The 55552-nt window shown below is 72.1% G+C and carries 58 protein-coding genes (1 of these 58 running past the window's edge); 14 read left to right on the top strand and 44 right to left on the bottom strand.

What is annotated here, in order from left to right:
- The first annotated feature begins 172 nt into the window (after positions 1–172).
- Positions 173–502: a DUF4190 domain-containing protein gene (locus tag MJ604_RS19405; RefSeq protein WP_243060243.1), complete on the top strand. Its 330-nt coding sequence runs from the start codon at positions 173–175 to the stop codon at positions 500–502.
- Between the two features lie 13 nt (positions 503–515).
- Here MJ604_RS19405 and MJ604_RS19410 read toward each other — a convergent pair whose 3' ends face one another.
- From MJ604_RS19410 to MJ604_RS19435, 6 genes are all read right to left on the bottom strand, one after another.
- Positions 516–974 carry a DUF2752 domain-containing protein gene (locus MJ604_RS19410; protein WP_243060244.1) on the bottom strand — a complete coding sequence of 153 codons (459 nt, stop codon included), beginning with the start codon at positions 972–974 and terminating at the stop codon, positions 516–518.
- Positions 975–984: 10 nt separating this feature from the next.
- On the bottom strand, positions 985–1185 hold the full coding sequence (locus MJ604_RS19415) for an HGxxPAAW family protein (RefSeq protein WP_243060245.1): 201 nt from the start codon (positions 1183–1185) through the stop codon (positions 985–987).
- 46 nt (positions 1186–1231) lie between these two features.
- Positions 1232–1813: a Trp biosynthesis-associated membrane protein gene (locus MJ604_RS19420; RefSeq protein WP_243060246.1), complete on the bottom strand. Its 582-nt coding sequence runs from the start codon at positions 1811–1813 to the stop codon at positions 1232–1234.
- Positions 1806–2150 carry a phosphoribosyl-AMP cyclohydrolase gene (gene hisI, locus MJ604_RS19425; RefSeq protein WP_243060247.1) on the bottom strand — a complete coding sequence of 115 codons (345 nt, stop codon included), beginning with the start codon at positions 2148–2150 and terminating at the stop codon, positions 1806–1808. The genes MJ604_RS19420 and hisI overlap by 8 nt, the downstream gene beginning before the upstream one ends.
- Positions 2151–2269: 119 nt before the next feature.
- Positions 2270–4057 carry an ABC transporter ATP-binding protein gene (locus MJ604_RS19430; RefSeq protein WP_243060248.1) on the bottom strand — a complete coding sequence of 596 codons (1788 nt, stop codon included), beginning with the start codon at positions 4055–4057 and terminating at the stop codon, positions 2270–2272.
- Positions 4054–5817, bottom strand: a complete 1764-nt coding sequence (locus tag MJ604_RS19435; protein ID WP_243060398.1) for an ABC transporter ATP-binding protein — start codon at positions 5815–5817, stop codon at positions 4054–4056. The genes MJ604_RS19430 and MJ604_RS19435 overlap by 4 nt, the downstream gene beginning before the upstream one ends.
- Before the next feature lie 108 nt (positions 5818–5925).
- Here MJ604_RS19435 and MJ604_RS19440 point away from each other — a divergent pair, with 108 nt between their 5' ends.
- Positions 5926–6573, top strand: a complete 648-nt coding sequence (locus MJ604_RS19440; RefSeq protein ID WP_243060249.1) for a TIGR03085 family metal-binding protein — start codon at positions 5926–5928, stop codon at positions 6571–6573.
- 41 nt (positions 6574–6614) lie between these two features.
- Complete coding sequence (locus MJ604_RS19445) at positions 6615–7550, top strand: hypothetical protein (protein WP_243060250.1); 936 nt, start codon at positions 6615–6617, stop codon at positions 7548–7550.
- Here the strand turns inward: MJ604_RS19445 and hisF are convergent.
- The 7 genes from hisF to hisD form a co-directional block, all read right to left on the bottom strand.
- On the bottom strand, positions 7547–8308 hold the full coding sequence (hisF, locus tag MJ604_RS19450; RefSeq protein WP_243060251.1) for an imidazole glycerol phosphate synthase subunit HisF: 762 nt from the start codon (positions 8306–8308) through the stop codon (positions 7547–7549). The genes MJ604_RS19445 and hisF overlap by 4 nt on opposite strands.
- Positions 8305–9039, bottom strand: a complete 735-nt coding sequence (priA, locus tag MJ604_RS19455; protein ID WP_243060252.1) for a bifunctional 1-(5-phosphoribosyl)-5-((5-phosphoribosylamino)methylideneamino)imidazole-4-carboxamide isomerase/phosphoribosylanthranilate isomerase PriA — start codon at positions 9037–9039, stop codon at positions 8305–8307. The genes hisF and priA overlap by 4 nt, the downstream gene beginning before the upstream one ends.
- Before the next feature lie 5 nt (positions 9040–9044).
- On the bottom strand, positions 9045–9371 hold the full coding sequence (locus tag MJ604_RS19460) for a hypothetical protein (RefSeq protein WP_243060253.1): 327 nt from the start codon (positions 9369–9371) through the stop codon (positions 9045–9047).
- The gene (gene hisH, locus MJ604_RS19465) at positions 9368–9997 is read right to left on the bottom strand and encodes an imidazole glycerol phosphate synthase subunit HisH (RefSeq protein WP_243060254.1); all 630 of its coding nucleotides are present in this window, start codon (positions 9995–9997) and stop codon (positions 9368–9370) included. The genes MJ604_RS19460 and hisH overlap by 4 nt, the downstream gene beginning before the upstream one ends.
- Before the next feature lie 67 nt (positions 9998–10064).
- Entirely contained in the window at positions 10065–10664 is a 600-nt protein-coding gene (hisB, locus tag MJ604_RS19470) for an imidazoleglycerol-phosphate dehydratase HisB (RefSeq protein ID WP_243060255.1), read from the bottom strand.
- Positions 10661–11731, bottom strand: coding sequence for a histidinol-phosphate transaminase (locus tag MJ604_RS19475; RefSeq protein WP_243060256.1), 1071 nt, complete (start codon positions 11729–11731; stop codon positions 10661–10663). The genes hisB and MJ604_RS19475 overlap by 4 nt, the downstream gene beginning before the upstream one ends.
- A complete protein-coding gene (gene hisD / locus MJ604_RS19480; protein ID WP_243060257.1) occupies positions 11728–13029 on the bottom strand; it encodes a histidinol dehydrogenase in 1302 nt (433 codons plus the stop codon). Before hisD ends, MJ604_RS19475 begins: the two co-directional genes overlap by 4 nt.
- A 67-nt stretch (positions 13030–13096) precedes the next feature.
- On the opposite strand from hisD, the gene MJ604_RS19485 reads away from it, so the two are divergent.
- A complete protein-coding gene (locus MJ604_RS19485) occupies positions 13097–13762 on the top strand; it encodes an LON peptidase substrate-binding domain-containing protein (RefSeq protein WP_243060258.1) in 666 nt (221 codons plus the stop codon).
- A gap of 2 nt (positions 13763–13764) precedes the next feature.
- Positions 13765–14253: a Cys-tRNA(Pro) deacylase gene (gene ybaK, locus MJ604_RS19490; RefSeq protein ID WP_243060259.1), complete on the top strand. Its 489-nt coding sequence runs from the start codon at positions 13765–13767 to the stop codon at positions 14251–14253.
- A gap of 57 nt (positions 14254–14310) precedes the next feature.
- Here ybaK and MJ604_RS19495 read toward each other — a convergent pair whose 3' ends face one another.
- The 13 genes from MJ604_RS19495 to ftsZ all read right to left on the bottom strand — a co-directional run bounded on the left by MJ604_RS19495 (position 14311) and on the right by ftsZ (position 27499).
- Positions 14311–15912, bottom strand: a complete 1602-nt coding sequence (locus MJ604_RS19495; protein WP_243060260.1) for a DUF3352 domain-containing protein — start codon at positions 15910–15912, stop codon at positions 14311–14313.
- Positions 15913–15921: 9 nt separating this feature from the next.
- Positions 15922–16455 carry a hypothetical protein gene (locus MJ604_RS19500; RefSeq protein WP_243060261.1) on the bottom strand — a complete coding sequence of 178 codons (534 nt, stop codon included), beginning with the start codon at positions 16453–16455 and terminating at the stop codon, positions 15922–15924.
- A complete protein-coding gene (dnaE, locus tag MJ604_RS19505; protein ID WP_243060262.1) occupies positions 16440–19988 on the bottom strand; it encodes a DNA polymerase III subunit alpha in 3549 nt (1182 codons plus the stop codon). Before dnaE ends, MJ604_RS19500 begins: the two co-directional genes overlap by 16 nt.
- 142 nt (positions 19989–20130) lie before the next feature.
- Complete coding sequence (locus MJ604_RS19510; protein WP_243060263.1) at positions 20131–20829, bottom strand: GNAT family N-acetyltransferase; 699 nt, start codon at positions 20827–20829, stop codon at positions 20131–20133.
- A complete protein-coding gene (locus MJ604_RS19515; RefSeq protein WP_308194161.1) occupies positions 20819–21754 on the bottom strand; it encodes an RluA family pseudouridine synthase in 936 nt (311 codons plus the stop codon). The genes MJ604_RS19510 and MJ604_RS19515 overlap by 11 nt, the downstream gene beginning before the upstream one ends.
- Complete coding sequence (lspA, locus tag MJ604_RS19520; protein WP_243060264.1) at positions 21751–22326, bottom strand: signal peptidase II; 576 nt, start codon at positions 22324–22326, stop codon at positions 21751–21753. The genes MJ604_RS19515 and lspA overlap by 4 nt, the downstream gene beginning before the upstream one ends.
- Entirely contained in the window at positions 22299–23075 is a 777-nt protein-coding gene (locus MJ604_RS19525; protein ID WP_243060265.1) for a TraR/DksA family transcriptional regulator, read from the bottom strand. Before MJ604_RS19525 ends, lspA begins: the two co-directional genes overlap by 28 nt.
- 162 nt (positions 23076–23237) lie before the next feature.
- Entirely contained in the window at positions 23238–24008 is a 771-nt protein-coding gene (locus MJ604_RS19530; RefSeq protein ID WP_243060266.1) for a DivIVA domain-containing protein, read from the bottom strand.
- A 105-nt stretch (positions 24009–24113) separates the two neighbouring features.
- Positions 24114–24407 carry a YggT family protein gene (locus MJ604_RS19535; RefSeq protein WP_243060267.1) on the bottom strand — a complete coding sequence of 98 codons (294 nt, stop codon included), beginning with the start codon at positions 24405–24407 and terminating at the stop codon, positions 24114–24116.
- Positions 24408–24420: 13 nt separating this feature from the next.
- Positions 24421–24921 (bottom strand): cell division protein SepF, encoded by a 501-nt coding sequence (locus tag MJ604_RS19540; RefSeq protein WP_243060268.1) that lies wholly within the window; start codon positions 24919–24921, stop codon positions 24421–24423.
- A 37-nt stretch (positions 24922–24958) separates the two neighbouring features.
- Entirely contained in the window at positions 24959–25645 is a 687-nt protein-coding gene (locus MJ604_RS19545) for a YggS family pyridoxal phosphate-dependent enzyme (protein ID WP_243060269.1), read from the bottom strand.
- Positions 25642–26325: a polyphenol oxidase family protein gene (locus MJ604_RS19550; RefSeq protein WP_243060270.1), complete on the bottom strand. Its 684-nt coding sequence runs from the start codon at positions 26323–26325 to the stop codon at positions 25642–25644. Before MJ604_RS19550 ends, MJ604_RS19545 begins: the two co-directional genes overlap by 4 nt.
- A 10-nt stretch (positions 26326–26335) precedes the next feature.
- On the bottom strand, positions 26336–27499 hold the full coding sequence (ftsZ, locus tag MJ604_RS19555) for a cell division protein FtsZ (RefSeq protein ID WP_243060271.1): 1164 nt from the start codon (positions 27497–27499) through the stop codon (positions 26336–26338).
- 391 nt (positions 27500–27890) lie between these two features.
- Here ftsZ and MJ604_RS19560 point away from each other — a divergent pair, with 391 nt between their 5' ends.
- Entirely contained in the window at positions 27891–28832 is a 942-nt protein-coding gene (locus tag MJ604_RS19560; protein WP_243060272.1) for a type IV toxin-antitoxin system AbiEi family antitoxin domain-containing protein, read from the top strand.
- A gap of 129 nt (positions 28833–28961) precedes the next feature.
- Here the strand turns inward: MJ604_RS19560 and MJ604_RS19565 are convergent, their stop codons facing one another.
- From MJ604_RS19565 to mraZ, 12 genes are all read right to left on the bottom strand, one after another.
- Entirely contained in the window at positions 28962–29699 is a 738-nt protein-coding gene (locus MJ604_RS19565) for a cell division protein FtsQ/DivIB (protein ID WP_243060273.1), read from the bottom strand.
- Positions 29696–31033 (bottom strand): UDP-N-acetylmuramate--L-alanine ligase, encoded by a 1338-nt coding sequence (gene murC / locus MJ604_RS19570; RefSeq protein WP_243060274.1) that lies wholly within the window; start codon positions 31031–31033, stop codon positions 29696–29698. Before murC ends, MJ604_RS19565 begins: the two co-directional genes overlap by 4 nt.
- Positions 31030–32100 carry an undecaprenyldiphospho-muramoylpentapeptide beta-N-acetylglucosaminyltransferase gene (murG, locus tag MJ604_RS19575; protein WP_243060275.1) on the bottom strand — a complete coding sequence of 357 codons (1071 nt, stop codon included), beginning with the start codon at positions 32098–32100 and terminating at the stop codon, positions 31030–31032. The genes murC and murG overlap by 4 nt, the downstream gene beginning before the upstream one ends.
- Positions 32101–32111: 11 nt before the next feature.
- Positions 32112–33356, bottom strand: coding sequence for a putative lipid II flippase FtsW (gene ftsW, locus MJ604_RS19580; RefSeq protein ID WP_243060276.1), 1245 nt, complete (start codon positions 33354–33356; stop codon positions 32112–32114).
- 31 nt (positions 33357–33387) lie between these two features.
- Positions 33388–34839, bottom strand: coding sequence for a UDP-N-acetylmuramoyl-L-alanine--D-glutamate ligase (gene murD / locus MJ604_RS19585; protein WP_374458360.1), 1452 nt, complete (start codon positions 34837–34839; stop codon positions 33388–33390).
- The gene (gene mraY / locus MJ604_RS19590; protein WP_243060278.1) at positions 34839–35909 is read right to left on the bottom strand and encodes a phospho-N-acetylmuramoyl-pentapeptide-transferase; all 1071 of its coding nucleotides are present in this window, start codon (positions 35907–35909) and stop codon (positions 34839–34841) included. The genes murD and mraY overlap by 1 nt, the downstream gene beginning before the upstream one ends.
- A gap of 103 nt (positions 35910–36012) precedes the next feature.
- A complete protein-coding gene (locus MJ604_RS19595; RefSeq protein WP_279236360.1) occupies positions 36013–37437 on the bottom strand; it encodes a UDP-N-acetylmuramoyl-L-alanyl-D-glutamate--2,6-diaminopimelate ligase in 1425 nt (474 codons plus the stop codon).
- 101 nt (positions 37438–37538) lie between these two features.
- Positions 37539–39248 (bottom strand): penicillin-binding protein 2, encoded by a 1710-nt coding sequence (locus tag MJ604_RS19600; RefSeq protein WP_243060280.1) that lies wholly within the window; start codon positions 39246–39248, stop codon positions 37539–37541.
- A gap of 62 nt (positions 39249–39310) precedes the next feature.
- Positions 39311–39856, bottom strand: a complete 546-nt coding sequence (locus tag MJ604_RS19605) for a hypothetical protein (RefSeq protein WP_243060281.1) — start codon at positions 39854–39856, stop codon at positions 39311–39313.
- Between the two features lie 47 nt (positions 39857–39903).
- Positions 39904–40860: a 16S rRNA (cytosine(1402)-N(4))-methyltransferase RsmH gene (gene rsmH / locus MJ604_RS19610; protein WP_243060282.1), complete on the bottom strand. Its 957-nt coding sequence runs from the start codon at positions 40858–40860 to the stop codon at positions 39904–39906.
- Position 40861: 1 nt separating this feature from the next.
- Entirely contained in the window at positions 40862–41041 is a 180-nt protein-coding gene (locus tag MJ604_RS19615) for a hypothetical protein (protein ID WP_243060283.1), read from the bottom strand.
- Positions 41042–41205: 164 nt separating this feature from the next.
- The gene (gene mraZ / locus MJ604_RS19620; RefSeq protein WP_243060400.1) at positions 41206–41634 is read right to left on the bottom strand and encodes a division/cell wall cluster transcriptional repressor MraZ; all 429 of its coding nucleotides are present in this window, start codon (positions 41632–41634) and stop codon (positions 41206–41208) included.
- A gap of 410 nt (positions 41635–42044) precedes the next feature.
- On the opposite strand from mraZ, the gene MJ604_RS19625 reads away from it, so the two are divergent.
- The 3 genes from MJ604_RS19625 to MJ604_RS19635 are packed head-to-tail and all read left to right on the top strand — an operon-like array spanning position 42045 to position 46682.
- Positions 42045–43019 carry a MoxR family ATPase gene (locus MJ604_RS19625; protein WP_243060284.1) on the top strand — a complete coding sequence of 325 codons (975 nt, stop codon included), beginning with the start codon at positions 42045–42047 and terminating at the stop codon, positions 43017–43019.
- 13 nt (positions 43020–43032) lie between these two features.
- The gene (locus tag MJ604_RS19630) at positions 43033–44301 is read left to right on the top strand and encodes a DUF58 domain-containing protein (RefSeq protein ID WP_243060285.1); all 1269 of its coding nucleotides are present in this window, start codon (positions 43033–43035) and stop codon (positions 44299–44301) included.
- Positions 44298–46682 (top strand): DUF3488 and transglutaminase-like domain-containing protein, encoded by a 2385-nt coding sequence (locus MJ604_RS19635; protein WP_243060286.1) that lies wholly within the window; start codon positions 44298–44300, stop codon positions 46680–46682. Before MJ604_RS19630 ends, MJ604_RS19635 begins: the two co-directional genes overlap by 4 nt.
- Positions 46683–46767: 85 nt before the next feature.
- Here the strand turns inward: MJ604_RS19635 and MJ604_RS19640 are convergent, their stop codons facing one another.
- The 4 genes from MJ604_RS19640 to MJ604_RS19655 all read right to left on the bottom strand — a co-directional run bounded on the left by MJ604_RS19640 (position 46768) and on the right by MJ604_RS19655 (position 49069).
- Complete coding sequence (locus MJ604_RS19640) at positions 46768–47214, bottom strand: DUF3040 domain-containing protein (protein WP_243060287.1); 447 nt, start codon at positions 47212–47214, stop codon at positions 46768–46770.
- 129 nt (positions 47215–47343) lie between these two features.
- Complete coding sequence (locus MJ604_RS19645) at positions 47344–48054, bottom strand: methyltransferase domain-containing protein (protein WP_243060288.1); 711 nt, start codon at positions 48052–48054, stop codon at positions 47344–47346.
- 10 nt (positions 48055–48064) lie between these two features.
- Positions 48065–48496: an SAV_6107 family HEPN domain-containing protein gene (locus MJ604_RS19650; protein ID WP_243060289.1), complete on the bottom strand. Its 432-nt coding sequence runs from the start codon at positions 48494–48496 to the stop codon at positions 48065–48067.
- A gap of 135 nt (positions 48497–48631) precedes the next feature.
- A complete protein-coding gene (locus MJ604_RS19655; RefSeq protein ID WP_243060290.1) occupies positions 48632–49069 on the bottom strand; it encodes a hypothetical protein in 438 nt (145 codons plus the stop codon).
- 42 nt (positions 49070–49111) lie between these two features.
- Between MJ604_RS19655 and MJ604_RS19660 the strand changes: the two genes are divergently transcribed.
- Genes MJ604_RS19660 through MJ604_RS19670 form a run of 3 tightly spaced genes read left to right on the top strand, consistent with a single transcriptional unit; the run spans position 49112 to position 51226 of the window.
- Positions 49112–49585, top strand: coding sequence for a YbaK/EbsC family protein (locus MJ604_RS19660; protein WP_243060291.1), 474 nt, complete (start codon positions 49112–49114; stop codon positions 49583–49585).
- The gene (locus MJ604_RS19665; protein WP_243060292.1) at positions 49585–49941 is read left to right on the top strand and encodes an ArsC/Spx/MgsR family protein; all 357 of its coding nucleotides are present in this window, start codon (positions 49585–49587) and stop codon (positions 49939–49941) included. Before MJ604_RS19660 ends, MJ604_RS19665 begins: the two co-directional genes overlap by 1 nt.
- Positions 49942–49954: 13 nt before the next feature.
- Entirely contained in the window at positions 49955–51226 is a 1272-nt protein-coding gene (locus tag MJ604_RS19670; protein WP_243060293.1) for an NAD(P)/FAD-dependent oxidoreductase, read from the top strand.
- Here the strand turns inward: MJ604_RS19670 and metF are convergent.
- Positions 51223–52113 (bottom strand): methylenetetrahydrofolate reductase [NAD(P)H], encoded by an 891-nt coding sequence (gene metF, locus MJ604_RS19675; RefSeq protein ID WP_243060294.1) that lies wholly within the window; start codon positions 52111–52113, stop codon positions 51223–51225. The two genes, MJ604_RS19670 and metF, sit on opposite strands and share 4 nt — an antisense overlap.
- 78 nt (positions 52114–52191) lie before the next feature.
- Between metF and MJ604_RS19680 the strand changes: the two genes are divergently transcribed.
- A complete protein-coding gene (locus MJ604_RS19680; protein WP_243060295.1) occupies positions 52192–53256 on the top strand; it encodes a polyprenyl synthetase family protein in 1065 nt (354 codons plus the stop codon).
- Positions 53257–53305: 49 nt separating this feature from the next.
- Here MJ604_RS19680 and MJ604_RS19685 read toward each other — a convergent pair whose 3' ends face one another.
- Positions 53306–53680 (bottom strand): Rv2175c family DNA-binding protein, encoded by a 375-nt coding sequence (locus MJ604_RS19685; protein ID WP_243060296.1) that lies wholly within the window; start codon positions 53678–53680, stop codon positions 53306–53308.
- Between the two features lie 130 nt (positions 53681–53810).
- Here MJ604_RS19685 and pknB point away from each other — a divergent pair, with 130 nt between their 5' ends.
- Positions 53811–55552, top strand: partial view of a Stk1 family PASTA domain-containing Ser/Thr kinase gene (gene pknB / locus MJ604_RS19690; protein ID WP_243060297.1) — the 5' portion only. Its footprint extends 247 nt past the window's final position; only the first 1742 of its 1989 coding nucleotides appear in the window; its start codon is at positions 53811–53813; the stop codon falls past the right edge of the window.

Here is a 55552-nt window from a genome sequence, read left to right on the forward strand (position 1 = left end):
GTTGAACCGCCCGCACCACGCGCCCGAGGAGCGCCGTCGCGATGACCCACAACCCGTACGCCGGGCTCTTCGCCGCCACGGTCTGAGCGTGCGCATGCCCCCGCCGCAGTGATGGGTAGGGTCCCCACATGCGGCCGGCAGACGGCACGGCCACGACGAAGGGCTCGACCACGTGAGTTACTCAGAACCGCCCCCGCCGCCCCAGTACGGCGCTCCTCAGCCGCCGATGGGTGGCACCCCGCCGTCGACCTCGGGCAAGGCGATCGCGTCGCTCGTCCTCGGGATCGTCGGACTCCTGACCTGTGGCTGCCTGATCGGGTCGATCCTCGCGATCGTCTTCGGCTCCATGGCCAAGAAGGAGATCGCGGCATCCGGTGGTGCCAAGTCGGGCGCCGGCCTGGCGCAGGCCGGCTTCATCCTGGGCATCGTCGGCGTGGCGCTGGCGGTCCTCTACTGGATCGTCGTCGCGGCGACGGGCAACTTCGAGTTCACGACCGGCTGAACCCAGGCGCCGCTCAGGGCGCCAGCCAGGAGCCGGCCGGCAGGTTGCGCAGCACCGTGAAGAGCACCACGAGCGCAACGCCCGCCCACACGATCGTGCGGCGGGCACCGGCCGGCAGGCGGCTCGGCCAGGTCGGCGAGGTCCCGCGCCAGCGGGCCAGGGCCCAGGCACCGAGAGCCGCCACCAGGAACGGCAGCAGCACGATGAACAGCAGGTTGCTCGACGCCGCCGCGCCGATCTGACCGTCGGTCAGGTCGTTGACCGCACGCAGGCCACCACAGCCCGGGCAGGAGAAGCCCAGGGCCGCGCTCGGGCAGTAGCCCCAGGAGCCGCTCGCGTGCGGGTCGCGCCGGTGCAGCGCGGCGACGGCGAGCGCCAGCCCGCCGATCGTCGCCGCGGGCGCCGCGACGCGTCGCCACCGGCTCTGCTCGACGACCGCGGGAGCGGCCGGCTGCGGAGCGGTGGCGGTCACGGGCGGACCGTCAGTGGCTGGACTCGTGGTAGCCCATCTTCGCCATCACGGCGAAGACCACGAGCGACGCGACGCCGAGGCCGACGCCGACCCAGAAGATCGTCATGTTGACCGGGTCGAGGAGCAGGCCGACCGCGCCGACCACGAAGCCGAGCATGGCGACCGTGACGGCCGACCAGGCTGCGGGGGTGTTGCCGTGGCTGTCAGACATGCGGGGCTCCTCGAAACGATCGTGCGGGACGTGGGCGTCAGTCTATTCAGGCCTCATCGGTTTTCGGTGCTGTGGGGTCGCGCCCCTCGTCCAGCGCCTTCCAGAGGTCGAGGCTGCTCTGCTCCTCCGGCGGCGCTTCGACGACCGGTACGGCGCCGGTCGGGGCGTCGTACCTGCGCCCCATCTCCGGCCAGGCGCGGCACCACAGCGTGGCGAGCACGCCCGCCACGAGGGCGAGGACGGTGCCGAGCAGCGCGGCCCAGTACCACCCGGTCGGGCCGACGTCGCCGTTGTCGATGCCGAGCTGCTGGAGCTGCTCGCGCAGGTCGTCCGACACCTGCGGGTACGCCGCGATCGCGGCCGCGAGCGCACCTGCTGCCGCGAGCGTGCCGAGCGCGGCCATCGCCCGCCGGACGCGACCGCGGGTCACCAGGAGCACCCCCCAGGACGCCAGCGCCACCAGCGCGAGGGCGGTCACCAGCGGCATGCTGCCGTCGAACGTCAGCTTCAGGTTCGCCGAGCTGGCCTCGCCGGTCACCGCCTGCCGGTTGCCTCCGACGGCCGCGAGGGTCCCGCCCCCGAGCCCGAGCAGGACGACCGGGCCGAACGACCTCCTGCGGTCAGCCATGGCTGAGCAGGTCGGCGTCGAAGCAGGTGCGGTCGCCGGTGTGGCACGCCGCGCCCTCCTGGTCGACCTTGACCAGCAGGGTGTCGCCGTCGCAGTCGAGGCGGACCTCCTTGACCCACTGCACGTGGCCGGAGGTGTCACCCTTGATCCAGTACTCCTGGCGCGAACGGCTCCAGTACGTCGCCCGGCCCGTGGTCAGCGTGCGCGCCAGCGCCTCGTCGTCCATCCAGCCGAGCATCAGCACCTCGCCGGTGTCGTGCTGCTGGACCACGGCCGGGACCAGTCCGTCGGCGGTGCGCTTGAGCCGGTCCGCGATCGCGGGGTCGAGGGTCGTCACGGGTTCAGTATCCCGGGCGCCCGGTGGTCGAGCTCGTCGAGACCCCTTGACCCGCGATTTCGAGACGGCTCGATCCCCTCGCCGCATCACTGCCCTCGCGTTCCCAGGCTCACACGACGTCAGCGGCTCGAACCCTGCTGCGCCAGCCACGACCGGTGCAGGCCTGCGTAGACGGACCCGGGGTCCTGCACCAGCGCGGTGTGCGGGCCGCGCTGCACGATCCGGCCCTTGTCGACCACGACCACCTCGTCGGCGGTCTCGGCGGTGGTGAGCCGGTGCGCGATGGTGACCGAGGTACGCCCGCGCATCAGCCGCTCGAGCGCGCGTCCGATGCGCATCTCGAGGGCGGGGTCGACCGCGCTGGTCGCCTCGTCGAGCACCAGCAGGTCGGGGTCGGCGAGCTGCGCCCGCCAGAGCGCGACCAGCTGCCGCTCCCCCGCCGACATCGACTCGCCGCGCTGGCCCACCTCGGTGTGGATGCCGTTCGGGAGCCCGGCCAGCCAGTCGCCGAGCCCGAGGTCGTCGGCCGCGGCGACGATCTCCTCGTCGGTCGCGTCCAGCCGGCCGTAGCGCACGTTGGCGGCGATGGTGTCGTGGAAGAGGAAACCCTCCTGCGGCACCAGCACCACGCTGCGCCGCAGCGACTCCTGGGCGATCTCGCGCAGGTCGATGCCGTCGAGCAGCACCGCGCCGTCGCTGGGATCCATCAGCCGGGTCAGCAGCTTGGCGATCGTGGACTTGCCGGAGCCGGTCTCCCCGACGACGGCGAGGCGGGTGCCGGCCGCGATCTCGAGCTCGATGTCGCGGAGCACCGGCGGCCCGCCCGGGTAGGCGAACGACACCGCCTCGAACCGGACGTCGACCGGTCCGCGCGGCAGGACCGCACCGTCCGGCCCGGGGTCGACGAGGTCGGCCGGGGTTTCGAGGATGCCGAGCACGCGGCGCCAGCTGACGACGGCGTTCTGCGCGTCGGTGAGGATCTGGGTGCCCATCTGCACCGGGCCGACGAACAGCGACACGAGGAACGCGAACGCGAGCACGGTGCCGGCCGTGATCTCGCCGGCGAAGCCGAGCCAGACCCCGATCACGATCACGCCGGCGTTCGCGAGGCCGGCCGAGATGCCGCCCAGCGAGAACGACAGCACGGTGAACCCCTGGGCGCGGGTGCTGGCGGTCTTGTACTCGTCGATCGCGTGGTCGATGCGGCCCTGGGTGCGGGCCTCGACGGCGTACGACCGGACCACCGCCGCGCCGACGACCGGCTCGGAGATCGCCGACAGCATCACGGCGACCTGCGCGCGCACGACGCCGTACGCCTCGGAGAGCTTGCGCTGGAAGTAGCGGATCGACAGGAACAACGGCGCGAAGCAGACCCACACCACCAGCGCGAGCTGCCAGCTGTAGAACAGCATCACGATGGTCGCGACCAGCACCTGCCCGATGCTGACCACGAACAGCAGCCCGCCGAACACCAGGAACTGGCTGACCTGGTCGACGTCGCTGGTGACGCGCGAGACCAGGGCGCCGCGGCGCTCGGTGTTCTGCGTCAGCAGCGGCAGGTCGTGCACGTGCCGGAACGCCTTGATCCGCAGCGTCGCCAGCCCGCGCTCGGAGGTCGTGAACAACCGGGCCGTCATGGCGTACGACGCCCACGCCGCGATCAGGATCGCGGCCGTCGCGGCCAGGCCCATCTCGACGACGTACGACACGTCGGGACCGCCCGGGCCGTTGAGCCCGTCGTCGATGGTCTTCTGGACCGCGACCGGGACGACGACCTGACCGATGGAGGCGATGAAGGCGAGGGTGAGGGTCCAGCCCACACCCTCCTTCAGCTCCGGCGAGTAGCGCACGCCGCGGCGGATCGTCTCGATGGCGCCGATGCTCTCGCCGGTGTCCATGGCGCTCATTCGGTCACCTCCACCCCGAGCTCGGCGGCGACCTCGTAGGCGTTGACGAGGTGGGAGTACGCCGGGCTCCGCTCGAGCAGCTCGGCGTGCGTGCCCCGGTCGGCGACCCGGCCGTCCTCGAGGTGCACGACCTCGTCGGCCAGCGCGATGGTGGCCTTGCGGTAGGCGACGACGACGAGCGTCGTGTCGTGCGAGCCGGTGCGCAGCGCCTCGAGGATCCGCGCCTCGACCTCCGGGTCGACCGCGGACGTCGCGTCGTCGAGGATCAGCAGCCGCGGGTCGCGGACCAGCGCACGGGCCAGCGAGATGCGCTGGCGCTGCCCGCCCGACAGGGACGTGCCCCGCTCGCCGAGCTTGGTGTCGAGGCCGTCGGGCAGCGCGGCGACGAAGCCGTCGGCCTGGGCCGCGCGCAGCGCCGCCCAGACGTCCTCGTCGGAGACGTCGGCACCGAGCGTGACGTTGCCGCGCACGGTGTCGTCGAACAGGAACGCCGTCTGGGGCACGACGGCCGCGATCCGCGCGAGCTCGCCGTGGGCCAGGTCGCGCAGGTCGGTGCCGTCGAGGAGCACCCGGCCCTCGTCGGGGTCGATCAGCCGGGTCATCAGGCTGGTGAGCGTGCTCTTGCCGGAGGCGGTGGCGCCGACCAGCGCGACGGTGCGGCCCGGCTCGACGGTGAACGACACCTCGTCGAGGAGCCGCTGGTCGGGGTCGTAGCGGTAGCCGAGGCCCTGGACCTCGAGCCGCGAGCCCGCGTCGCCGGTCGTGACGGTGCGGTCGCCGAACGGCATCTCCCCGGTCGCGCGCAGGACGTTGCGGACCCGGTGGTAGCCGACCACGCTGCGTGGGAACTCGCCCAGCAGCCAGCCGATCGAGCGGATCGGGAACGACACGATCGTCAGCAGGAACGCGACGGTGACCACGTCGCCCGCGTCGGTCTGGCCGTTGACCACCCGCGCGACACCGACCGCGAGCACCACGAGCACGCCGAGGTTCGGCAGCGCGGCGAGCGTCGGGTCGAAGGCGGCGCGGACCCGCCCGGCGCGGATGTTGATGTCGCGCAGCCGGTTGGCCATGTCGGCGAAGCGCTCGGTCTCCTCGCTCTCGCGGCCGAGCGTCTTGACGACCATCGCGCCGTCGAAGGACTCGTGCGCGACCTCGCTGAGCTCGGCGCGCAGCTGCTGGGCCTTGGTCATGAGCGGCGAGGCGCGGCGCTGGTAGGCGACGTTGGCGAGCACGACGCCCGGGAACACGAGGGCGCCGACCAGAGCGAGCACCACGTCGGCCAGAAACATCTGGACGACCGCGATCACCATCATCACGACGGTGCCGAGCGCCATCGGGAGCGGCGCGATCGGGCCCCATGCTGCCTCGACGTCGGAGTTGGCATTGGAGAGCAGCTGGCCGGTCGGGTGCCGCTGGTGCCACTCCATCGGCAGCGCGAGGTACTGCCGCGTCACGGCGCGGCGGGTGTGCGCCTGCATGCGGTACTGCATGATCCCGGCGCCCAGCCGGCGGGCCACGATGCCGACGGCCCGCAGCAGGGCGACGCCGACGAACAGCGCGACGACCGCGAGCAGCATGTCGGTGCCGATCTCGCCGGTGTCGAACGCCGGCAGCACCACGTGGTCGGTGGCCCAGCCGAGCACCCAGGCGTCGGCGACCGTCAGCGCACCGAAGATCACGCTACCGGCGGTCGACAGCGCGAACACCCACGGCTCGCGGCGGATGGCGACCCAGAGTACGGCGGCGCCGGCACCCATCGTGCCCCGCCGCGTCTGCTCGTCCGTCACTGTCGCACCCTTCCCGCCCGCGACAACTACGCGAGACGGCCACCCTATTCCGAGCAACCGACAGTAACCTTCCGGTTCATGACCGCCCCCGGCACCCAGGACAGCCTCGCCAAGCGCGAGCGCCGCGAGCTCTGCGACCTCGCCCTCACCCTCGGCCCCGACGCCCCGACGCTGTGCGAGGGCTGGACCGCCGCCGACCTGATGGCGCACCTCGTGGTCCGTGAGCACAAGCCGGTCGCGTCGATGGGCAACGTCGTCGAGCGGTTCGCCGGCCTCAACGAGAAGGCCATGGCGAAGGAGAAGGCGCGCGGGTTCGAGGTGCTCGTGGAGCGCTACCGCACGCCCGCGCTGTTCCTCCGCGCCGTACCGCCGGTCGACGAGGCGATGAACGGCTTCGAGCTGCTCGTCCACCACGAGGACCTGCGGCGCGGCGCCTCGTCGTGGGAGCCCCGCGAGCTCGACCCCGCCGAGCTCGACCTGCTCTGGTCCAAGCTCGGCAAGGGCATGAGGTTCTTCGGGCGGCGGGTGCCGGTCCCGGCCGTGATCCAGCGCTCCGACACCGGTGACACCGCCGTCGCGAAGAAGGGCGAGGACCCGGTCACCGTCAGCGGTCCGGTCGTCGAGCTGGTGCTGTTCCTGTTCGGGCGGTCCGCGCTCAGCGGCCTCACGTTCGACGGGCCCGCTGCCGCGGTCGAGGAGCTCCGCTCCGCCAACCTGGGGGTCTGACCGGCCTCCCCACCGTCCGTGGGGCGACGTACCGTCGGGTCATGAGAGGCGCCCTCGCCGCCCTGCTCGCGGCCTCGCTCGTCCTGGCTGGTTGCTCGGGCGACGGATCCGAACCAGCCGGCTCGCCGTCGGCGGACCCGGACGCGCCGGAGGTCACCGAGCTCGATGCCGGCCCGGTGGGCGTCGCCGAGGTCGACGGCGAGGCGTGGACGACCCTGGTGCGTGACGGGGCGGTCCGCACCGCCGACGACCTACGCATCGACGTGGGTGAGTTCCCGCTGCGGCTGGTGGACACGCCGTCCGGCGTGTGGGTGAGCGTGATCGGCGACGGCACGGTCGTGCAGATCGACTCGGGCACAGGTGAGGTCCTGCAGACCGTGCCGATCAAGCCGACGGGCAGCGAGCCGGAGGGCATCGCCTGGGACGGCGAGAGCCTGTGGGTGGTCGACCAGGCCGGCGGCCGGGTGCTGCAGCTCGACGGTGACGGGACCAAGGTGACGTCGTACTCCACCGACACCGAGCCGCGCCTGGTGGCGGTCGGCGAGTCGGGCGTGTGGGTCGCCAACTACGGCGGCTCCTCGGTCACCCGCATCGCCGGAGGGCGTGTGGAGACCGCGAAGCTGCCCGGTTGCACCGGCCCACAGGGCATCGCCGAGTCGGCCGGCAAGGTCTGGATCTCGTGCACGCTCAGCGGCAAGGTCGTCGTGCTCAACGCCGGCACGATGAAGCAGGTCGGCGAGATCCCCGACGTCCCCGACGCCGACGCAGTGGTCGCGGGCGACGACAGCGTCTACGTCGTCGGCCAGTCCGGCCCGACCGTGTACGTCGTGGACCCGAAGACCGCGGAGGTCGCGGACACCGTCGTGCTCGACGACGCCCCGCCCACCAGTGAGAACGTCGGCGCGGCGGTCGTGGGCGCCGACCTGGTGGTCACGCACCCCGACGTGCGGAAGATCTACACCGTGCCGCTGCCTTAGCGGACCGGGTGGCCGGCCGCGGCCAGCGAGCCCTTCACGTCCGCGATCCGCAGCGTGCCGAAGTGGAAGACCGTGGCCGCGAGCACGGCGTCCGCGCCGGCCTCGACGGCGGGCGGGAAGTGCTCGGTCGCGCCGGCGCCGCCGGAGGCGATCACGGGCACGCTCACCTCGCGGCGTACGGCGCGGATCAGCTCGAGGTCGAAGCCGTCCTGGGTGCCGTCGGCGTCCATCGCGTTGAGCAGGATCTCGCCCGCGCCCAGCTCGGCCGCACGGACGGCCCACTCGATGGCGTCGAGGCCGGCGGACTTCCGGCCGCCGTGCGTGGTGACCTCGAAGCCGGAGGTCGTCCCGGCCGCCCGCCGGGCGTCGACGGAGAGCACGAGCACCTGGTTGCCGAAGCGGTCCGCGATCTCGGCGACCAGCTCGGGCCGGTGGATCGCGGCGGTGTTCACCGCGACCTTGTCGGCGCCGGCGCGCAGCAGCCGGTCGACGTCGGCGACCGAGGACACTCCCCCGCCGACGGTCAACGGGATGAAGACCTCCTCGGCGGTCCGCGACACGATCTCCATCGTGGTCGCGCGGCCCTCGTGCGAGGCGGAGATGTCGAGGAACGTCAGCTCGTCGGCACCCTCGGCGTCGTACGTCCGGGCCAGCTCCACCGGGTCACCGGCGTCGCGCAGCTCCTGGAAGTTGATGCCCTTGACCACGCGGCCCGCGTCGACGTCCAGGCACGGGATCACCCGGACGGCGAGGGTCATCGGGGTCCCTTGGTGAGGGCGAGCGCGTCCTCCAGGGTGAACCTGCCCTCGTAGAGCGCGGTCCCCGCGATCGCGCCCTCGACGCCCTCCGGGACCAGGTCCATCAGCGCCCGGATGTCGTCGAGGGTCGTCACGCCGCCGGACGCCACGAGCGGCGCCGAGGTCACCGCGGCGACGTCGCGCAGCAGCTGGAGGTTCGGCCCGGCGAGCATGCCGTCCTTGTTGACGTCGGTGACGACGTAGCGCGCGCAGCCCTCGGAGTCGAGGCGCGTCAGCGTCTCGTAGAGGTCGCCGCCGTCCTTCGTCCAGCCGCGCGCGGCCAGGGTCCGACCGCGTACGTCGAGGCCGATCGCGACCTTGTCGCCGTGCTCGGCGATCACCTTGGCGCACCACTCCGGCTGCTCGAGGGCGGCCGTGCCGATGTTCACCCGGCGGCAGCCGGTGGCCAGCGCCGCGGCGAGCGACTCGTCGTCGCGGATGCCGCCGCTCATCTCGACCTGGATGTCGAGGGCGCCGACGATCTCGGCCTGGAGCTCGCGGTTGGAGCCGCGACCGAACGCCGCATCGAGGTCGACGAGGTGGATCCACTCCGCGCCGGCGTCCTGCCAGCGCATCGCCGCGGCCACCGGGTCGCCGTACACGCGCTCGGAGCCGGCCACGCCCTGCGCGAGCTGGACCGCACGGCCCTCGGTGATGTCGACGGCGGGCAGGAGCTCGAGGTAATCAGACATGTCTCTCAGTTCTTGGTCATCAGGATCTGTGCGACGGGCAGGACGAGCGCGGTCACCAGCAGCGCGAACACGCGGACCGCCCAGTCGTCGGAGGCGAGCCACACGACGGCGTTGAGGATCAGGGCCGCGACCACCAGCAGCCGCGTCTGGGTGCGATGTCGCTCGGCGATCACCCCCGACGGCCCAGTGCGGCCCTTCGGGAGCCAGCGGGTCAGCGCGCGCTTGCGAGCCGCGCGCCGCTCGGTGCGCTCGGCCTCGGCGGCGCGAGCCGCGGCCTGGATCGCCGCCTCGCGCTCGCGCTCCTCGCGACGCCTGGCTCGTTCCTTGCTCACAGGGAGTCCACCCAGTTGCGGAACAGCGCGGCGCCGGCGTCGCCGGACTTCTCGGGGTGGAACTGGGTCGCGGTCAGCGGGCCGTTCTCGACGGCGGCGACGAAGCGGTCCCCGCCGTGCTCGGTCCAGTGGACCAGTGGCGCACGGGTCCGGTCGTTGGTGACCAGCTTCCAGTCGCGGACGCCGTACGAGTGCACGAAGTAGAAGCGCTCGCCCTCGATGCCCTTGAACAGCGTCGTCCCCGGCTCGACCTCGAGGGTGTTCCATCCCATGTGGGGCACGACCGGCGCCTCGAGGCGCTCGACCACGCCCGGCCACTCGTCGCAGCCCTCGGTCTCGACGCCGTGCTCGACCCCGCGCTCGAACAGGATCTGCATGCCGACGCAGATCCCCAGCACCGGCCGGCCGCCGGACAGCCGGCGCCCGATGATCCGCTCGCCCTTGATCGCGCGCAGGCCCTGCATGCAGGCGGCGTACGCGCCGACGCCGGGCACCAGCAGGCCGTCAGCGTTCAGCGCCGTGTCGAAGTCACTGGTCAGCGTGACGTCGGCACCGGCGCGCTCGACCGCGCGGACGGCCGAGCGCAGGTTGCCCGAGCCGTAGTCGAGGACGACGACCGACTTCAATCGGGGTCCCCGCTGTGCTGTGCGGCGGAGGAGCGAAGCGGGGGAGGCGCAGAACACCGTGGGGTGATCACAGCGAACCCTTGGTGCTCGGCACGCCGGTCTCGCGCGGGTCGATGGCGATCGCGTCGCGGAACGCCCGGGCGAACGCCTTGAACTGCGTCTCCACGATGTGGTGCGGCTCGCGGCCGGCCAGCACCCGCACGTGCAGCGCGAGGTGCGCGTGGAACGCGATCGTCTCGAAGACGTGCTGGGTCAGCGACCCGAGGTAGTCGCCTCCGAGCAGGACGTACTGCTGCCCCTCCGGCTCGCCGGTGTGCACGCAGTACGGGCGTCCGGAGACGTCGACGACGGCCTGGACCAGCGCCTCGTCGAGCGGCACGGTCGCGTCGCCGAAGCGGCGGACGCCGACCTTGTCACCGAGCGCCTCGCGCAGCGCCTGGCCGAGCACGATCGCGGTGTCCTCGACGGTGTGGTGGGCGTCGATGTGGGTGTCGCCCTCGGTCTGGACGGTGAGGTCGAGCAGCGCGTGCCGGCCGAACGCGTCGAGCATGTGGTCGTAGAACCCGACGCCGGTGGAGATGTCGGTGCGGCCGGTGCCGTCGAGGTTCACCTCGACGAGGACCTTCGACTCCTTGGTCTGCCGCTCGATGCGGGCGGTGCGACTCATCTCAGAACCTCCGTCAGTGCCTTCTTGAACGCCATCATCTCGTCTGCGGTGCCGATCGACACACGAAGCCACCCGTCGGGACCGGTCTCGCGGATCAGCACGCCCCGGTCGAGCAGGCCCTGCCAGACAGCATGACGGTCCTCGAAGGTGCCGAACAACGCGAAATTCGCGTCGCTGTCCGCCACCGCCAGGCCCTGCGCGCGCAGCCAGTCGACGGTCGCGTCGCGCTCGGCGCGGAGCTCGTCGACCTTCCCGAGCAGCTCGGGCGCGTGCCGCAGCGCCGCGAGTGCGGTCGCCTGGGTGACCGCGGACAGGTGGTACGGCAGCCGCACCACCCGGATCGCGTCGCAGATCGCCGGGTCCGCGGCGAGGTAGCCGAGCCGCAGCCCGGCCGCCGCGAACGCCTTGCTCATCGTGCGGGTGACGACCAGGTTGCGGTGCTCGGGCAGCAGCTCGATCGCGCTGCGCACGCCCTCGCGCCGGAACTCGCCGTACGCCTCGTCGATGACGACGAGCCCGTCGCCGGCCGCCTCGCAGAGCGTGGCGATCGCGTCGAACGGCAGGGCGGTGCCCGTCGGGTTGTTGGGGCTCGGCAGCAGCACGACGCTCGGCTGCTGCTCCTTGACGAGGTCGTGGGCGTGGTCGAGGTCGAGCGAGAAGTCCGTCTCGCGGCGCCCGGCGACCCACTCGGTCAGCGAGTCCCGGGCGTACTCCGGGTACATCGAGTACGTCGGCGCGAAGCTCAGCGCGACGCGGCCGGGACCGCCGAACGCCTGCAGCAACTGGAGCATGACCTCGTTCGAGCCGTTGGCCGCCCACACCTGCTCGGGCGTGACGCCGTGGCCGAGGTACGCCGCCAGCGCGGCGCGGAGCTCGGTGAACTCGCGGTCCGGGTAGCGGTTCAGGGTCGTGGCGGCCTCGGAGACGGCGCGCGCGATGTCCGCGACGCACTCCGGCGAGGGGCCGTAGGGGTTCTCGTTGACGTTGAGCTGCACCGGGACGTCGAGCTGAGGAGCGCCGTACGGCTCGATCCCCTTCAGCTCCTCCCGCAGCGGAGGCCAGCTCATCGCTCGAACCGCACCGAGACCGCGGCGCCGTGCCCGGGCAGGTCCTCGGCGTTGGCGAGCGTGACGACGTGCCCGGCGACGGCCTCGAGGGCGTCGCGGGAGTAGTCGACGACGTGCACGGACTTCGTGAACGCGCGCACCGACAGGCCGCTGCTGTGGCAGGCGCAGCCAGCCGTGGGAAGCACGTGGTTGGAGCCGGCGCAGTAGTCGCCGAGGCTCACCGGGGCGTACTGACCCACGAAGATCGCGCCCGCGTTGCGCACCCGGGCCGCCCAGGCCGAGGCGTCCTCGGTGTGGATCTCGAGGTGCTCGGCGGCGTACGCGTTGACGACGTCCAGGCCCTGCTCGAGGTCGTCCACCAGCACGATGCCGGACTGCGGGCCGGAGAGGCTGGTGCGGATCCGCTCGACGTGACGGGTCACCGAGACCTGCTTGTCGAGCTCGGCCTCCACCTCGCCGGCCAGCCGCTCGCTCGGCGTGACCAGCACGGACGCCGCCAGCGGGTCGTGCTCTGCCTGGCTGATCAGGTCCGCTGCGACGTACGCCGCGTCCGCGGTGTCGTCGGCGAGGATCGCGATCTCGGTCGGGCCGGCCTCGGAGTCGATGCCGACCTGGCCCTTGAGCAGTCGCTTCGCGGTGACCGTGTAGATGTTGCCGGGGCCGGTCACCAGGTCGACCTTGGCGCACGGGCCCACGCCGTACGCGAACATCGCGATCGCCTGGGCGCCGCCGACGGCGTACACCTCCTCGACGCCGAGCAGCGCGCACGCCGCCAGGATCGTCGGGTGGACGGAGCCACCGAACTCCTTCTGCGGCGGGCTGGACAGCGCGATCGAGCCGACGCCCGCGGTCTGGGCGGGCACGACGTTCATCAGCACGCTGGAGACCAGCGGCGCCAGGCCACCGGGGACGTAGAGGCCGACGCGGTCGACCGGCACCTTGCGGTGGGTCACCCGGGCGCCGGGGCCGAGGTCGGTCACGGCGTCCTGCTCGAGCTCGTTGGCGCAGGTCGCGCGCAGCCGGCGGATCGACTCCTCCAGCGCGGCGCGGATCGCCGGGTCGAGCTCGGTCAGCGCAGCGGCGATGTCGGCCGCGGGCACGCGGATCTCGTCGACGGTGACGCCGTCGAACTTCTCGCCGAACTCGCGGATCGCGTCCAGCCCTCGGGTGCGCACCGCCTCGCAGATCGCATGCACCGCGGGCACCGCCGCCTCGACGTCGAAGTCCGCGCGGGGCACGGCGGCGCGATAGTCGACGCCTCCGCGGTCGGCGCCTCGCAGGTCGATGCGCTGGATCATGACTCGATTCTACGAGCCGGAGCCGGTCCTCCCCGATCGGCGACAGTGGCTGGACTACGTTGAGGGTGTGACCGACACGCTGCCGATGTTCCCGCTGAACGCGGTGCTGTTCCCCGGCGTCAGCGTGCCGCTCACCGTGTTCGAGGACCGCTACCGCGCGCTGGTCCACCACCTGCTGCGCGTATCGGACCCCGCGGAGCGGGTGTTCGGGTCCGTCGGCATCCGTGAGGGCTACGAGGTCGGCGACCACGGGTCCCAGTCCTTGTACCGCGTCGGCTGCAAGATGCAGCTCACCGAGATCGAGGAGAACCCGGACGGCACGTTCGAGGTGGTCGCGGTCGGCCTGGAGCGGATCCAGCTCGACAGCCTGGAGACGCAGGGGCTCTTCCCGGTCGGCCACGTCACCGAGCGGCCCGACTCCACGGCGGTGGTGCCCGAGTCCGTGCTGGAGCGGGCCAGGATCGCGTTCACGGCGTACCGCGCGGCGCTGGCCGACATCCGCTCCGACCCGTACGAAGGCGCACTCCCCCGCGACCCGACGTACCTCTCCTGGACGCTGGCCGCCCTGGCGCCGCTGCCGATGCCCGAGCGCCAGTCGTTGCTGGAGGCCGAGGACGCCGCCGAGCGGCTGATCCTGGTGACCGACCTGCTGCGCGACGAGCTGCGCGCGATGAACGTGATCCCGTCCCTCCCCGCCACCGAGGTGGCTCGCACCAGGTGGTCTCCCAACTAGCGATGGCGAAGAAGAAGTCGGCCGGCGGCACGCCGGCCACGGTCGCGCTGACCGCTGCCGGCGTCGCGTTCGAGCTCCACGAGTACACCCACGACCCGCGCGCGGCGTCGTTCGGGCTGGAGGCCGCCGAGGCGCTCGGCCTCGAGCCCGCGCAGGTGTTCAAGACCTTGATGGCGAACGTCGACGGCAGGCTGACCGTCGGCATCGTGCCGGTGTCCGGGCAGCTCGACCTCAAGGCGCTGGCCCGCGCGGCCGGGGGCAGCAAGGCGGTGATGGCCGAGGTCGCCGCGGCCGAGCGGGCCACCGGGTACGTCGCCGGCGGCATCTCCCCGATCGGCCAGAAGCGGGCGCACCCGACCGTGCTCGACGAGTCCGCGCTCGGCTACGACACCGTCTACGTCTCCGGCGGTCGACGCGGCCTCGACCTCGGGATCGCGCCGGGCGACCTGGTGCGGGTGACCGGCGCGACGGTGGCAGCGATCGCGCGCTAGGTACTGGGTCTCGACACGCCGGTCGCCACCATCAGCGGATCCGCTGGCGCGTCTCCACTAGTCCGTCGTGACCTTCACGACGGCGTGCACCGCGTCGTCGTCGAGCCAGGTGCTGAGGCCGAACGCGTCGAGCGGGTCGAGGTTCTCGCGCGCCTCCTCGTCGTCGTGCCAGAGCCCGGTGAGCCACTCGGCGTCGAGGTCGACGTAGACGATCCCCGAGGCACCGTCGGCGTGCTCGACGACGTCGCGGAAGGCGTCCTCGTCGCCGAGGCCACCGTCCTCGACCAGCAGGCCGCGGTAATCGGCGTCGGGACCGACCACCACGACCCCGTCGCCCTGGTCGGAGTCGATGAGGCCGGCGTCCGGGCCGACGATCTCGCGCAGCTTGTCGAGGACGGAGTCGATCTCGTCGGGGTCGCCGCTGAGCTTGACGCCGGTCGGGAAGTCGTCGGGCTCGCTGCTGGCGAACAGACCGTCGGGGTCGAAGTCCGGCCCGATCGCGATCGCCACCGAGTCGCCGAGGAGGGTCTGGACGTCGTCGGGCAGGTCCAGGCCGGTCTCCTCGCTGATCTGGTCCATCAGCTCGTCGGCGGTGCTGCCCTCGCCGGCGGCGATCTGGTCGACCAGGTCGGCGAACCAGTCCTCGCCGAACGCCAGGCCGACCGCGACCGCGGTGTCGGCAGGCAGGGTCGAGACCGTGTCGCCGGCCTGGTCACCGGAGGTGACCGCGTCGCCGTACTCTCCGGCGTCGCCTGCGAGCTCGAGCTCGAGGCCGCCGTCGTCGAAGCGGACCGTCGCAGCGGCGCCCTCGAAGTCCTCGAGCGCCTCGGTGATCTCGTCCTCGGCCGCCGGGTCCTCGAGCGCGTAGCCCTCGCAGGGCGCTTCGCAGTCGATCGGCGGGGCGAGGGCCTGCCCCATCCCGCCGAAGAAGTCGAGCTCCTCGGCGATCAAGGCGCCCGCCTCGGGGGCGGCGTACAGCGACACGATGCCGGGGTCGCCGGCCGCGTCGGTCCAGCGGGTGAAGTCGTCGTCGTCGGACAGCGGCGCGTCCGCGGCGTCCTCGGAGACCCGGTCCACGATCTCCTGGGTCTCGCCGACCAGCGCCCACCCGTCCGCGATCACCCAGGCGCCCTCGCCGTCGGCGCAGTCGCTCAGCTTGCGCAGTCCCTCGTCGGCTGCGTCCTCGTCGCCGACCTGGAGCACGAACACCGGGTCCGGCTCCTCGTTGCCGGCGTCGACCGCCGCGATCGCGAACCGGTCGCCCAGCCAGGTCTCGATGTCGTCGGCGTAGTCGAGGTCGGCGCAGCCGCCCGAGTCCTGGATCTTCTCGAAGATCCACTGCCGGACGTCGTCGTCGGTGTCGAGGCCGACCTCGTCCTCGAACGCCGGGAACTTCTGCAGCGTGCGCAGCGCCTCGATCTTCTGCCCGCCGCTCGGGTCGAGGTCGATGCTCGCGTAGGCGATCGTGGTCTCCGGAAGCGCCTCGGCCGGCTGCGCCCCGGTCGCGAAGAACGACCAGGCCGCCCAGGCACCGGCGCCCAGCAGCGCCACCCCGGCCACGATCCCGCCCGCGACCAGCGCGGTCCTGCGCCCGGACCCGGTCGATGCCGGCGGGAGCGGGCCTCCGGACCCGATGTCGAGATACTCGCTGCTGCTCACGGGGCGACTTTACCCAGCAGGCAGGTCCTCCGGCTGCGGTTGGCGCCGCGGGCTGAGTCCGATGAACACCAGGGCCACGGCGACCAGGGCCCCCGCCGGAAAGGCGATCCAGGGGCTCCAATCGGAGACGGTGAGGCTCCCGGGCAGGCGCGCGCCGTCGACCGCGGTCCTCGCGAGCTCCTGCGGGTCGGTCGGCCCGAGGGCGGCTCCGACGCGGATCATCACGAGCGTCGCCAGCACCGAGCCGACCACCACAGCCGCCAGGGTGACCAGCGGGACCCGGTCGAGGAACAGCGCGGCCAGCGCTCCGACCAGTAGCCCGGTGGCACTCGCGACCACGACGTACCACCCGGTGCCGGAGAACTGCCCCTGCAGGGCGGCCTCGTCCTCGGCCATCCACTGGTGGTCGTAGACCAGGCCGTACGGCGCGGTCCAGATCCACTCCCACACGAAGGCGGCCACGATGCCCGCGACGGCGAAGATGGCGAGGATCAGGACGGCGTCCACCCAGGCCGGTCGCGTCCGCGTCAGCCGGTCAGGCATCCGGGACCCAGCAGGTGCTTGAGGTCGGCGTACAGGGCCGGGCTGGGCGTGACACGGTGGCGCTCGAGGTTGAGCACGATGGTCTTGTCGCGCATCCGCAGTCGGAGGTGCACCTCGTTGGCCCCGGCGTGCGTGGCCAGGACGTCCTTGAGGTGGCCGACCACGGCGTCGTTGACCCGGGTCTGCGGGAGGTTGATCACCACGGGACCGGTCGGGCCCGCGCTGGTGTCGACCAGGCTGAGCTCCTGCCCCATGATCTCGGGCTGGTCCTTGCTGCGCGAGAGCCGTCCCTTGACGGTGATGATCGCGTCGTCGGCGACCAGGTGGCCGCACAGCTGCCAGGCGCTCGGGAACAGCAGGACGTCGATCGCACCGTCGAGGTCCTCCACGGTGACCAGCGCCCAGGCGTCGCCGCGCTTGGTGATCTTGCGCTGCACGGAGGTGACCAGGCCGGAGACCGTGATCGGGCTGCCGTCCTGGCGGTTCTCGTCCATCATCAGCTGGCCGATGGTGCAGTCGGTGCCGTTGGCGAGCAGGTGCTCGAGGCCGAGCAGCGGGTGGTCGGAGACGTAGAGGCCGAGCATGCCGCGCTCGAAGCCGAGCAACGTCATCTTGTCCCACTCGTCGATCTCGGGGATCGCGACGCTGACGTCGAAGCCGACCTCCTCAGCGGTGTCGAGACCGCCGAACAGGGAGTCCTGGCCCTCGTCCTCGCGCTTGAGGCCGGCGTACCGGTCGGTCGCCTCCTCGTGGATGAGGTGCAGCGCGCGGCGCTTGTGCTTCATGTCGTCGAACGCGCCGGCGTAGATCAGCGACTCGATGACCCGCTTGTTGCAGACGTTGGCCGGGACCTTCGACAGGAAGTCGTTGAAGTTCTCGTAGCGCGACCCCTCGCGCCCCGAGACGATCCCGTCGACGACGTTCGCGCCGACGTTGCGGATCGCGGTGAGGCCGAAGCGGACGTCGTTGCCGACCGGGGTGAAGTTGTGGGCGGACTCGTTGACGTCCGGCGGGAGGACCTGGATCTTCATCCGGCGGCACTCGTTGAGGTAGATCGCCATCTTGTCCTTGTCGTCCCGTGCGGACGTCAGGAGCGCGGCCATGTACTCGGCCGGGTAGTTGGCCTTGAGGTAGGCGGTCCAGTACGTGATGACGCCGTACGCAGCGGAGTGCGACTTGTTGAACGCGTAGTCGGCGAACGGGACGAGGATCTCCCAGAGCGTCTTGACGGCGTCCTGGGGGTAGCCCCGCTCGAGCATGCCGGCCTCGAAGCCGGCGTACTGCTTGTCGAGCTCCTCCTTCTTCTTCTTGCCCATGGCGCGGCGCATGTTGTCTGCGGCGCCGAGCGAGAAGCCGGCGAGCACCTGGGCGATCGCCATGACCTGCTCCTGGTACACGATCAGGCCGTAGGTCTCCCCCAGCACCGGCTCGAGAGCCTCGGCCAGCGCGGGGTGGATCGGCTCGATCGGCTGGCGACCGTTCTTGCGGTGGGCGTACTTGTTGTGGGAGTCCGCACCCATCGGGCCCGGGCGGTACAGCGCGCTGACCGCGGTGATGTCGGCGAACTGGTCGGGCTGCATCGAGCGCAGCAGCGCACGCATGCCGCCACCATCGAGCTGGAACACGCCGAGCGTGTCACCGCGGCCCATCAGCTCGTAGGTCGCCCGGTCGTCGAAGGGGAGCTCCTCGAGGACGACCTGCTCGCCGCGGTTGGCCTCGATGTTCGCGACGGCGTCCTCGAGGATGTGCAGGTTGCTCAGGCCGAGGAAGTCCATCTTGACCAGCCCGAGCGACTCGCACATCGGGTAGTCGAACTGGGTGATGACCGCGCCGTCCTGCGGCCGGGCCATCAGCGGCACGATGTCGATCAGCGGCTCGCTGGACATGATCACGCCGGCCGCGTGCACGCCCCAGTTGCGGATCTGGCCCTCGAGGCCGACGGCGGTCTCGTAGATCTTGCGGACGTCGGGGTCCTGGTCGTGCAGCGTGCGGAACTCGCCGCCCTCGCCGTACCGCTTGTGCTCGGCGTTGAAGAGGTCCTTGAGCGCGACGCCCTTGCCCATCACGTCGGCCGGCAGCGCCTTGGTGATCCGGTCGCCGATCGCGAAGCCGTGGTCGAGCACGCGCGCGGCGTCCTTGATCGCGGCCTTGGACTTGAGCCGGCCGAACGTCGCGATCTGGGCGACGCGGTCGGCGCCGTACTTCTGCGTGACGTACTGGATGACCTCGCCGCGGCGGTGGTCGTCGAAGTCGATGTCGAAGTCGGGCATCGACGGACGCTCGGGGTTGAGGAAGCGCTCGAAGAACAGGCCGTGCTCGAGGGGGCACAGGTCGGTGATGCTCAGGGCGTACGCTGCGATCGAGCCGGCGCCGGAGCCACGGCCGGGGCCGACGCGGATGCCGTTGCGCTTGGACCACTGGATGAAGTCGGCAACCACGAGGTAGTACCCGCAGTAGCCCTTCTGGGAGATGATCCCGAGCTCCATCTCGACGCGGTCCTTGACCTCCTGGGTCATCCGGTCGCCGGGGTAGCGCGCCTCGATGCCGCGCCACACCTCCTTGCGGAACCAGCTCTCCTCGGTCTCGCCCTCGGGGACGTCGGCACGGGCCATGTAGCCGCCGGTGGACTCGACGAACTCGACCTCGCAGCGCTCGGCGATCGCGAGCGTGTTGTCGCACGCCTCGGCGAGGTCGAAGCCGCCCCAGAGCTCGCGCATCTCGGCCGCGGACTTGATGTAGTAGCCGCCGCCGTCGAACTTGAGCCGGTTGGTGTCCGAGAGCCGCTTGCCCGACGCGACGCAGATCAGGGCGTCGTGGGCGTCGGCGTCCTCGGGGTTGTTGTAGTGCGAGTCGTTGGTGGCCAGCGGCGGGATGCCGAGCTCGCGGCCGAGCTTGAGCAGGTCGTCGCGGACCCGCTTCTCGATGGAGATGCCGTGGTCCATCAGCTCGAGGAAGACGTTCTCGCGGCCGAAGATGTCCTGCAGCTCGCCGGCCTCGCGGACCGCCTCGTCCCACTGCCCCAGGCGCAGCCGGGTCTGGATCGCACCGCTGGGGCAGCCGGTGCTGACGATCAGGCCCTTGCTGTGCTCCTGGAGGATCTCCTTGTCCATCCGGGGCTTGTAGAAGAAGCCCTCGAGGCTGGACCGGGACGAGAGCCGGAACAGGTTGTGCATGCCCTCGGTGTTCTCGGCCCACATCGTCATGTGGGTGTACGCACCGGCACCGGCGACGTCGTTGCCGCCCTCCTCCGCGGCGTCACCGCTGCCCCACCGGACCCGCTTGCGCTCGCCGCGCGGGGTGCCCGGGGTGATGTAGGCCTCGATGCCGATGATCGGCTTCACGCCGTACTTGCGGGCCTTGGAGTAGAAGTCGAACGCGCCGTGCAGGTTGCCGTGGTCGGTCATCGCGATGGCGGGCATGCCCTGCTCGACCACCCGCGAGAACAGCCCGTCGAGCAGTGAGGCGCCGTCGAGCATGGAGTACTCGGTGTGGACGTGCAGGTGGACGAAGGAGTCCTGGGAGCCGTTCGCCATCGTCGCGGGCTACTCCTCAATCGCATCGTGCGGGCATGCTGGAACAAGGCCACGATCACGTCGCGACGGCGCCTTGGGGGAAGGACGCCAGACTACGCGACCGCTGGACCCGATGTTGGCACCCGCCGCCGACATCGTGTCCTCACAGCTCGGTCGCCGCGTCGATGCTCTCGGTGATGATCGCGTGCACGATCCGGGCCAGTCGCTCGTGGCCCAGCGCCGGCGCGCGCTCCGCCAGGGCGGCGGCGATCTGCTGCTCGCGCTCGGCGTCGCGGGTGGACCCGCCCTTGTGGTCCTGGACGGCGCGGGTCAGCGCCGCGCGGCGGGCCAGCAGGTCGCCGAGCTGCTCGTCGACGTCGTCGATCAGGCCGCGGTAGAACCGCAGCGGGTCGGCGCCGGCCCAGGCCATCCGGACGTCCGGGGCCTTCTCCTCGTTGCCGTCGCCGTCGGTCCGCTCGAGCTCGACCAGGCCGTGGCGCGCGTAGAACCCGCGGGCCGGGGTGTTCATCTCGAAGACCCACAGGCAGAACCCGTCGGGCTGCTGCGCCTTCACGACGTCCAGCAGCGCCGAGCCGACGCCGGCGCCGGCGTGCGCGGGAAGCACGTAGAGGTCGTCCAGCCAGCCGGGCGTGATGCGGGCGTACCCGACGACGGCGCCGCCGGACTCGGCGACCCAGACGTCGTCGGCCGCGAGCCTGGCGGTCAGCCAGGCCGTGACCTCGTGCTCGGGATGGATCCCCGGCGGCATCGCGGCGGACTCCCGCGACGCGATCTGCACCGCGACGATCGCCGGGAGGTCTGCGTCGGTCGCCGGACGCAGGAGCAGGTCGTCAGTGGGCATCGCGGATCACGTCGAGGGCGTGGGCGAGGTCATCGGGGTACGACGACTCGTACTCGACCTGCTCCCCCGTCTCCGGGTGCTCGAAGCCGAGCCGCATCGCGTGCAGCCACTGGCGCTGCAGACCCACGCGGGCAGCGAGGGTCGGGTCGGCGCCGTACGTCAGGTCGCCCACGCAGGGGTGCTTGAGCGCGGCCATGTGCACCCGGATCTGGTGGGTGCGCCCGGTCTCGAGGTGGACCTCGAGCAGGCTCGCGAACCGGTGCGCCTCGAGCGTCTCGTAGTGCGTGACGCTGTGCCGACCGTCGGCCATCACCGCGAACTTGTAGTCGGCCTTCGGGTGCCGCCCGATCGGGGCGTCGATGGTGCCCTCGAGCGGATCGGGGTGACCCTGCACGAGCGCGTGGTAGACCTTGTCGACCGTGCGGTGGCGGAAGGCGTTCTTGAGCACCGAGTAGGCGTGCTCGGACTTGCAGATCACCATCACGCCGGACGTGCCGACGTCGAGACGCTGCACGATCCCCTGCCGCTCGGAGGCGCCGCTGGTGGAGATCCGGAAGCCGGCACCGGCGAGGTGGCCGACCACCGTCGGGCCGGACCAGCCGGGCGACGGGTGCACGGCGACACCGACGGGCTTGTCGATCACGACGATCGCGTCGTCGTCGTGGATGATCCTGATCCCCTCGACGACCTCCGGCACGACGGCCAGCGGGTCCGCCTCGATCGGGATCGTCACGTCGAGGGTGGAGCCGGGCAGCACCCGGTCGCTCTTGCCGACGGTCGAGCCGTCGAGCAGGACGTAGCCCTGGGAGATGAGGTCCGCGGAGCGGGTCCGCGACAGCCCGAACAGCCGCGCCATCGCCGCGTCGACGCGCTCGCCGTCGAGGCCTTCGGGCACGGTGAGGACCCGGTGGTCGGCGCCGCTCACTTCTCGTCCTTCGGCACGCGGGTGCCGTCGATCCGGATGCCGCGGTAGACCTGGATCAGGATCAGCACCGCCGCCGCGTTGATGCAGATGTCCGCGACGTTGAAGACCGGCCAGTTCGGGAGCATGAAGAAGTCGATGACGTGGCCGCGCAGCGGTCCCGGCTCGCGCAGCATCCGGTCGGTGAGGTTGCCCGACACCCCGGCGAGGAGGAGACCGAGGGCCACGGCCCATCCGGCGCTGCCGATGCGGCGTACGAGGTAGAGGATCACCAGCACGGCCGCGATCGCGAGGCAGGTGAAGACGGCGGTGTAGCCGGTGCCCGTGCTGAACGCCGCGCCCGGGTTGCGCACCAGGTGCAGGACGAGGAAGTCGCCGATCAGCTCGACGTCGGGCCCGTCCGACAGGTGCTCGACGGCCAGGACCTTCGAGACCACATCGACGGTGTACGCCGCGAGGGCGACCGCCGCGAAGAGGGCGAGGTACCGGAGCCGCAAGCCGCGGGGTCGGGTCGCCTGGATGTCGTCCGGTTCGTTCGCGTCGCCGGTCAGCGACGCTCCTCGCGCTGCTTGCATGTCATGCACAGTGTGGCACGCGGGAACGCCATCAGCCGCATCTTCCCGATCGGGTTGCCGCACGACTCGCAGACGCCGTACGTGCCGTCGTCGATGCGTGCCAGGGCCCGGTCGATCTGGGCCAGCTTGTCGCGCTCGCTGTTGAGCACGGTCAGCTCGTGGTCGCGCTCGAAGCTGGTCGCGCCGACGTCGGCCTGGTCCTGCCCGGCGCCGTCACCGGAGTCGCGCATCAGGCCGTTGAGCTCGGAGTCGAGGCTCTCGATGATCTCGTTGCTGTGCTCGCGCTGCTCGTGCAGCTCGTCGAGCACCTCCTTGAGCTCGGCCTTGGTCCACGCGGCCTCGCCGGCCTGGACGACCAGGGCGCTGACCGGCGCCTTGCGGGCGGGCGTCTTCTTGGCCGGAGCGGCCTTCTTGGCAGGCACGGCCTTCGTGGCGGGAGGCTTGGACGCAGCCACCTTGGCGGGTGCCGCCTTCTTGGCCGGTGCCGCCTTCTTGGCCGGTGCCGCCTTCTTGGCCGGTGCCGCCTTCTTCGCGGGAGCCGCCTTCTTCGCGGGAGCCGCCTTCTTCGCGGGAGCCGCCTTCTTGGCCGGCGTCGCCTTGGCCGCCACGGTCTTGCGGGTCGGCGTCGTCTTCGCCGCGGTCCCGTTGGTGGCCTTCGTGGCCTTCTTGGCAGGTGCCTTCTTCGCGATCACCTTGCGGGCCGCGGAGGCCGCCTGTCCGGCGAGCGACTTCCTCGTGCTGCGAGCCATGGGACGGTCTCCTCCGGGCATCGGCGGCTGTGGGCTGTGCCACAGGTGTGCGTGGAGGGTAGCCGGTGACCCCAGGCGCCTCAAATCAGGCGCACCGGGGAACGCCGAAACGACCGGCCCCCGAGCGGGGACCGGTCGTGTCGAGCTGGTGCTGGTGGAGCCTTAGGACTCGTCCTCGCCGAGGATCGAGCGGAGCCGCTTCGGGGCCGGCTGGTCGTCGCCGGCGGCCGCCGGCTCCGAGCCGACGCCGAGCGCCTCGAGCTGCTGACTGAAGTAGCTCTTCAGGCGGGAGCGGTACTCGCGCTCGAACGAGCGGAGGTTCTCCACGTCCAGGTTGAGCTTGTCCCGCTCCTTCTCGAGGTCGCCGAACATCTGGCGACGGCGCTCGGCGGTCTCGGAGTCGAGCATCTGCGCGCGGGTGCGGGCGTCGGACTCGAGGCGGTCGGCCTTGACCTTCGACTCCGACTCCAGGCGCTCGGCCTTGGTGCGCGCCTCGCCGACGATCTTGTCGGCCTCGTTCTTCGCGTCCTCGACGAGCTCGTCGGCGTTGCGCGTCGCGATCTCGAGCAGGCGGGCCGCGGCGTTGGACGCCTGCGGGACCGTCTCGACGCGGATCGTCTCGACCGGGCTCGCGGCCACGACCGGCGCGGGGGCCGCGACCGGCTCCGGCTCGGGCTCCGGCTCGGGCGCCTTCTCCTCGACCACCGGCTGCGGCGCAGTCTCGGTGACCCCGCCACCGACGCCGCCACCGCTCTGCGCGGACGACAGCTTCGACCTGAGGTCGTCGTTCTCCTTGGTGAGTCGGGCCAGCTCGGCCTCCACCTCGTCGAGGAACTGGTCGACCTCACCCATGTCGTAGCCCTCACGGAGCCGGACGGGAGTAAAGCGCTTGTTGCTCACGTCCTCAGGCGTCAGCGGCATGACCTCACCCATTCATCACTCGTCAACGGAATCGTCTACGTACTCGTCAAGCAACTATCGGTCGAACAATAGCGTCTGTGCTGATCACAACATCACCAGCACCAGTGTGCACCCGAATCACAGTCCGAAAAGGTTCCGATTGACGGTGAGCAGCACATAGGCAGCGATCATCACGATCAGGAAGCTCAGGTCCAGCGCGACGCTCCCGATGCGCAGCGGCGGGATCACCCGGCGCAGCGCCTTGATCGGCGGGTCGGTCGTGGAGTACACGCCCTCGAGCGCGACGAGCAGGACGCCGTGCGGCGACCACGACCGGGCGAAGACCTGGACCCAGTCCACGACGAACCGGACCCACAGCAGTGCGATGAAGGTCCACAGGACGACCTCCAGCACGATTCCAACAGCTTCCACGTGACAGCGCGTCCTAGCTCTGGTTGAAGAATCCGCCCTCGACGATGCGCTGCTTGTCCTCGGCAGCGACCGAGACGTTAGGCGGAGAGAGCAGGAACACCTTGTTGGTGATGCGCTCGATGGTGCCACGAGTGGCAAACACGAGCCCAGCCGCGAAGTCGACGAGACGCTTGGCGTCGGCGTCGTCCATCTCGGAGAGGTTCATGATGACCGGAGTGCCCTCGCGGAAGTTCTCGCCGACGGAGCGCGCCTCGTTGTAGGTGCGCGGGTGCAGGGTCGTGATGCGGGACAGCTCGGCCACCACTCCAGTAGGTCCGGTCGCCGGACGGCGGCGCTCGGAGAGGTCGGACACGGGTGCGGGCGCAGGCGTGCGGCTCGGCTTGGCCGGGCGGACGGCGACCGGAGCGGTCTCCTGGGTCTCGAACTCGTCGTACTCGTTGTACTCGTCGTCGTATCGTCCGGTGTCCTCGAGCAGGCCGAGGTACTCGCCGATCCTGCGCATCGCGCCGCTCATGCCTGTGTCCTCCGGTGATGGTGTGGTGATTGGGACATTACTGGACCGAGGGCCTCGAACCGAGGACCGCCGAGCCGATCCGTACGTGTGTCGCGCCATGTCGTACGGCGTGCTCCAGGTCGCCGCTCATGCCCGCCGAGAGCCAGGTCGCGCCGGGGTGGTCGACGAGCAGGTCGCGGTGGATCGCGGCCAGCCGCTCGAACGCCGGTGCGGGGTCCGCGCCGAGGGGCGCGACAGCCATCAGTCCGCGCATCTGCAGCGGCTCTGTCTCGGCGACCTTCGCAGCGAGGGCCGCCAGGTCGGCAGGGTCGGCGCCGGCGCGGCCCTCACGCCCGGGCGGGTCGAGGCTGACCTGGAGCAGGACGTCGATCGGCCGTCCCGGACGGGCGAGCGGCGCGACCAGCTTGGCGCGGTCGACGGACTCGACGACGTCGGCGTACGCCGCCACCGCCGCAGCCTTGTTGCTCTGCAGCCCGCCGATGAAGTGCCAGGTGAGGTCGAGGTCGGCGCACTCGGCGGCCTTGGCCTCCGCCTCCTGGTGACGGTTCTCCCCCACGTCGGTGACACCGAGGTCGGCGAGCAGGCGTACGTCGCTCGCGGGGAAGTACTTCGTCACCACGACCAGCCGGACCTCACCGGGGTCGCGACCCGCGTCGGCGCAGGCGGCGGCGATCCGGTCCTTCACGACCGCGAGGTTGGCGGCGATCTCGTCGCGCCGGCTCATGCGGTCCTCCAGACGACGCCGGCGAGGCGGCCGGCGGCGGCGCCGTCGCGCCGGTAGGAGTGGAGGCGCTCGTCCTCGCGGGTGCAGCCACCGACCTCGACGACCGGCACGCCGGCCGCGGTGAGCTGGGCCAGCACCCCCGCGCCCAGGTCGAGGGACGGCGTGCCCCACGTGGTGGTCGCGCGCGTCGCCGGCACCGTGGCCGCGATGTCCTCGCGCATCTCCTCGGGCACCTCGTAGCAGCCGCCGCAGATGTGCGGGCCGACCCAGGCGCGCAGGCCGTCGGCCCCGAGCTCGCGGAGCCGCTCGACGGTCGCCGTGACCACGCCGCGGCGTACCCCTTCGCGGCCCGCGTGCGCCGCCCCGATCTCACCGGTCTCGGCGACGAGCACGACCGGGACGCAGTCGGCCGCTCGGGTCAGCAGCGCGACACCGACGTCGGTTGTCACCAATCCGTCGGCATCCGGGAACCCGTCGGTGGTCGTCACCTCGTGCACGGTCGCGCCGTGCACCTGGTGCATGAGGTACGGCGTCGCGCCGGTCGCCGACGCGAGCTCGGCCAGCCCCGCGGCCCGGACGTCGTCCGGAGCGAGGTCACCGAGGTCGAGCGAGGCGTCCGTGAACGCGACCGACACCGTACCGGTCGCGACCGGCACGGTGTCGTGGAAGAGGAAAGTCACACGCAGCAGATCACTTGAGGAAGTCGGGGATGTCCAGGTCGTCGTCGTCGAACTGGACCTGCGTCGGCGCCGGCCGTGGCGTGGTCGGTGCCGAAGCCTGGGCGTTGGCGGCCACCTTCTCCCTGGCCTCCTCGGTGGCCTCCGGGGCGGCGGCGGGCTTGGCGGCCGGGGCCGATGCCTGCCGGGGCTCGCGCCGCAGCACGGTGCCCTCGTCGCGACGCTTCGGCATGCCGCCGTCGAAGCCGGCCGCGATCACCGTCACCCGGACCTCGTCGCCGAGCGCGTCGTCGATGGTCGCGCCGAAGATGATGTTGGCCTCGGGGTGCACGGCCTCGGCCACCAGGGCGGCGGCCTCGTTGATCTCGAACAGGCCGAGGTCGGAGCCGCCGGCGATCGAGAGCAGCACGCCGTGGGCGCCGTCGATGCTCGCCTCGAGCAGCGGGCTGGAGACGGCCATCTCGGCGGCGGCGACCGAGCGGTCCTCGCCACGCGCGGAGCCGATGCCCATGAGCGCGGAGCCGGCGTTCGACATCACGGACTTCACGTCGGCGAAGTCGAGGTTGATCAGGCCCGGGGTGGTGATCAGGTCGGTGATGCCGGAGACACCCTGCAGCAGCACCTGGTCGGCCTGCTTGAACGCGTCGAGCACCGAGACGTTGCGGTCGCTGATCGACAGCAGCCGGTCGTTCGGGATGACGATCAGGGTGTCGACCTCCTCGCGGAGCTGCTCGATGCCCTCGTCGGCGGAGTTCGCCCGGCGGCGACCCTCGAACGCGAACGGCCGGGTCACGACGCCGATGGTCAGCGCGCCGAGGCTGCGGGCGATCCGAGCCACGACGGGTGCGCCGCCGGTGCCGGTGCCGCCACCCTCGCCGGCGGTCACGAACACCATGTCGGCGCCCTTGATGACCTCTTCGATCTCGTCGGCGTGGTCCTCGGCGGCGCGGGCGCCGACCTCCGGGTTCGCGCCGGCACCGAGACCGCGGGTGAGCTCACGACCGATGTCGAGCTTCACGTCGGCGTCGCTCATCAGCAGCGCCTGCGCGTCGGTGTTGATCGCGATGAACTCGACGCCCTTGAGGCCGACCTCGATCATCCGGTTGACGGCGTTGACACCACCACCACCGATGCCCACGACCTTGATGATGGCCAGGTAGTTCTGTGCTGCTGCCACGGCTTTCGCCCTTCGCTTGGTGCGGATGTCTTGTCGGCGTGTCCCTCAACCCTGACCCTCAGGCTGAGGGTTATAGTTATGTCAACCTCGCCGTGGTCACGACACTAGGCAGCCGAATCGCCGGATCCGTGGCGACACGCCGCGCTGATGGTGTTTCGCGGGGTTGGGTCGCTGGTGGGCGTCGTCGCAGTTTCACCATGTGATGCAGACGAACCGTCACTTCACATGGCCTGCAGACCATGAGAAGTGCAGGTTCACCGACATCACATGGTGAACCTGTGGCTGACGGTCTCGGCCCACTTCGCATCCACAGGACATGCGTCGCGCACCGATCTCCCCCGCTCTCGATGCCAGGCCGGCGGTGGAGGGAGCGACGAGGAAGCCTCGCGCCATGGATCCGCTGCGTCTCCTGACCCAGACCGATGGCTTCTTCACGCGCCGGGAGGCCGACGAGGCGGGGTACGACGACCGTGCCGTCGCTGCCATGGTGCGTTCGCGCGTGTGGACCCGGTTCCGCCGCGGGTACTACGCATTCACGGACGAGTGGACGGCTCTGGACGACGTCGGACGGCACCGGGTCCGCTCGCGAGCCGTGCTCCGCTCGCTCGGCCCCGCGGTCGCGCTCAGTCATGTCTCGGCGGTGATCGCGCACGGCATCGACGTCTGGGGCGTGCCGCTGGACCGGGTTCATGTGACCCGCCTGGACGGTGGCGCCGGACGTGATGAGGCGGGCGTGGTCCACCACGTCGGCGTCTGTCTCGACGGCGACGTGACGATGGTCGGCGGCCTTCAGGTGACGACCGCCGCGCGCAGCGTCCTCGAGGCCGGCACCGGCTGCACGAGCGAGGCCGCCCTGTGCCTGTTCGACAGTGGCCTATTCAAGAAGCGCTTCGACCTCGACGAGCTCCATCGCCTCCACCAGCGGCTGGGCGACTGGCCCGGCATGCAGCACCTCCACGTGCCGGTCCGGATGGCCACGCCGAAGTCGCAGAGCATCGGCGAGACCCGCGGGCGATGGCTCTTCCGCTGCCATCACCTGCCCGCGCCCCTCACTCAGCTCGAGGTGTGCGACGCCGCCGGCAAGCTGCTGGGCATCTGCGACTGGGGTTGGCCAGAGCTCGGCCTGCTCGGTGAGTTCGATGGCCGGATCAAGTACGGCCGGCTGCTGAGACCCGGCGAGGACCCCGGCGAGGTCGTGTTCGCGGAGAAGGTCCGCGAGGACAAGATCCGCGAGGCGACAGGCTGCGGCATGGTCCGCCTCATCTGGGCCGACTACGACCGCCCTCACCGGACCGCCGCCCGTGTCGAGCGGCTGCTCGGTCGGACGACGTGAGTCCCAGGTTCACCATGTGATGCAGACGAACCGTCACTTCACATGGCCTGCACACCATGAGAAGTGCGGGTTCGCCTACATAACATGGTGAAACTGCGACAGCAGCAGCCAAGCGGCGACCGCCCGACCTCAGTTGCTGGTGGTCGGCTGCCCGGGGACGCTGACGTCGTACTTCTTCGCCTGCTGGGTCAGCAGGCTCTCGAGCACGGTGGCCTTGAGGTCGGACTCGGCCGCGCTCCCCCAGACGACCAGCCGGCCGTCGCGCAGGACCAGGGAGATCTCGTCGACCGTGGCGACCTCGACGTGGTCGACCGTCGCGGCCAGGTCGCTGGGCATCGCGGCGATCACCAGCGCGCCCTCGCGCAGCGCCTCGCTGCCGGTGTCGGCTCCGGTCTCGACGCGAGGCAGGTCGCCGGGCGCCTTGGTGTAGTCCTCGAAGACCACGCCGTCCTCGTCCATGCCCTGCAGCCGACCACCGATCTCGACGACCGCGACGGCCTCGCGCTCGTCGACGCGGATCAGCACCTGGTCGGGCCACTGGCGCGAGACGTCGGCGGAGCGGACGCCGGCCAGCGCCTCGACGCGGGTGCGGATCCGGTCGAGGTCGACGGTCGCGAGGGCGTCGCCCTCGGGCACGGCCGCGGCCCCGCGGATGTGCGCGTCGCTGAGCTTCTCGGTGCCCTCGACCTGCACGCCCTGCACGGACAGCCAGGAGGAGAAGTAGACGAGCCACACGGCTCCGACGAGGAGGAGTACGGCGACCAGGGCGCCGACGACGTAGCGCCAGGCCAGCCAGCGCCGGGCCCACTGCCGGCGGGCGAACCGCTTGCGGGTCCGCTCGTCGACCTCCACCTCGGTGTCGGTCATCGGAGCAGCTCCAGGACCCGCGGCCCGATCTCGGTCACGGTGCCGGCGCCGAGCGTCAGCACCAGGTCTCCGGGGCGGGCGCGCGCGGCGAGCTCGCCGGCGACGTCGTCGAAGGACGGCACGAACGCGACCCGCTCGGCGGGAAGCGGGACGGCGGCGGCGACGTACCCGCCGGTGATCTCGGGGTCGGCGTCCTCGCGCGCGAGGTAGACGTCGAGCAGGACCACCTCGTCGGCGGCGCCGAGCGCCTCGCCCATCTGGGCGCCGAAGATCCGGGTGCGCGAGACCAGGTGCGGCTGGAACGCGACGATCACGCGGCCGCTGCCGGCGATCGCACGTGCCGCCTGCAGGTCGCCGGCGATCTCGGTCGGGTGGTGGGCGTAGCTGTCGTAGACGCGCACTCCCCCGGCCTCGCCCTTGCGCTCCATGCGCCGCTTGGTCCCGGTGTACGACGCGATCCCGCGCACCAGCGCGGCGGTGTCGAACCCGAGCTCGACGCCGGCGGCCAGCGCCGCGAGCGCGTCGGCGAGGTAGTGCTCGCCCGGCGACCAGAGCGTCACGCCGTCCAGGGCCCCGGGCGCTCCCGCGGACACCGCGACCACCCGACGGCCGGCGGCGCGCTGCCGCTCGGCCAGCGCCGCGGCGCCCGGGTCGTCGACGCAGCACACCAGGAAGCCGGACGGGTCGATCGTGTCGGCGAACTCGTCGAACGCCGCGCGGTAGGCCTCCTCGGTCCCCCAGTTGTCGAGGTGGTCGGCCTCGACGTTGGTGACGATCGCGGCGTACGGCGCGTAGTGCAGGAAGGCGCCGTCGCTCTCGTCGGCCTCGGCCACGAACAGGTCACCGGTGCCGTCGGCCGCGTTGAGGCCGGTCGCGGTGAGGTCGCCGCCGATCGCGTACGACGGGTCCGCGCCCGCGACCTGCAGCGCGATGGTCAGCAGCGAGGTGGTGGTCGTCTTGCCGTGCGTGCCCGCGACCGCGATCACCCGCCGGCCGGCCATCACCGCCGCCAGCGCCGCGGAGCGCGGCAGCACCCGCAGGCCGCGGCGCACCGCCTCGGCGTACTCGGGGTTGTCCTCGCGGACCGCGGTCGAGACCACGATCGTGTCCGCGTCGGCGACCTGGGCGGCATCGTGGCCGAGGTGCACGCGAGCGCCCAGTGCACGCAGGGCCGAGAGGGTCGGCGAGTCCACGCCGTCGCTGCCGCTGACCACGACGCCGCGGGCCAGCATGATCCGCGCGATGCCGGACAGGCCGGCCCCGCCGATGCCGACGAAGTGGACGCGGCCGAGCCGGTCCGCCGGGAGGATCTCGTCGGGGACGGGGACCTTCATCGGGCGACCTCGAGGATGATCCGCGCGAGCTTCTCGTCGGCGTCGCGCGGGATCACCGTCGCCGCGGCTGCGCCCATCGTGGCGAGCCGCGTGGTGTCGGCGGCGAGCGCCGGCACGTTGGCGACGACCCAGTCGGTGGTGAGCTCGGCGTCGTCGACGACCAGCGCCCCGCCGGCCTCGACGACGGGCTTCGCGTTCAGGACCTGCTCGCCGTTGCCGATCGGCAGCGGGACGAACACCGCGGGCAGCCCGACGGCCGCAGCCTCGGTGACGCTGTTGGCACCCGAGCGGCACAGCACCAGGTCGGCGGCGGCGAAGGCGAGGTCCATCCGGTCGATGTACTCGACCACGACGTACGGCACCTCGGTAGCCGCCGGCTCGGCGCCACCGTGCTTGCCCTGCGCGTGCAGCACCTGCACGCCGGCCGCGGCCAGCTGGGCCGCGGCGCCGGAGACCGCCTGGTTGAGACGGCGCGCGCCCTGCGACCCGCCGGTCACCAGCAGCGTCTGCCGGTCCGGGTCGAGGCCGAAGAACGCGCGCGCCTCGGCCCGCAGCGCGGCCCGGTCGAGGCCGGAGATCATCGGCCGGATCGGGAGGCCGACGTACTCCGCGTTCGTGAGAGGCGTGTCCGGGAAGCTCACCGCCACCCGCTGGGCGAACCGGGCGCCGGCCTTGTTCGCCAGGCCGGGTACGGCGTTCTGCTCGTGGATCACCAGCGGGACCTGGCCCTTGCGCACCGCGAGGTAGAGCGGCATCGACACGTAGCCGCCGTACCCGACGACCACGTCGGGCCGGACCCGGTCGAGCACGGCGCGGGTCTCCTTGACCGCGGCGCGGAGCCGGGCCGGGACCTTGAAGAAGTCCGCGTTGGGCTTGCGCGGCAGCGGCACCGGCGGGATCAGCTCGAGCGGGTACCCGGCCTCGGGGACCACCTTGTTCTCGAGGCCGCGCGGCGTGCCGAGGCAGGTGATCTCGACGTCGGGACGGATCCGGCGGAGAGCGTCGGCGGTGGCGAGCAGGGGCGAGGTGTGGCCGGCGGTGCCGCCGCCGGCGAGAAGAACGCGCATCGGTCCCAACCCTAGGAGACGCGGCCCGCCGACAGACCGGCGGAGCGGGCCTTGCGGCGCTGGGCGAGGGCGCGGGCCGCCTCGGGCTCGCGGCGGGCGAAGCCGATCAGCAGCCCGAGCGCGACCAGCGAGGGCACCAGGGCGGAGCCGCCGTACGACACCAGTGGCAGCGGGATGCCGATGACCGGGAGCAGCGCGAGGACCATGCCGACGTTGATCATCATCTGGCCGAGCAGCCACACGACGATGCCGAACGTGGCGTAGCGGACGAACGGGTCCTCGGTGTGGGTCGCGACGCGGATGCCGGCGAACGCGATCGTGAGGAACAGCCCGACCACGAGCAGCGAGCCGACCAGGCCGAGCTCCTCGCCGAGGACAGCGAAGATGAAGTCGGTGTGGGCCTCGGGGAGCGAGCCCCACTTCTGCTGGCTGGCGCCGATGCCCTGGCCGAACACGCCGCCGGTCGACAGCGCCCACAGGCCGTGCGCGGGCTGCCAGCCGGCGCCGGCGAAGTCCTTGAACGGGTCGGCGAAGTTCGTGATCCGCTCGAGGCGCTCGGAGCTGGTCGAGGCCAGCCCCAGCGCGGCGACGGCGACCACGGAGAGCATGAACGCGAACAGTCGGCTCGGTGCGCCGACCACCCAGAGCATGCCGAGCAGGATCGCGAACAGCACCAGCGCGGTGCCGAGGTCGTGGCCGACGACGACCAGCGCGATCACCGCGAGCAGACCAGGAACGACCGGCGTGACGACCTCGTGGAAGCTGTGCAGCCGCTTGTCCTTGAGGGCGTACACGTGCGCGGCCCACAGCACGATCGCGAGCTTGGCGATCTCGGCGGGCTGGATCACGAACGGTCCGACGCCGAGCCAGTTGGTGTTGCCGTTGACCTCGACGCCGAGGCCGGTCTGCGTCAGCGCGAGCAGCACGATCGAGACGATCAGCCCGAGCCAGGCGAACCGGCGCAGCACCCGGTGCGGCATCCGCGAGGCGACCCAGGCGCACGGGACGCCGATCACCACCCAGAGCAGCTGGCGCTTGACCACGGAGTACGAGTCGCCGCCGTTGTGCTCGTAGGAGTACACGCTGGACGCGCTGAGCACCATGATCAGGCCGATGGTGAGCAGCAGAGCGGACGCGCCGAGCAGCAGGTAGTACGCCGTCAGCGGCCGGTCCAGCGCGTGCTTCGCGGCGGCGAACCAGCCGTGCACGGGAGTACGACGGCGACTCGGGACCTCGAAGGGATCCGCGGTGGTCATCGCGTCCCCTCCTTGCCCGGATCAGTCGGTGCTACAGCCTGCGTCGTACGGCGTCGGCGAACGCGTCACCGCGCTCGGCGTAGTTCGCGAACATGTCCATGGAGGCACACCCGGGAGCCAGCAGGACCGTGTCGCCGGGTCGGGCCAGGTCGGCCGCGGCGCCCACGACGCGCTCCATGACGGATCCACGTTCGTGCGCACCAGTCTCGTCGCCGTCGACGACGATGACCGGCACATCCGGCGCGTGTCGCGAAAGCGCGGCGGCGATCACCTCGCGGTCCTGGCCGATGAGGACGACGCCCCGCAGGCGACCCCGGACCGCCTGCACGAGGTCGTCGAAGCGGGCGCCCTTGGCCAGACCGCCGGCGACCCAGACGACCGGGTCGTAGGCCTGCAGCGAGGACTGGGCGGCGTGCGGGTTGGTGGCCTTGGAGTCGTCGACCCAGGTGACACCGTCGCGCTCCCCCACGACCGCGATCCGGTGGCCGTCGGGGCGGAACGCCCGCAGGCCATCGCGCACGGCGGCCTGGGAGACGCCGTGCGCTCGCGCCAGGGCCGCCGCAGCCAGGGCGTTCGCGACGAAGTGCGGCGCGGGCGAGGCGAGGTCCTCCAGCGTGCACAGCTCGGCGGCGCTGGAGTCGCGCTGCTCGACGAACGCCCGGTCGGCCAGGATCTCCTCGACCATGCCGACCATGCCGACCGACGGCATGCCGAGCGTGAAGCCGATCGCGCGGGCGCCCTCCTGGACGTCGGCCTCGCGCACCAACCGCTCGGTCTCGGGGTCGGCGACGTTGTAGACGCAGGCGCGCTCGACGCGCTCGTAGATGCGGCCCTTGTCGGCGGCGTACTCCTCCATCGAGTCGTACCAGTCGAGGTGGTCCTCGGCGACGTTGAGCACCGCGGCCGACTCCGCGCTCATGGAGTACGTGTAGTGCAGCTGGAAGCTCGACAGCTCCACCGCGAACACGTCGTACGGCTCCGGGTCCATCACGGCCTCGACGATCGGCAGCCCCACGTTGCCGACCGCGACGCTGCGCAGGCCGGCGGCGCGCAGGATCGAGTCGAGCATCTGCACGGTGGTCGTCTTGCCGTTCGTGCCGGTGACGCAGAGCCACGGGGTGTGGTGGTGCGGGTCGCGCAGCCGCCAGGCCAGCTCGACCTCGCCCCACACGGGTACGCCGCGCTCGCGCGCCTGGGCGAGCAGCGGCGAGCTCGGCTTCCAGCCCGGCGAGGTGACCACGAGGTCGACGTCGTCGGGCAGCGTCGCGGTCGAGCCGGGGCCGAGGCGTACGTCGGCGCCGAGGACGCGCAGCAGCTCCGCCTTCTCGGCGCGGTCGCCGGCGTCGGACTCGTCGAGCGCGATGACGTCGGCGCCGAGGTGGGTGAGGTTGTCGGCGGCGGCGAAGCCGGACACGCCGAAGCCCGCGACGACGGCCCGGACCCCGGCCCAGGAGTCGTGCCGTCCGAGGTTGTTCGGATCCACTAGAGCCGTGCCACCCATTCCGCGTAGAAGATGCCGAGGCCGGCGGCCACGCACAGTCCGGTGATGATCCAGAAGCGGATCACGATCGTGACCTGCTCCCAGCCGAGCATCTCGAAGTGGTGGTGCAGCGGCGCCATCCGGAAGATCCGCTTGCCGCCGGTGAGCTTGAAGTAGCCGACCTGCATCATCACCGAGAGCGTCTCCACCAGGAACAGCCCGCCGAGGATGATCAGCAGCAGCTCGGTGCGGGTGAGGATCGCGAGACCGGCGAGGGCGGCGCCCAGCGAGAGCGAGCCCGTGTCGCCCATGAAGATCGCGGCCGGCGAGGCGTTCCACCACAGGAACCCGAAGCAGGCGCCGGTGATCGCGGCCGCGATCACCGCCAGGTCGAGCGGATCTCGGACGTTGTAGCAGAGGTCGTTGACCTCGGCGCCGCACGACTGGTTGTTCTGCCAGATGTTCACGAGCATGTAGGCGCCGAACACCATCACGCAGGCGCCCGTCGCGAGCCCGTCGAGGCCGTCGGTGAGGTTCACGCCGTTGCTGGTCGCGACGATGATGAACCAGATCAGCAGCACGGCCAGCAGCATCGGCAGCGCGAGCCAGTCGATCTCGCGCAGGAACGAGATCTTCTCCGAGGCCGGCGTGTCGCCGTCCGCGTCCTTGGCCCAGTCCGAGAGCGCGAGCACGCCGAAGATCAGCGCGATCACGGTCTGGCCGATCATCTTGGCCTTGCTGCGCAGTCCGAGGCTGCGCTGCTTCACGATCTTGATGTAGTCGTCGAGGAAGCCCACGGCACCCATGCCGACGAAGAGGAACAGCAGCAGCAGCGCGGACTTCGACGGCTCGGTCTGCGTGATGAGGTTCGCGCCGAAGTAGCCGATCAGCGTGGCCAGGATGATGACCACACCGCCCATCGTGGGGGTGCCGCGCTTGGTGTGGTGGCTCGTCGGTCCGTCGTCGCGGATCTCCTGGCCGTAGCCCAGCCGCGTGAACTGGGTGATCGCGATGCGGGTTCCGAGCAGGGAGACCAGCAGGGCCAGGCCACCTCCGAACAGGATGGCTCTCATGGCGTGCTTCCGTCTCCCTCCGCTGGCGTCAACATCGACGCAGCATTCTCGCGCACCCGGGCCGCAGCCCCTAAGCACCTCGCCGTGAGCATCGCCTCACCGATCACGGGTTTGCCCTCTCGGCGAGGGCGGCGAGCACGACGTCGCGGTCGTTGAAGGGGTGGACGACACCGTCGATCTCCTGCCCGGTCTCGTGCCCCTTGCCGGCCACCAGGACGATCCCCTCGGGGACCGCGCGGCGGATCGCCTCTCGGATCGCCTCTCCCCGATCGCCGATCTCGAGCACCTCGTCGCCGGTCGCGACGCCCGCGAGCATCGCAGCGCGGATCGCCGCCGGGTCCTCGGTGCGCGGGTTGTCGTCGGTGACGATCAGCAGGTCGCCGAGCCGCGCTGCGATCTCGGCCATGATCGGGCGCTTGCCCGGGTCCCGGTCCCCGCCGGCGCCGAGCACGACGATCAGCGGGCCGCCGGTGAGCCGTCGCAGCGCGACCATCGCGGCCTCGACGGCGTCCGGCTTGTGGGCGTAGTCGATGACGACCGTGAAGTCCTGGCCCGCGTCCACGCGCTCCATCCGCCCCGGCACTCCCCCGGCGGCCGCGATGCCCTCGGCGACCCCCTCGCCCAGGCCGGCCTCGACGCACGCGGCGATCGCGGCCAGCGTGTTGTAGACGTTGAACGCGCCCGGGAGCGGGCAGCCGGCCCGGATGGCCTGACCGGCCGGTCCCCGCGCGACGAACGACGAGCCGTCCCGGTCCAGGCGGACGTCCGCGGCACTCCAGTCCGCGTCGCGGCTCTCCACGCCGAACGTCAGCACCGGGATCGTGGCCTCGGCGGCCAGCCGCCGGCCGTGCTCGTCGTCGATGTTCACCAGGGCGAGGCGAGCGCGCTCCGGGGTGAACAGGGAGGCCTTCGCCTGGTAGTACTCCTCGACGTCGGCGTGGAAGTCCAGGTGGTCGCGGCCGAGGTTCAAGAAGACCGCGACGTCGAACACGACCCCGTCGACCCGACCCATCACCAGCGCGTGGCTGGAGACCTCCATCGCGCACGCCTCGACGTCGCGCTCACGCATCATCGCGAACAACCCGTGCAGGTCCGGCGCCTCCGGCGTGGTCAGCGTGGTCTTCACGTCCTCGCCACCCACGCGGGTGCCGACCGTGCCGATGACGGCCGCGCGCACCCCCGCCCGCTCCAGCCCGGCCTCGGCCAGCCGGGTGGTCGTCGTCTTCCCCTGCGTGCCGGTCACGCCGATCATCCGCATCGAGGTCGCCGGGTCGCCGTACACGCGAGCCGCGAGGCGGCCGAGCACCGATCGGGGGTGTTCCACCACCAGCAGGGGTACGCCGGCCGGAGCCCGCCCGGCGCCCGCCGGGTCGGTGAGGATCGCGACCGCGCCCGCCTCGACGGCCGTGGCGGCGAAGTCGATGCCGTGCGCGCGGGCGCCCGGGAGCGCGGCGTACAGGTCACCCGGACGGATCCGCTGCGAGGACAGCGAGATGCCGGTCACCTCGACGGCGGGGCCGTCGGCCAGGTCGACGCCGAGCCAGGCCGCGAGAGCCGCGAGCGCGGTCCGCGGTGGGTCCTTCGGTCGGGTCGAGTCGCTCACCACGCGAACCTACCGCCGGTGGCGCGTCACCACTCGACCGGGAGCCGCGACGGGCGGGTGCCGGTCGGCGGGACCGCGTAGCGCTTGAGCGTGTAGCTCATGATCTTCGAGAACGCCGGGCCGGCGACCGAGCCACCACCGCCGGTGTCCGGGTTCTTCACCACGACGTACACCGTGAACCGCGGGTCGTCGGCGGGCGCGAACCCCGCGAACGAGACGTCGAAGGTGCCGTCGTAGCAGGCGCAGTCCGCGCCGACCGCCTGCGCCGTGCCGGTCTTGCCGGCGACCCGGTAGCCCGGCACCGCAGCGCCCGGCGCGACGCCGACCTTCTCGTCGACGACCCGCTCCATCATCAGCGCGGTCTGCCGCGCCGCGTCCTCGCTGATCACGCGCCGCTCGGTCGTGGTGTCGGTGCCGACCACGTCGCCCTCGTCGGTCGTGACCGAGCCCATGATCAGGCTCGGCGAGACCCGCACGCCGCCGTTCGCGATCGTGTTGATCGCCGCCGCCATCTGCACGCCGTTGACCGACAGCGACTGGCCGAACGCGATGCGGTCCTGCTGCTGGTGCGTCCACACGCCGGCCGCGGGCAGCAGGCCCTCGGTCTCGCCGCGGACGCCGATGGCGGTGCGCTGGCCGAGGCCGAAGCGGGTGAGGTACTCGTGCAGCTGGCCGGACTTGAAGTGGTCGGCCGCGAGCACGGTGCCGATGTTGGAGGACTTCGCCAGGACCCCGGCCAGCGTGAGGCGGATCGTGCCGTGGTCGAACCAGTCGCCGATCGGGCTGTCCTCGCGCTGCAGCGACGGGGGCACGACGATCTGGGTGCGCGGCGTCACCAGGCCGAGGTCGATCAGCGAGCTGAGCGTGAGCACCTTCTCGACCGAGCCAGGCTCGTAGACGTCCTGCATGGCCCGAGAGCCGAGGTCGGCCTTGGGCGACTCCGTCGGGTGGTTCGCGTCGAACGTGGGGTGGTCGGCCAGGGCGAGGAGCTCGCCGGTCTGCGAGTCCATCACGACGGCCAACCCGGAGTCGGCGCCCCACTGCTGAACGGTCTGGCGCAGCACCCGCTGGGTGTACCACTGGAGGTCGAGGTCGATCGTGGTCTGCAGGTCCTGCCCGTCCACTGGATCCGTCACGGTGTTCTCACCGAGCGGGATCTTCTTGCCGGCGCCGACCTCGTAGCGCGCCGAGCCGTCGGTCCCGGACAGCTGGTCGTCGAACGTGCGCTCCAGGCCCGCGAGCGGCTCGTCGGTGCCGAGGAAGCCCACGAGGTTGGCCGCGACGTCGCCGACCGGGTAGTCCCGCAGCGGGTCGTGCTGTGTGTAGAGGCCCTTGAACTTGAGCTTCTCGGCGGCCGCGATCACCGCGTTCGCCTGGGTGGCCGGGACCCGGCGGGCGATGTACTCGTACCGGCTGCCCTCCTCCCGGAGGCGGTTCAGCGTGGCCGCGTAGTCGACGTCGAGCTCGCGGTAGAGGAAGCGCGCGATCTCCGGGGCCTTCTCCGCCGTCATCAGCGGGTCCGCGACGATCATCAGCCCGTCGACGGAGTCGGCGAGCGCCTTGCCGTTGCGGTCCAGGATGTCGCCGCGCTCGGCCGGCAGGTCGACCTCGACCAGGCCCTCCGCGGCCGCCATCGCGGCGTACGAGTTGGGGTCGACGCCCTGCAGCTGCACCAGTCGCGCGCCGAACACCGAGAGCACCATCGCGATCACCACGAACCCCATGCGCAGGCGCACCTGCGGGGTCCCTCGGCGGGAGCCGCGGGGAGGGCGGGTCTGGCGCAACGGGCTCTCCGGTTCTAGCGCTGGGAGTTCTGGGACTGGTGTTGCTGTTGGTTCTTCTTACCGTCTCGGGCGCGGTTCCCGGTGGCTCCGTCGGCCGTGTCGTCCGAAACGCCGGACTCGACGACGGGATCGGCCGTCACCTCGACCACGTTCGGCGGCGGGTTCAGGTCCGCCGGCAGCTTGGGCTCGGCGGGCCAGATCGGGAACGCGCTCGCGACAGCGGCGCACGGCTGGCCGACGACCTCGTTGCTGCCGAGCTTGATGAACGCCGGGGCGCAGGCCTGCACCATGCCGAGCCTCTGCGCCGCACCGGCGATCCGCTGCGGGTCGCGCAGCTCGTCGAGCTCCATCTCGAGCATCTGCTCACGCGCCGCGAGCGTCGTCGACTGGCCCTCCAGCGCGGTCGCCGCGAACGACGCCTGCTGCATGGAGGTGTTGAAGAGCAGCAGCCCGACGACGCCGCCGACGAGCACCAGCGACACCAGCGCGACGAACGGCATTCGGGCGGCGCGGGTACGCCGGCGCGGGACGACGGTCAGTCGGGCCCGCTCGACCGCCACCTCGGCGATCCTCGGGACCCTGTTCCACCTCTGCGGAGCCGGACTACTCACGCTGCTGCCTCCCTCACGCGTTCCACCGCACGCAGCCGGACCGAGGCCGCGCGCGGGTTCTCCGAGATCTCGTCGGGACTTGCCTTCTCCGCGCCGCGGGTCACGAGGCGGAGCGCCGGCTCGTGCCCCTCCGGCACGAACGGCATGTCATCGGGCACGTCGAGGCGGGTCGCGGCGACGAACGCCTGCTTGACCAGCCGGTCCTCGAGCGAGTGGTACGACTCGACCACCACGCGGCCGCCGACGCCGATCGCGTCGATCGCGGCCGGGATCGCCCGGCGCAGCACGGCGAGCTCGTCGTTGACCTCCATCCGCAGCGCCTGGAACGTGCGCTTCGCCGGGTGGCCGCCGGTACGCCGCGCCGGCGCCGGGATCTCGGCGTACAGCAGCTCGACCAGCCGGCCGGACCGGGTGAACGGCTCGCTCTCGCGCTCGCGGACGATCGCGGTGGCGATCTTGCGGGCGAACTTCTCCTCGCCGAAGTCGCGCAGCACCCGGGTCAGCTCGCGGGCGTCGTAGGTGTTGAGCACGTCGGCTGCGGTCTGCCCGGTGCTGCCGTCCATCCGCATGTCGAGCGGGGCGTCCTCGGCGTAGGCGAAGCCGCGCTCGCGGACGTCGAGCTGCATCGAGGAGACGCCGAGGTCGAACAGCACCGCGCCGACCGACGCCAGGCCGAGGGACTCCAGCACCTCCGGGAGCTCGTCGTACACCGCGTGCACGCCGGTGAAGCGGTCGCCGTACGGCGCCAGCCGCTTCCGCGCCATCGCCAGCGCCTGCGGGTCGCGGTCGATGCCGACCACGCGCGCGGTGCCGACCCGCTCGAGGACGGCCTCGCTGTGGCCGCCGAGGCCGAGCGTGCAGTCGACGAGCACGGCTCCGTCGGGCTCGAGCGCAGGCGTCAGGAGGGCGACGACCCGGTCCAGGAGGACCGGGACGTGGGAGGGGCCGGGCATGTCAGGCCTGCCGCGCCAGCACTGCGAGGAGCAGGAAGCAGGTGGCGACCCCGAGCGAGGTCGCGGCGGAGAACACCATCAGCGTCGCCGCGTCGCGGGCCTGGTGGCGCACGCGGGGGGCGGCCCCCTCAGGGGACGCGGCCTCCACCTGGGTAGGCGGCGCTGCCGGAATGCTGCTCATGGTCTCGACCCTCGATGTCGTGCTACTGCCGAAAGGGGGAAGCAGAGCCGCCCGACCAGGTCCCCGCCCGCTCCCTGGGGGAAGTGCCATCTGGAACCGGGGAAGGTGCCCCAGATGGGCTACGGGAGCGGGCAAGAGCCTCGTCCTGCGGATCTGTGCAGTTGTCAGTTCGGTGCTGCTGGTTGCTCGTCGAGCTCGGCGAACTTCGCCTGGGCGCCGGCCGAGTACTCCTGCCAACGCGCCGGGTCCCAGATCTCGATCCGGTCCATGACGCCGATCACGACCACGTCGCGCTCCAGCGCGGCGTACTCACGCAGCGGGGCCGGGATGCCGATCCGGCCCTGCTTGTCGAGCGAGCCCTCGTCGGCGCCGGCGAAGAGCACGCGGGCGTAGTCACGCGCCCCCCGCACCGTCATCGGCGTGGACTGGGCGCGCCGGGCCTCCTCCATGAAGACGTCCGTGGGCCACACGACCAGGCAGTTCTCCTGACCTTGCGTCACCACGAGCCCCTCTGAGAGTCGGTCCCTGAACTTCGCCGGGAGGAACAGGCGGCCCTTCTCATCGAGCTTGGGGGTGTAGGTGCCCATGAACATCGGGACACCTCCGCTCACCCTGCCCACTGAATCGGACCCGACTTGCAGGACCCTCTTCCTCCACTGCGCTCCACTTTACGCCACTTTGCACCACCGTCAACCACTTCACGCGTGTTGCGGCGACCGATTACGCGCTCTTTCGCCGTACGCCGGCGCGTGGGCGCGCCGGAACGCCACGCGTTTGCGCAGGTCAGCGCGTCGGGGCGCGCCGGTGGAGGGCCGGTGGAGGGCCGGTGGGGCGCGTGGTGGGGCGTGGTGGAGGAGCAGGTGGAGGAGATGGTGGGGCCGGGGTCGCAACCAAACCGTGACCCGGGGAGTCCGATCCGGGGTCGGCTCTGGGACGTAGGTTTCTCCGACGACTACGGTTGGACGCGAGCGTGGCGTGGGTCACGCAGGGGAAGGGACTGACGGTGGGAACTGAAGCGGGGGGCGCCGACCTCCAGACGCTGGCGCGGGTGGCCGGCCGGGTGCGCGAGAACATCGAGCGGGTCATCGAGGGCAAGCCCGACGTGGTGAACTCCGCGATCGTGGTGCTGCTCGCCGAGGGCCACCTCCTGATCGAGGACGTCCCCGGGGTCGGCAAGACCATGCTCAGCAAGTCGCTGGCGCGCAGCATCGACAGCACGGTGCGCCGCATCCAGTTCACCCCGGACCTGCTGCCCTCGGACGTCACCGGGGTCTCGGTGTTCAACCAGAACACCCGCGAGTTCGAGTTCCGGCCCGGCGGCGTCTTCGCCAACATCGTGGTCGGCGACGAGATCAACCGCGCCTCGCCCAAGACCCAGTCCGCGCTGCTCGAGTGCATGGAGGAGCGCCAGGTCACCGTCGACAACACGACGTACCAGCTCGAGGCGCCGTTCATGGTCATCGCGACCCAGAACCCGATCGAGATGGAGGGCACCTACGCGCTCCCCGAGGCTCAGCGCGACCGCTTCATGGCACGCGTGTCGGTCGGCTACCCGGTCGAGGCCGCCGAGATCGCGATGCTCGACTCGCACACCGGGCACAACCCGCTCGACGACCTCGAGCCGGTGACCGACGCCGCCGAGATCCGCAAGCTGATCGGCATCGTCGGCCAGGTCTACGTCTCCCCCGCCGTGCAGCGGTACGCCGTCGCCATCACCGGGGCGACCCGGCGCACCGAGGACCTCACGCTCGGCGCCTCACCCCGCGCGACGCTGCACCTGGTGCGGGCGGCCAAGGCGGTGGCGGCGCTCGACGGACGCGACTACGTGCTCCCTGACGACGTGCTCCGGCTGGCCCGCTCGGTGCTCGCGCACCGACTCCTCCCGAGCGTCGAGGCCGCGATGAGCGGTCGCTCGACGTCCTCGATCCTCGACGCCGTCCTCGGCACCGTCCCGGTGCCCGACGGCGCCACCCGCTGACCGGGGGCAGGTCGTGAGGGAGGCACTCGCCGGGCTCACCGTTCGCGGACGGGCGTTCCTGGCGGCCGGCATCACCGCGATCGTCTGCGCGATCGTGCTCGACCAGACCGAGCTGACCCGGGTGGGCGTGCTGATCGTGGCGCTGCCGCTGCTGACCGCCTGGATCGTCGGCCGCAACCGCTACCGGCTCGCGCTGGTGCGCACGGTCACCCCGCAGCTGGTCGCCGCCGGGCAGCCGGCGCGCGTGACGCTGGCGCTGAGCAACGAGGGTCGTACGCCCAACGGCGTGCTGCTGCTCGAGGACCACGTGCCCTACGTGCTGGGCACCCGGCCGCGGTTCGTGGTCGAGGGCATCGGCTCGGGCTGGCGCGAGACCGTGAGCTACCAGGTGCGCTCCGACGTGCGCGGCCACTTCGAGATCGGGCCGATGTCGGTGCGGGTGACCGACCCGTTCGGGCTGGTCGAGCTCGGACGGACCTTCCGCACCACCGTGCCGCTCACGGTCACCCCGCGCACCGTCGCGCTCCCCCAGATCCCGCTCGGCGGGGCCTGGACCGGGTCCGGCGACAACCGGCCGCGCGCGTTCGCCAGCGGCAGCGCCGAGGACGTCACCGTCCGCGAGTACCGGCAGGGCGACGACCTGCGCCGCGTGCACTGGCGCAGCTCGGCGCGCATGGGCGAGCTGATGGTCCGCCGCGAGGAGCAGCCCTGGCAGTCGCGCGCGACGCTCTTCCTCGACAACCGGGCGAGCTCGCACCGCGGCCAGGGCATCGCATCCTCGCTGGAGTCCGCGGTCTCCGCCGCGGCGTCCGTCGCCGTCCACCTCAGCCACCGCGGCTTCGCCGTACGCCTCGTGACGGCCACCGGCGAGGACCCGTCCAGCTCGTGGCACGTGCGCAGCGCCGACCTCAACACCGGGCCGCTCCTCGAGGCGCTCGCGGTCGTGCAGGCCACCGAGCAGCGCCAGCTGGACACCGGCTGGCTCACCGAGGGCACCCACGGCGGTCTGACCGTGGCGGTCTTCGGGGCGGTCGCTCCGACCGACCTCCCGGTGCTGCGCCGGATGCAGCACCAGGCCGCCTCGGCCCTCGCGATCGCCCTCGACGTCCCCGCGTGGACCGGTGCCACGGGCGGGCTCGGCGCGACGCAGCTGCTCGGCCAGCAGGGCTGGCGCACCGCTCCCCTCGGCCCGCGCGACCGTCTCGACCAGGTCTGGCAGGAGCTCGGCCACACCAGCGCCCACAGCTCCCGCGGCGTCCGGGCCCCGCAGGTGACGGCATGAGCCGCAGCCGCGGCAGCCTCGCCGCCCACGCCCTGCTCGCCGGCACCGCCGCCGGCACCACCTGGATCGCCATGTACTCCTGGCGCGGCTTCGCCGAGACGCCGGGCGGATTCCTGAACCCGCTGCTGCTGCTCGCCATCGTCGTGGCCGGCATCGGCGTCGCCGCTCGCTGGTGGCGCTGGCCGGCGCTCGCCGTGCTCGCGGCGCAGGCCGCCGGCTCCGGGATGGTGGCCTGCCTGCTGATCACCGGCTCACCGCTGCCGGTCGGTGCGGGCTGGACCGAGCTGCACTCCGCGATCACCCAGGCCCTCGACTCCGCCCAGGGCTACGCCGCCCCGGTGCCCGACGAGGCGCCGCCGATCGACCCCGTCCTGATCCTCTGCGGCCTGGTCTGCCTGCTGATGGTCGACCTGCTCGCGTGCACCCTGCGCAGGGTGCCGCTCGCGGGCCTGCCGCTGCTGACGATCTACAGCATCCCGGTGAGCATGGTCGACGCGAGCATCACCTGGTGGGTGTTCGCGGCCACGGCCGGCGGCTTCCTGACCATGCTGTTCCTCCAGGAGAGCGACCAGGTCAGCCGCTGGGGCCGGCCGCTCGGCGTGGATCGCGAGACCGGCGACCCGATCGCGTTCGGTGCCGGCGCCCACGTGGTCCGGGGCACCGCCGGCACCGTCGGCGGCGTGGCGACCGCGCTGGCCGTGCTCGTGCCGGCGCTGATCCCGACGCTCGGGCTGCACGTGGTCGACTTCGGCCCCGGCAACGGCGGCGGCGACGAGATCAAGATCGAGAACCCCACGACCGACCTGGTCCGGGACTTCAAGTCCGGCGACGACACCCCGCTGATCCGGATCACCACGACCGACCAGGCACCGTCGTACTTCCGGATCCTGGCGCTGACCCGCTTCAGCGACGTGGAGTGGAGCCCCGGCGACCGCGACGTCCCGAGCGACCACGGCGCCATCGGCCTGCTGCCGCCGCCCGAGGGCGTGGGCGCCGAGGTGAGCCGGGTCGAGCGGCCGTACGACGTCACGGTGCTGCCGGACTTCGACTCGCTGTGGCTGCCGACCCCGGCGCCCGCGAGCCGGGTCCAGGCCGAGGGCGACTGGCGCTACGACTCCAAGACGATGGACTTCCTGGCCGTGCCGGACGACCTGACCACGTCGGGCCTGCAGTACACGACGAGCGGCCTCGAGCTCGAGATCACCGCCGACCGCCTCGAGGACGCCGGCCCCGCGGCCGGCAAGGTCGACGACCTCTTCGTCGAGGTCCCCGACGACGTCCCGCCGATCGTGCGCGAGCTCGCCGTCGAGGTGACCGCCGACGAGAAGTCCCAGTTCGACAAGGCAGTGGCGCTGCAGGAGTGGTTCCGCGAGGACGGCGGCTTCGAGTACTCCCTCGCCAGCGCCGAGGGCAGTGGGTACGACGCCCTGGTCACGTTCCTCAGCGACGGGCCGGGCGGACGCACCGGCTACTGCGAGCAGTTCGCCTCCTCGATGGCGGTGATGGCCCGCCTCCTCGGCATCCCGGCGCGGGTCGCGGTCGGCTTCCTCAACCCCACGCCCGCCGGCCAGAACACCTGGGTCTACAGCAGCAACGACCTGCACGCCTGGCCGGAGCTGTACTTCGACGGCGCGGGCTGGGTCCGCTTCGAGCCGACCCCGGCCGGCCGGGCGGCGGACGTCCCGTCGTACACCCAGCCGGGTGCGGTGCAGGAGCCCGAGGCGACGCCGTCCGCGTCGCAGAGCTCCTCCGGCGCGGCCGTCCCGACCAACCGCCCGACCGAGAGCCAGGACACCACCGCCGGCACCTCCACCGGTGACGAGTCGATCACCGAGACGTTCTGGCTGCCCGCGCTGGGCGTCGTGGCGGCGATCGCCGCCGTGACGTTCCTGCTGCTGCTCCCCCGGCTCGTCCGGACCCGGCGCCGTGAGCGCCGGCTGGCCGACGGCGACCCGGAGCAGGTCTGGGCGGAGCTGCGCGACACCACCGTGGACCTCGGCGTGCCGTGGCCGGCAGGGCGGTCGCCGCGCGCGACCCGCGACGCCCTGGTCGACCACCTCGGCCTGCCGATCAGCTCGACCACGCCCGACCGACCGCCGCACGGCGCCGAGATCGCCCCCGAGGGCGTCGCCGCGCTCGGCCGGATCGTCGGCGCGCTCGAGCGGCTGCGCTACTCCCGCCCGGGCAGCGAGGAGCGGACCGCGCTCCGCGCCGACGCGGACACGTGCATCGCCAGCCTCACCGGCGGCGCCCCGCGCTCGGCCCGCCGGCGCGCGAGCTGGTGGCCGCGGTCCGTGGTCGCGCTCGGCCGCCGCACCGCCCGGGTCGCGCCGACCACCGTCGAGGCGCGGTACGGCGGCGTGGTCGACCAGATGAACTGAGCGAGGACGCGCCAGCCGACTCGCTGAGGTCCGGTCGCACGAAAGACCCGCCCGAGGATCTCGAGCGGGTCTTTCGTTCGATCAGCTAGAAGCCGCCCTCTTCGCGGCGACGGCGCCAGCGGTCCTCCATGCGGTCCATGAAGGAGCCGTGGGAGGAGGTACGGCGCGGGCGGCGGGTCCGGCCGGTGCGGCCGCCGTCGATGACGGTGAACCCGCCGTGGCTGGGGTGCGCCGAGGACCGGGGGTCAGCGGCGGCCGGGCCGTGCGGTCCACGCATCGCGGTGAGCGCGATGGTGGCCGAGGCCAGCATGATCACGAATCCGATGACGCCGACCGCGGTGATGCTGGCGACCGCTCCGGTCATCAGCACGACGACACCGAGCACGAAGCAAGCACCCGCGACGATCGCGCGACGACGAGCGGCGCGCCGGAACGCGGTACCGCGCAGCGTCGAGGCGAGCTTCGGGTCTTCCTCGACGAGGGCTCGCTCCATCTGCTCGAGCAGTCGGAGCTCCTCTTCCGAGAGTGGCACCGTTCCTCCCCAACAAGGTCAACGCCGGAAGTGTCGTCGTCCGGCTGCTGCCAGTCTAGGCAGCGACTCGGCCTCACGGTAGGCGGGATCGGGAAATTCGTGACCGGACTCTTCCCGGGCCGGGTGCGGTCAGCGGGCCAGCACGTGCAACTGGGTGGCCAGCGGGCGGAACTCCGGCCGCTCCGACACCGTCTCCTCGAGCTCGACCAGGGCCGCGGTCGCACCGGGCTCGAGGTCCAGCAGCGAGCCGGGGACGAGGTCGGCGAAGATGCGGACGCCGTGCACGCTGGTCACCTCGAAGCCGGCGGACGTGAGCAGGTCGGAGACCTCGACGTCGGTGAACCGGTGCCCGGACCGGCCACCGCCGGCGGCGGGGTCGTCGAGCAGCGCCCGCGCCTGGGCGAAGTGTCCCGCCATGGCGCGCGCCACGACGGCGGCGTGCCGCTGGGCGACCAGCAGGCTCAGCGTCCCGCCCGGTCGCAGCACCGCGCGGATAGTGGCCAGGGCCGCGGCGGGGTCGTCGACGACCTCGAGGACGCCGTGGCAGAGCACCACGTCGGCGCTGTCGGGCCCCGAGACGTCGAGCAGCGTGGACAGGTCGCCCTGCTGCCCGGCGACCATCACGCCGGACTCGCGGGCGCGACGGGCGAGGGCGGCGAGGGCGTCCGGGCTCGGGTCGACCACGGTCACCGGGTGGCCGAGCTCGGCGACCCGGACCGCGAAGCCCCCGGTCCCGCCGCCGATGTCGAGCACGTCGCCGGCGCCGTCGAGGGCGGGGCGCAGGGCCTGCCAGACCACCGAGGTCCGCGCCGCGCTGCGTCGTTCGCTGGGTCGCTCCATGGCGGCCAGCCTAGCCAGCACGAACGACGGGGATCCGCTCCTGGTGCGAGGTGTGCGGGACCAGGCCGAGCGCCCGCTCGACGACGGCGAGGAACCGGTCCGCGTCGCGGACCAGGTCGTCGGCCTCGCGCTCGCTGACCGCGCGGGTCGAGCCGGCCTCGGCCGCGGCCCTCTTGCTCGCACCGGCGGCGAAGAAGCGCGCCCACTCCTCCATCTCGGGGGCGACCTCGGCGAGCAGCACCCAGGCGTTGCGCTGGGAGCGGCGCCGGGCGGACTCCGGCCGGGCGCGGGCGGCGAGCAGCGCGGCGGCGGCCCGGAGCGCCGCGACGTGGGCGCAGGCGTAGCGGGTGGGCACCTCGGTCGCGGCGATCGCCTCGCTGAGCGACTCGGCGGCGCGCGCGAGGTAGGAGTGGGTGGTGGCGGGAAGGGCGTACGGGTTCATGCGGGACCTCTCCGTCACGGTGCGGGAAGCCCCGGCGGAGGCGAGGGTCGAGGTCGCCCCCGCCGGGGATCGTTCGAACATCTGTTCGAACGATCCCAAGGTACACCCCGCGACCGACAGGCCGTCAAGACTGGATCAGGCCCGGATCTCCTCGCGGCACCACGCGCGGGTGTCCTTGTGCAGCAGGCAGCCGACGGCGGCGACGACCACGACCAGGGTCAGCCCGCAGAGCACGAAGAACAGCGTCGGCGGCTCGGTGCGGAGCACGGCCACGATCCCGACGCCGATCAGCACGAACAGCGCGACGATCGCGCGACGCGCCCAGGTGTGGCCCTCGCGGAAGAACATCAGCAGGACCCACATGAGCAGCGCGACCACGACGTACATCACCAGGGTCACCGGCACGAACGACGGCTGCTCGATGGCGCTGGAGTCGTCGCGCCCGGCGCGCCAGGCCGCCAGCAGCTCGTCGCGGTACGCGATGGTCAGCACCGCCGAGATGCCGCTGAGCACCAGCGCTGCGATGGTCAGCCAGATCGACGCCGTCGCCGTCGTCGGTCGCTGCGGGCTCATCCGCGCTCCTCTCCCTGTCCGGAGACCATAGGGTCTCGCACTATGACTGCCGAGCATCCGTCGATCACCCGGTTTCGAGACGACCACCAGAGCCGCGGCGGAACCGGTCAGGTCGTGATCCTGCCCGACTCCGTGCACACCGCGGCACTCGCCGCGGAAGCGCTGGGGTGCGAGGTCGGGGCGATCGCCAACAGTCTCGTGTTCGACGCCGACGGCTCGCCGGTGCTCATTCTGACGTCGGGCGCCCACCGCGTCGACACCGCCAAGCTCGCCGCCGACCTCGGTGTGACGAACCTCAAGCGCGCCAAGCCGGAGTTCGTGCGCGAGCACACCGGCCAGGTGATCGGCGGCGTGTCCCCGATCGGCCACCCCGGCCCGGTGCCGACGTACCTCGACACCTGGCTGCGCCGCTACGACGTCGTCTGGGCGGCCGCCGGACACCCGGCCGCGGTGTTCTCTACGACGTACGACGAGCTCGCGCGGATGACCGGCGCGCCCGAGATCGAGGTCGAGTAGTGGAGATCTGGCTGAACCCGGCCTGCTCGAAGTGCCGGACGGCGGTGGCGGCGATGCACGCCGCGGGCGTGTCCTACACGGTGCGCCGCTACCTCGACGACCCGCCGACTCCCGCGGAGCTCGAGGACGTCCTCGGCCGGCTGGAGCTGGAGCCGTGGGACATCGCACGGCCGAAGGAGACCAAGGACGCGGGCATCGACCTGCCGAAGGACGCGGCGCACCGCGCCGACTGGCTGCGCGCGCTGTCGGAGAACCCGCGCGCGATCCAGCGGCCGATCATCGCCGCGGACGACGGCACCACCGTGGTCGGCCGCGACGCGGCGGCGCTCGAGCGCGTCATCGACGCCGAGGCCTAGAGCGGAGTCACAGATGGGCAGCGTCGTCGTCATCGGTGGTGGGTTCGGGGGCCTGGCCGCCGCCGTCCGGCTGGCCAAGCTCGGCCACGAGGTCACCCTCGTCGAGCGCACCGACACCCTCGGCGGCGCGCTGTCGGCCGTGAGCGAGGACGGCTACACGTGGGACGCGGGACCGTCGTACACGTTGCTGCCGGCGGTGGTCCGCGACCTGTTCCGCAAGTCCGGCCGGCCGCTGGAGCGCGAGATCGACCTGGTGCCGCTCGACCTGCTGCGCGAGCACCGGTTCGAGGACGGCACGTCGCTGCGACTGCCGCACGGGCGCGCGGCCCAGCTCGCGGCGTTCGACGAGCTCGGCGCCGGGCTCGGGAGGCAGTGGGTCGACCACGTCGCGTCGTACGCCGACGACTGGGAGGTGCTGCGCCGCGGGTACCTCGAGAACCCCTGGGACCCGTCCGACGCGCCGGCGCTGCTCGACAGCCGGGAGACGCTGTTCAAGCGGCTGAGGAAGACGTTCAAGGACGAGCGGCTGCGGCTGGTGGCCGGGCACCCGTTCGTCGCCGAGGGGCACGACCTGCGCAACGTGCCGGCGTGGCTCGGGACCAGGTCGTACGTCGAGCAGCGGTTCGGGGCGTGGACGGTCGAGGGTGGGCTGGCACAGCTCGGCTCGGTGCTCGCCGCGCGTCTCGCGACCCGCAAGGTCGAGGTGCTGACCGGCACCACCGTCACCGACCTGGTCGTGCGGTCGGGCCGGGTCGCCGCGGTCGCGACGACGGACGGAGAGCTCGCGGCCGACGTCGTGGTGTGCGCGGTCGACCCGCGCGGGCTGCCCGCGCTCGCGTCGTACGTGCGCAGGACGATGCCGGCGATCCCTCCGGTCGTCGTGCACGTCGGCCTGTCCGGCGAGGCGCCCGACCTCCCCCACGAGCTGGTGCTGCACGGCGACCCGATGCTGGTGGTGCGCCGGCAGGGCAACGCGCTGACGATCCACGGGCGCGGCAAGCTGTCGGAGGACATCCTGCGGGCGCTGGCGCGGCACAAGATCGACGTCCGCGCGCAGGTCGAGGCGCGCGTCGACCGCAGCCCGCGCACGCAGGTCGAGCACTGGGGCAGCTCGCCGATGGGCGTGCTGTGGCAGGGCCGTGGCACCGTGCGGCAGCGGCTCGGCCCGCGCACCCCCGTCGCCGGCGTGTACGCCGCCGGAGCGCACGCGACGCCCGGCGCGGGACTGCCGTTCGTCGGCCTCTCCGCGGCGCTGGTCGCCGCGGAGGTGGGTCCGGCGGGTTAGACCGACATGTTCAGCGCGGCGAAGATCTCGCGCGTCGCCTTGGAGCGGTTCAGCGTGTAGAAGTGCAGGCCCGGCGCGCCGCCGGCCAGCAGCTCCTCGCAGAGCTCCGCGGCGAGCTCGATGCCGGCCGCGCGCATCGCGACCGGGTCGCCGTCGTGGGCGGAGATCCGCGCCACGACCTCGGCCGGCACGTCGGTGCCGATCAGCTCGCCCTGGCGGCGGATGTTCGCGAGGTTCAGGATCGGCATGATGCCCGGCAGGATCGGCAGGTCGACGCCGCGAGCACGCACCCGCTCGACCAGCGCGAAGTAGTCCGCGGCCCGGAAGAACATCTGGGTGACCGCGAACTCCGCTCCCGCGCGGGCCTTGGCGACCAGGACGTCGGCGTCGTGGTCGAGCGACTCCGCCGACGGGTGCCCCTCGGGGAACGCCGCGACGCCGACGCTGAAGTCGCCCCGGCCGCGCGCCAGCTCGACGAGCTCGACGGCGTGGGTGAGCCCGCCGTCGGTCGGCGTCCAGTCCGCGCGCGGGCCCTCCGCCGGGTCGCCGCGCAGCACCATCACGTTGCCGATCCCGGCGGCGCCGTACGCGTCGAGGATGCCCTCGAGCTCCTCGCGGGTGTGGCCGACACAGGTCAGGTGCGCCATCGCGGTCAGCGAGGTCTCGGCGGCGATCCGGCTGGTGACGCGGACCGTCGTGTCGCGGGTCGAGCCGCCGGCGCCGTACGTCACGGAGACGAACGTCGGGCGGTACGGCTCCAGGTCACGGATCGCCTGGAACAGCTGCTCCTCGCCCGCCTCGTCCTTCGGCGGGAAGAACTCGAACGAGAAGGACCGCTCGCCCTGACGGACGAGGTCCCCGATCCGCCGCGCGCTCTCGTTCCCCATGCGCCACAGTCTAGGTTCGGGCCCGGCCGCGGCCGGGAGGTGTCCAGTGGCCGAGTGGCAACCACTAGTCTCGACGCCGTGACCGGATGGGACAGCGCTGGATTCCGGGCCGGCATCCAGTCCGCGCTCGACGCGTTCATCGACGAGCAGGCGGCGACGCTGGCCCCGCTCGGCGGCGACGCCTCCCGCCTGGTGCGCGAGGCGCGGACGTCGGTGTCCGGTGGGAAGCGGTTCCGCGCCGCGTTCTGCTATTGGGGCCACCGGGCCGTACGCCCCGCTCCCGCCGACGAGACCGCGCTGGTGCGCGCGTGCGCGTCGCTCGAGCTGCTGCACGCGAGCGCGCTGGTCCACGACGACTACATGGACGCCTCCGACACGCGCCGCGGCCGTCCGGCCACGCACCGGCTCTTCGAGGCGGAGCACGGCGAGGCCGGCTGGCGCGGCGACCCGGAGCAGTACGGCGCCGCCGCGGCGATCCTGCTCGGCGACCTGCTGCTCAGCTGGTCCGACGAGCTGCTGCGCCGCTGCGGGCTGCCGTTCGCCGAGGTGGCGCCGGCGCTCGAGGTCTTCGACCGCTGCCGCTCCGAGGTGATCGCGGGGCAGTTCCTCGACGTCTCGGTCCAGGCCCGCGGCCGCGCCGACGTCGAGACCGCGATGACCGTGCTGCGCTACAAGTCCGCGAAGTACTCCATCGAGCGGCCGCTGCACATCGGCGCCGCGCTCGCCGGCGCCTCCCCCGAGACGATGGCGCAGCTGTCGTCGTTCGGGCTCCCGCTCGGGGAGGCGTTCCAGCTCCGCGACGACCTGCTCGGCGTGTTCGGCGACCCCGCCACCACCGGCAAGCCCGCCGGCGACGACCTCATCGAGGGCAAGCGCACCGTGCTGGTCGCCCTCGCCCTCGACACCGCCTCCCCCGCCGACGCGGCCCTCCTCGACCGCTCGCTCGGCACCGACCTCTCCGAGGACCAGGTCGCCGTGCTCCGGGAGATCATCGACGCCTCCGGCGCCCACGCGCAGGTCGAGGAGGTCATCGGCTCGCTCGGCGACCACGCGGTCACAGCGCTCGACAAGGCCGACCTCGACGACGCGGCCCGCGAGGTCCTGCGTGAGCTCGCGTCGGCGGCGACCCAGCGCGTGGTGTGAGTCGTCCGCCTCAGGCGGGTCTCCAGCAACCCAGAGGCGGACGACCCGGCTACAGCGACATCGCCTGGGCGCGGCGCTTGGTCTCGCTGCCCCGGTTCTCCCGCAGCGCGTCGATCGGGCGGCCGGGGAGGGTCTCGTCGTCGGTGTAGAGCCAGGCGATGCACTCGCGGTCGTCGTAGCGGCCGTCGTGCAGGATCGTGAGCAGGCCGGGCAGGCCCTTGACCACGAGCCCGTCCTGGATGAACAGCGCGGGGACCTGCTGCCCGGCACCCGGTGACGGGACGGCGGCGGCGAGCTCGTGCTCGCGGATCATCGTGCGCACCTTGCCGACCGTCACGCCGAGCTGACGGGCGGCCTCGGCCCAGTCGATCCACTCCGGGACCAGGGTGGCGAGGTCGGCGTCGGCGAGTCTGGGTTCGTTCATGGGGACATTCTCCCACCGCCCCACACGTGGTCCGCGCCACGCCGAGAGCGCCTCAGCGCCGTACCTGCTCCGGTCGTCCGTACGATTGAGGCTCCGGATCCTTCCCCATCCGGTTCGCAGGAGGGTCGCAGTGCAGCCAGGTCGACAGTCGGACGGGCACGCCCAGGTGGGCGCCGACGGCGCGAGCGACCCCATGGTCGGCCGGCTCCTGGACGGTCGCTACCGGATCGGGTCCCGCATCGCGCGCGGCGGCATGGCCAGTGTGTACGAGGCCACCGACATGCGACTCGACCGCACGGTCGCGGTCAAGGTCATGCACGCGGGCATGGGCGACGACGACGAGTTCGCGGCCCGGTTCGTGCGCGAGGCACGCGCGGCGGCCCGGCTCTCCCACCCCAACGTGGTCGCGGTGTTCGACCAGGGCACCGACGGCGACGCGGTCTTCCTCGCGATGGAGCTGGTCGACGGCCACACCCTGCGCGACGTGATCCGCAAGGAGTCCCCGATGCCGCCGGCGAAGGCGCTGGCGCTGATCGAGCCGGTGCTCTCCGCGCTCGCCGCCGCGCACCGGGCCTCGCTGATCCACCGCGACGTGAAGCCCGAGAACGTCCTGATCGCCACGGACCCGAACTCGGGCGCGAGCCGCATCAAGGTCGCCGACTTCGGCCTGGCCCGCGCGATCAGCGCCGAGACCCAGCACACCGCCACCGGCGGCGTGCTGATCGGCACCGTCTCCTACCTCGCGCCCGAGCTGGTCGTCGACGGCCGCGCCGACGCGCGCGCCGACGTGTACGCCGCGGGCGTCGTGCTCTACGAGCTCCTCACCGGCACGAAGCCGCACGAGGGCGAGTCGCCGATCCAGGTCGCCTACAAGCACGTCCACGAGGACGTCCCGCCCCCGTCGCGGCTGGTGCCCGGGATCCCGCCGTACGTCGACGCGCTGGTCGCCCGCGCCACCGCGCGCGACCGGACCCAGCGTCCGGCCGACGCCGCCGTGCTGCTCCACCAGGTGCACCGGGTGAGCCAGGCCCTCGGCGAGGGGGTCGTCGACGACCCGGACCTGACCTCCGACCTGACGCCGCTGATGACGCAGTTCCGCGAGGACACCACGGAGGTGCCCGCGGAGGAGCTGTCGGAGCCGACCACGTTCCTGCAGACCACGCCTCCGCCTCCGCCGGTCCCGACGCCTCGCAAGACCCCGTCGTCTCGGTCACCGCGCCCGCCGCGGCGACGCCGACGCGGGCTGGTCGCCACGATCCTCGCGGTGCTGCTCGTCGCCGGTCTCGGCGTGGGCGCGTGGTGGTTCCTCGACGGCCGCTACACCAGCACCCCGGGCGTCCTCGGCCTGAGCAAGGCCGACGCCGAGGCCGAGCTCGACGACGCCGGGCTCGAGGCCGAGTGGGGCGACAAGGCCTACTCCGAGACCGTCCCGGTCGGACGCGTGATCAGCACCGACCCGGAGCCGGGCGCCCAGGTCGTCGACGGCGGCACGGTCACGGTCGTGCTCTCGCTCGGCAAGGAGCGCTACGACGTACCCAAGCTCCGCGGCATGACCGAGGACGAGGCTCAGGACGCCCTCGCCGACACCGACCTCGCGTTCGGCACCACCACGGGCGCCTGGTCCGACACAGTCCCCGAGGGACAGGTCATCAGCAGCGACCCCAAGGCGGGTACGACGCTCAAGCCGGACACCGCCGTCGACCTGGTCGTCAGCAAGGGCCCGAAGCCGGTCGAGCTCAAGGACTGGGTCGGCAAGCCGGTCAACGACGCGATGGCGTGGCTGGGCGACCGAGGGCTGACCGGCAAGGTCGCGGACCAGGAGTACTCCGACACCGTCCCGGACGGCTCGATCATCTCGATGGACCCGCCGGG

This window comes from Nocardioides sp. SR21 (assembly GCF_022761125.1).
Taxonomy (GTDB): domain Bacteria; phylum Actinomycetota; class Actinomycetes; order Propionibacteriales; family Nocardioidaceae; genus Nocardioides.

What these genes read in the sequence shown, in the direction of transcription:
- MJ604_RS19415 (WP_243060245.1), bottom strand. Translation starts at nt 1,185, where the DNA reads ATGTCTGACAGCCACGGCAACACCCCCGCAGCCTGGTCGGCCGTCACG.
- MJ604_RS19420 (WP_243060246.1), bottom strand. Translation starts at nt 1,813, where the DNA reads ATGGCTGACCGCAGGAGGTCGTTCGGCCCGGTCGTCCTGCTCGGGCTC.
- MJ604_RS19430 (WP_243060248.1), bottom strand. Translation starts at nt 4,057, where the DNA reads ATGAGCGCCATGGACACCGGCGAGAGCATCGGCGCCATCGAGACGATC.
- MJ604_RS19435 (WP_243060398.1), bottom strand. Translation starts at nt 5,817, where the DNA reads ATGGGTGCCGGCGCCGCCGTACTCTGGGTCGCCATCCGCCGCGAGCCG.
- MJ604_RS19440 (WP_243060249.1), top strand. Translation starts at nt 5,926, where the DNA reads ATGACCGCCCCCGGCACCCAGGACAGCCTCGCCAAGCGCGAGCGCCGC.
- MJ604_RS19445 (WP_243060250.1), top strand. Translation starts at nt 6,615, where the DNA reads ATGAGAGGCGCCCTCGCCGCCCTGCTCGCGGCCTCGCTCGTCCTGGCT.
- hisF (WP_243060251.1), bottom strand. Translation starts at nt 8,308, where the DNA reads ATGACCCTCGCCGTCCGGGTGATCCCGTGCCTGGACGTCGACGCGGGC.
- priA (WP_243060252.1), bottom strand. Translation starts at nt 9,039, where the DNA reads ATGTCTGATTACCTCGAGCTCCTGCCCGCCGTCGACATCACCGAGGGC.
- hisB (WP_243060255.1), bottom strand. Translation starts at nt 10,664, where the DNA reads ATGAGTCGCACCGCCCGCATCGAGCGGCAGACCAAGGAGTCGAAGGTC.
- MJ604_RS19475 (WP_243060256.1), bottom strand. Translation starts at nt 11,731, where the DNA reads ATGAGCTGGCCTCCGCTGCGGGAGGAGCTGAAGGGGATCGAGCCGTAC.
- hisD (WP_243060257.1), bottom strand. Translation starts at nt 13,029, where the DNA reads ATGATCCAGCGCATCGACCTGCGAGGCGCCGACCGCGGAGGCGTCGAC.
- ybaK (WP_243060259.1), top strand. Translation starts at nt 13,765, where the DNA reads ATGGCGAAGAAGAAGTCGGCCGGCGGCACGCCGGCCACGGTCGCGCTG.
- MJ604_RS19500 (WP_243060261.1), bottom strand. Translation starts at nt 16,455, where the DNA reads ATGCCTGACCGGCTGACGCGGACGCGACCGGCCTGGGTGGACGCCGTC.
- dnaE (WP_243060262.1), bottom strand. Translation starts at nt 19,988, where the DNA reads ATGGCGAACGGCTCCCAGGACTCCTTCGTCCACCTGCACGTCCACACC.
- MJ604_RS19510 (WP_243060263.1), bottom strand. Translation starts at nt 20,829, where the DNA reads ATGCCCACTGACGACCTGCTCCTGCGTCCGGCGACCGACGCAGACCTC.
- lspA (WP_243060264.1), bottom strand. Translation starts at nt 22,326, where the DNA reads ATGCAAGCAGCGCGAGGAGCGTCGCTGACCGGCGACGCGAACGAACCG.
- MJ604_RS19525 (WP_243060265.1), bottom strand. Translation starts at nt 23,075, where the DNA reads ATGGCTCGCAGCACGAGGAAGTCGCTCGCCGGACAGGCGGCCTCCGCG.
- MJ604_RS19530 (WP_243060266.1), bottom strand. Translation starts at nt 24,008, where the DNA reads ATGGGTGAGGTCATGCCGCTGACGCCTGAGGACGTGAGCAACAAGCGC.
- MJ604_RS19540 (WP_243060268.1), bottom strand. Translation starts at nt 24,921, where the DNA reads ATGAGCGGCGCGATGCGCAGGATCGGCGAGTACCTCGGCCTGCTCGAG.
- MJ604_RS19545 (WP_243060269.1), bottom strand. Translation starts at nt 25,645, where the DNA reads ATGAGCCGGCGCGACGAGATCGCCGCCAACCTCGCGGTCGTGAAGGAC.
- MJ604_RS19560 (WP_243060272.1), top strand. Translation starts at nt 27,891, where the DNA reads ATGGATCCGCTGCGTCTCCTGACCCAGACCGATGGCTTCTTCACGCGC.
- MJ604_RS19565 (WP_243060273.1), bottom strand. Translation starts at nt 29,699, where the DNA reads ATGACCGACACCGAGGTGGAGGTCGACGAGCGGACCCGCAAGCGGTTC.
- murC (WP_243060274.1), bottom strand. Translation starts at nt 31,033, where the DNA reads ATGAAGGTCCCCGTCCCCGACGAGATCCTCCCGGCGGACCGGCTCGGC.
- murG (WP_243060275.1), bottom strand. Translation starts at nt 32,100, where the DNA reads ATGCGCGTTCTTCTCGCCGGCGGCGGCACCGCCGGCCACACCTCGCCC.
- ftsW (WP_243060276.1), bottom strand. Translation starts at nt 33,356, where the DNA reads ATGACCACCGCGGATCCCTTCGAGGTCCCGAGTCGCCGTCGTACTCCC.
- mraY (WP_243060278.1), bottom strand. Translation starts at nt 35,909, where the DNA reads ATGAGAGCCATCCTGTTCGGAGGTGGCCTGGCCCTGCTGGTCTCCCTG.
- rsmH (WP_243060282.1), bottom strand. Translation starts at nt 40,860, where the DNA reads ATGCCCGGCCCCTCCCACGTCCCGGTCCTCCTGGACCGGGTCGTCGCC.
- MJ604_RS19615 (WP_243060283.1), bottom strand. Translation starts at nt 41,041, where the DNA reads ATGAGCAGCATTCCGGCAGCGCCGCCTACCCAGGTGGAGGCCGCGTCC.
- mraZ (WP_243060400.1), bottom strand. Translation starts at nt 41,634, where the DNA reads ATGTTCATGGGCACCTACACCCCCAAGCTCGATGAGAAGGGCCGCCTG.
- MJ604_RS19635 (WP_243060286.1), top strand. Translation starts at nt 44,298, where the DNA reads ATGAGCCGCAGCCGCGGCAGCCTCGCCGCCCACGCCCTGCTCGCCGGC.
- MJ604_RS19645 (WP_243060288.1), bottom strand. Translation starts at nt 48,054, where the DNA reads ATGGAGCGACCCAGCGAACGACGCAGCGCGGCGCGGACCTCGGTGGTC.
- MJ604_RS19650 (WP_243060289.1), bottom strand. Translation starts at nt 48,496, where the DNA reads ATGAACCCGTACGCCCTTCCCGCCACCACCCACTCCTACCTCGCGCGC.
- MJ604_RS19655 (WP_243060290.1), bottom strand. Translation starts at nt 49,069, where the DNA reads ATGAGCCCGCAGCGACCGACGACGGCGACGGCGTCGATCTGGCTGACC.
- MJ604_RS19660 (WP_243060291.1), top strand. Translation starts at nt 49,112, where the DNA reads ATGACTGCCGAGCATCCGTCGATCACCCGGTTTCGAGACGACCACCAG.
- MJ604_RS19670 (WP_243060293.1), top strand. Translation starts at nt 49,955, where the DNA reads ATGGGCAGCGTCGTCGTCATCGGTGGTGGGTTCGGGGGCCTGGCCGCC.
- metF (WP_243060294.1), bottom strand. Translation starts at nt 52,113, where the DNA reads ATGGGGAACGAGAGCGCGCGGCGGATCGGGGACCTCGTCCGTCAGGGC.
- MJ604_RS19685 (WP_243060296.1), bottom strand. Translation starts at nt 53,680, where the DNA reads ATGAACGAACCCAGACTCGCCGACGCCGACCTCGCCACCCTGGTCCCG.